The following is a 57,671-nucleotide window of genomic DNA, read 5'->3' on the forward strand; positions in this document are numbered from 1 at the left end:
AACAAAACTCTATCCTCTTTCCTCAATTCCTCCAGATATTTGCTTTTATCATCACGGTAAAATAAATTCATGGTTTCGAAAGGAATCATTTTAAGGTCTTTATTCACGATATGAACGCAGGATTTTTTCACGGCACGGACATCAAAATCGTGCGCATCCATAAAGTTCATGATGATAATTCTGAACAGGTTATCGTAATCCAGATTGGGTGCGGAAACGTCGGGAAGACAGCACAATAACTGATTAACTTTAGGTTTTACTTTATCCACAGAAATTCCGGTACTGAAAATATCCAGAAGCTGCATTTGCAATCCGGTATCCTGTTCATAAACAATGGTATTTCGGGTTTCATTGTTCAGTAAATCAGCAGGATTGATGTATCGTGTCAAAGGAATCGTTTCGCCTTCCAGTTTCAGAATATATCCCATCGCCAAAGCATCGGGATTGCACGGAACCGGAATGATATCATCTGAATTCAGTAAAGGATACTGATTGAGAATTTCCTGTCTTACTTCTGTTAAAGTAATTTTTTCATGAGCTGAATCTTCACGGTTTCTTCCTGCAATTTCTACAGGCTGAAAAGTAATTCCGCGGACACATTTCTGTTTAAGGGCAAAATCAATGATTTTTCCGATCTCGTCAATATTTTTATCCTTTTGCAGAACAATAACGAGGGTAGTCGAAAGATTTAAAGAATTCAATTTCTCTAAAGCTTTCATTCGTACGTCTGTTAAATCTTTTCCTCTGAAATCTTCCAGAACTTCCGGTTTAAAGGAATCAAACTGAAGATAAATTTCAAATTCAGGAGCATACGTTGCTAATTTTTCGGCAAAACCGGGATCGTTGGCAATTCTTACACCGTTGGTATTTAACATTAAATGTTTGATGGGTTTCGACTTCGCAATATCCATGATTTTGAAAAATTCCGGATGAATTGTCGGCTCTCCTCCACTGATCTGAACAACATCCGGTTCGCCTTCATTTTTAACGATCACATCAAACATGGCTTCGATCTCTTCCAGACTTCTGTGGCTTCCGTAATGCGGTGAAGACATCGCATAGCAGGTAGGACAGGTAAGATTGCACCGATCTGTTACTTCCACAATGGAAAGGCAGCTATGTTGCTCATGATCAACACATAAACCACAATCATAAGGACAGCCATATTCTACATCGGTTACAAAATGCACCGGAATTTCTGATGCTTTATTGTAGTTTCTGATATTTTTATAATACTGAACATCAGAAGCAATTTTAGTTTTGAAAAATCCGTGATCCGGACATCTTTTCGTCATGAAAACCGATTCATCTTCAATAATGATCTTTGCTCCCACTCTTTTCAGACATTCCGGGCAAAGACTTATGGTATAATCGTAATACGTATAATTTCTTACTGGCATAATTTCGTTTTTACAGGCTAAAACCACAGATGCATCCTCCCGCAATAAACGTAAGAATTCCGATAAGAATTCCGATCAAGGGAACTTTAAAACTGTACTTTTTTTCAGAACTTGTCGCAGACATAATTCCGATGATGATGGCAATTAAAATGGAAATTGCAAAGATGATAAGTCCCAGACAAAGAAATAATATTCCCAATCCGTTAAGCTGACTATTTCCAAAATTACCGACTTCTAATAATTTCATGATTATTTTTTTTCAATAGATAAATATAGTAAATGATCACTAATAAACATACGATTTGTATTGTGCTCAGATTCAAAATGATATTAAATTTAGGCTTAATAAAATCCAGTATGAATCTGAATGAGAAATAAGAAAGCATAAAAAGCTGGAATAAAGCTCCGGATCTGTATGTATAATTCTTTTGAAAATATTTCAGCGCGATAAAAACAATCAATAAAAAGAACATTTCGTATAAAGCGACGGGATGTCTGCTGATATGATCTCCTAAATCCATTCCGAACATTGAACGTGTTGGTAATCCGTAAGTTTCCTCGTAAATCCCTGTACAAAAACATCCGATCCTTCCTATAAACATAGCGGTAATTAAAGGATAAACCATTTTGTCACCCGTACTTTCTTTTTTGCCTATAATTTTCTTCATAAGCTCCACTCCAATGAGACCACCTGCCAAACCTCCCACAATGGTATTATTCAGCCAGATGTACATCCAAACATTTTCAGCTTTCATCAAATCGTAAGGTCTTTCCAGCGAACCAATGATATGGGAACCGAGCAGCGCACCCAGAGTGGCAGCAATAAGAATCAGCAATGAATTGACACTGCTGAATTTCTCTTTATCTTTTCTTTTGGCAAAAGTATAATAACGCATTCCTATAAAAATCCCTAAAGATTCCGTAACGGGATGCAGTAAAACTTCTTTGCCTAAAATATGAAGTGTCACAGGAAATTCCATGGTTTCAAAAGTATTGTTTTTAATTAAAACTTATTCAATTATTAGCCTGATTTTAAAATTGATCTAAACATTTTCTTTAAAATTTTATGTGTGGTCCTTTTGTCTTGAAACAAAAGAACGAAAAGTTCAAGACTTTGAATCTGAATGCTAAAAATTAAAATTCATTCCTAAAATTCCCAAAACTTGCGCGAATTCAATTGGGGTCTTTTGATTAAAAATTTGCCTCACGCTTCAAACAGTGGGAATTTTTTAACGGAATAAATTGTAATTTTCTTAACGCTTCAGCTTCATATGTCGATTTTTGTGATCGTATTTATGATTTTGTAAGCTTCTGAATCAAGATTTAAATTGTATTAAATAATTTTTGATTATCCGCTATTAATCATACTGTTTTTTCTAACGCAAAGGACTCGCAAAGATTCTTTATATACTAACTGTTTTTAAGTTCGCAAAGGCGTTTCACTCAGCAAAGAACTCAAAGATTTTTTCCAATTATGACAAATAACGGACAATCATAAATAATTTATAAAATCCTTTTAAATAAAGATTAGAATCAATCTTTTTCATAATTTTAATTAAAATAATTATCCGAATTATGAGAATAGAATATGATATTAAACTGGGTTTTAAGGATGTAATGTTCCGTCCGAAACGTTCTACCCTGAAATCCCGTTCTGAAGTTGATCTTGAGAGAGAATTTACCTTTAAACATACCCGAAAAAAATGGCAGGGCGTTCCCGTGATTGCTGCCAATATGGATACAGTGGGAACTTTTGAAATGGCAGTGGAACTGGCAAAAGAAAAAATCATCACAGCGGTTCATAAGCATTATTCTGTGGAAGAATGGTCAGAATTTTTGAATTCTCAGCCTGAAAACATTTATCAGTATATCGCATTAAGCACAGGAACCGGAAAAGCAGATGAAGAAAAGATAAAAACCATCCTCGAAAGACATCCAAAAATCGAGTTTCTCTGCATTGATGTAGCCAATGGTTATTCTGAGCATTTTGTGGAATTTGTGAAGAAGGCAAGGGCAAATTTCCCAGATAAGATCATCATTGCCGGAAATGTTGTAACCGGAGAAATGGTGGAAGAACTTCTGTTAGTTGGCGCAGACATCATTAAAGTCGGGATTGGCCCCGGTTCGGTTTGTACGACGAGAGTGAAAACCGGAGTGGGATATCCTCAACTTTCGGCAATTATAGAATGTTCCGATGCAGCACATGGTTTAGGAGGTCATATTATTGCAGATGGCGGCTGTAAAGTTCCGGGAGATGTGGCGAAAGCTTTTGGCGGCGGTGCAGATTTTGTGATGCTGGGCGGAATGTTTGCAGGACACGATGAAAGCGGTGGCGAAATTGTGGAAGAAAACGGCAAAAAATACAGACTTTTTTACGGAATGAGCTCGAAAACAGCCATGGATAAACATTCAGGCGGTGTTGCAGAATACCGGGCTTCGGAAGGAAAAACTGTAAAAGTGGCTTATAAAGGTCCGGTTCTGGATACGGTGAAAGATATTTTAGGCGGCGTTCGTTCTACCTGTACGTATGTGGGCGCTTCCAAACTGAAAGAACTGTCGAAAAGAACGACTTTCATCAGAGTTCAGGAGCAGGAAAATCAGGTATTTAAAGATTAACAATTGAACAAAATATTTAATATTACAAATGGTGATTGTCTCGCTGAGCAATTGGAGGAAACAACGATTTCCGGCGAGATGATTATCTGTAGAGAAGCTTTAGTTGCAGGTTCTTTACAGGCTGAAAATCTGGATGTTTTCTGGAAGGTAAGATCAGAATTCATTGCTGAAAATTATGGTGATACAAAAGAAGATTATTACCGTAAAGTGGTTTCAGAATGTAATAAGATGATGCAGATTCCGGAAAATTCTGAGGTATATCTTTGGTTTGAAGATGATCTTTTTTGTCAGGTTAATATGTGGTTTTGCTTAACGCTTATTCCGAAGGATAAAAATATCAACATCTACAGGATTTTTCCAAAAGCATCGAAAGAAAACCAATGGAAAGGATTTTCGGATTCTGACCGTTTTGATTTGGAAGAAACATTAACCTCAAGAGTTTCATTTAAACAAAAGGATCTTGAATTGGGACTGAATTTATGGGAATCTTATCAAAGTAATCATCAAAATAAATTAAAACAACTTTCTGAAATTCAATCAGATTGCTTTCGTTTTTTACCTGAATTGATTGCAACTTATCAAAACATTAATCCTGAATTTTTTATTCAAAATTTAATACAGAAAGGCATAACAGATTTTAGTGAAGTTTTTGAAAAGTTCCGTGATGAGCTGGGAATTTTCGGATTCGGAGATTTGCAGGTGAAGCTTATTTATGACAAAGTTTTTCAAGAAAAATAGCACTTATTTTACAACAATGCTTTTCTTGTTGAAATATTTTTCCAACTGATCATTAACGTATTTTTTCTCTTCTTTTGCGGAAGACAATTCATCAAAGTACAGTATTTTGGGTACTTCTCTTATTTTATCAATCTTTAAAGAGTCTTCTTTTGAATTTTGAATTAAAGAAATTCTGCTTTTTATTTCTTCATCATACGCTTTCAGATCTGTTACAGCAATTTCCTGAACGAAATTATTCATGTTATAATCTATATTAAAACCCGAATAATTCTTATTGAAAAAATCTGTTTCCGGCAGAAAGATGACTAAAAAGCTGATCCAACAAAACTTTTTTAAATTCTCCTTTTTGTATAGTAAAATGAAAGAAAACGTGCTTAAAAAGAAGATGACAATGTTATCGTTCTGTCTTCCTACAATATTGATCAGATAGCCCAAAAACATTAAAGGCAGCAATGAAATCATGCAGATTATACAGGCTTTGGTAAAGTTAATTTTGCTTTTTAAGATCGTAAATTCTTCAAAAAATAAGGCAGTAAACAAAGGAATAAGAAATACTGTTTTTATAAAAATATACCCAAAATTAAAAGTAAAAAAAGCCGCTCTTTTGGTCCATATCCAATAAAAAGCATCATCAGATTTTACCATTCTGTTGAAGTTTCCGGGAGCTAAAAAGCTGATAAGAAATCCGATAATTCCGATGGCTAAAAGAATTTTATTTTCCTTTGATGTTTTCTCAAAACATATAAAGCTCAATGCTCCTAACAAAAGCAGCGCGATGATTTCATTTGCCCCCATCAGAATAAAAATGATAACAGCGCTTAAAAAGAAGAACAGTTTTTTGTGTGATTGCTGAAACTTTCCATAAAAAAAGAATAAAAAACCTGATAAAATAACCGGTAAAAAGTAGACATTAGATCCCGTAATCCAAAAATAATGTTCTGGTAAGCTGATTAATCCAACAGTGTAAATAAAAAATAATAACAGGCTCTTTCTGAGCGCTTCAGCAAAGGAATAATTAAAATACAGTCTGAAATTTAAAATAATGACTGTAAGAAATGATATCAGTAAAAATACAGGATAAATTTTCGGGAGTATATTGAACGGATCTTTAGAAACAGGATTCAGCATATTAATAGTATAGCCAAAATATCTTCCTCCCCAATGCATATAAAAATCGCATACATTCCCTAAAAATCCTAACTTCTTTGTTCCGTAGGAATAGATATAATCATCGGTCTGATACACATTAAAAAAAGAAATGTAAACCAGACCGATTAGTAGTAAAACCGACAAGAATAAGGTAATATTCTGTACCGTTTTCATATTTTTATGTCAACAGACCTCCGTCAACGTTTAACGTCTGTCCTGTAACGTAAGAAGACATTTCGCTTCCTAAGAATACACACGCATTTGCGATATCTCTGGTCTGTCCCAGTTTTTTCATCGGGATGGCTTCGTTCCATTTTTCTTTTGCTTTATCATCTAAAGCATCCGTCATTTCAGTCTGGATGAATCCCGGAGCAATTGCGTTGCAACGGATGTTTCTGGAACCCAATTCCAGCGCTACAGATTTTGTAAAACCAATAACTCCCGCTTTAGAAGCTGCATAGTTTGCCTGTCCTGCATTTCCGCTGATTCCTACTACAGAAGTCATGTTGATGATCGATCCTGCTTTTGCCTTCATCATGGGCTTAATTACCGCTTTGGTAAGATTGAATACAGAATCCAAATTTACTTTCATTACTTTATCCCAGTCATCTTTCGACATTCTCAAAAGCAGATTATCCTTCGTAATTCCTGCGTTATTTACCAAAATATCAATTTTCCCAAACTCAGCGATTACTTCATCCACTAAAGTCTGAGCCGCATCAAAATCTGATGCATCAGACTGATACCCTTTAATTTGAGTTACAGAACTTAAAGTTGCTTCCAATTCCTTCGCTTTTTCTACAGATCCGGCGTAAGTAAATGCTACTTTTGCACCCTGTTCGGCGTACATTTCGGCAATTCCTTTTCCGATTCCTCGTGTAGCTCCCGTAATTAGCGCTACTTTTCCTTCTAATAGTTTCATATATGACAATTATTTTTCTTTATAACGTATTCGCCTTTTGAAAGTTGGCTAATATACAGTATTTAATTTTACAGAAATAAAACAGTGCGCAAAGATATTACAAAATGTTATTCAATGCATTTTAAATCACTTTTTTAGCGAAAATTTATGCCTGTTTTTTATCATGAACGCACATCATGTACGTTAATCGATAAAACTTCTGTCTTTTTGCTCTGTAAAATAGATGAATTCTGTTTCTTTTCCTTTGGTAAGTTTAATGCCTTTTTTATCCGGAAAAAACTTATCGTAGACAATTTCCGTTAAAGGTTCATTTTTATCGTTGGTAACGCCGAATTTATTATCTTTTTTCACCACAAATTCGTTAACTCCCAAAAATGTTGTGATGTCATCGTAGACAAAAGGTACAATTTCATTTCCGCTTTCATCCATCATCCCGTAAAAATTATCTATGTTTTTTCCGACTAAAGTAGGATAAAGTTCAAAAGGCTTTACTTCTTTAAATCCTTTCAGCTCTTTATAATTTCCGGTTTTAGGAGAAAATGTGTAAAAGGTTTCGTTTTTATTGACAATCAGTGTATTGGGGAATATTTTTTCGATTTCGTAATCGTCATTCAGAATATTTTTTAAATTTTTATCCAGAATTTTTTCTTCGTCATCTTTTCTCAGATAGAGATATTTTTCTCCGGCAATGTTCAGACCTTCTACCCTGTCGTATTCCTTCGGAAAAATCACTTCTCCGTTTAAACGGACAACGGCAGTTTTTGGATTTTTCTGATCCTGCGAGGTTTTAAACAAACCATTGAAAAGTGGGTTTACATAATGATAATCAAGATCATACACCTTCCCTTCCTTCTTAGAAAAAATACTTACTTTATCTTCTCTGGTAAGGTAAATGAATTCTCTTCCCACGAAAGCCTGTTCATACATTTCATCGGCAATGATGTTTTCTTTTTCATCAATAATTCCGTATTTATTTTTAGAAGTATCTAAAGTTACCAAATAAGGAAACGCATTGATATTGTCTACGTTATGTTCCGAAATGGTGCTTAAGGTTTTACCATTATTATCAATAACTTCTCCGGATTTTTCACCTTTCGAAAGATAAGCCCTGCCTTTGTAGAAACGAAGATCATCTGTAAACGGTCGGTCTGAAATTTTCTTTCCGTCAAAATCATAAATCAGCCACATTCCATTATTTTTAACAAAAAATCTGTTTTCGCTTCCAAAAACTATCTTTTCTGAGAACGGGATAATTTCTTTCCCGTTAAAATCGTACACACAGTCTTTTCCTTTTTTTGAATAAATAAGCCTGTCTTTATTTTCCCAGGTTCTGAATTTGAAAAGATCCATCGGAATAACTTCCTTTCCGGAAGCATCGATAATCGCTGTTTTTCCATTGGAATTTCCCGCTTTTACCCTCAAAACAAACCTGTTTTTCCATAAATGCGAAATTTCACTTTTTGAAGGATACTCAAAAGTGATATTGCCCAGAGAATCTACAATTCCGGACTTTCCGGTTTTGGCATCAGAAATCATTCCGTATCCTTTGGAATAGAAACGGACTTCTTTGCCTATTTTTTTTGTTAAAAGTATCTGTTTGTACTGGTCCGTCTGCCCGAAACAGACCGACGAAAGCAGCACGAAAATTAAATTTTTCAATTAAATGGAATTATTTACGATGAGAACAATCTCACCTTTTAACGTTTTGCTTTTGGAAAACTCAATGAGTTCAAGAATTGTTCCGCGTTTGGTTTCTTCAAACTTTTTGGAAATCTCACGGCTTAAGCTAACCTTGGTTTCTTCGCCGAAAAATTCTTTAATCTGCTCCAGTGTGGTATTGATTTTATGCGGACTTTCGTATAAAACAATTGTTTTTTTCTCTTCTGCAAGCTGTTTCAGCTTCGTTTGTCTGCCTTTTTTCTGAGGAAGAAATCCGGCAAATAGAAATTCGTTATTCGGTAATCCTGAAACCACCAAAGCCGGAACAAAAGCGGTTGCTCCCGGTAAACAGATCATTTCAATATGATGATCGGAACCTGCTTTTGCCAGCAAATAACCCGGATCTGAAATTCCGGGAGTTCCTGCATCAGTAATAATCGCGATATTCTGACCGCTTTTAAGGTCTGTAATCACTTTTTCCGTTGTCTGATGCTCGTTGTGTAAATGATAGGATTTTAAAGGCTTGGAAATCTCGAAATGCTTTAAAAGAATTCCGGAAGTTCTTGTGTCTTCACATAAAATATAATCAACCTCTTTCAGTACATTTACCGCTCTGTAGGTCATATCTTCGAGGTTCCCGATCGGTGTAGGAACAAAATATAGGATTCCGCTCAAAATTTAGTTTATAAAAATTTATTTTCCACCAATATCCAAAGTCTCTGCGCGTACTCATCCACTTTATTCCATTTTTTGGCATAATAAAGATCGCTCAGATATTCCTTAGCATCTTCCAGTGTTCTGAAACTGTTCAGGTTATTCACAACTTCATTCAGTTCCGTCTGGCTTCCTCCAAACAGTGTTTTTGTGAAAGCAATCCTGTCGTTTAAATCAAGTTTAAACTCAGGCTTTTTCTTTTCCGCTTCCATAAAATCGGTTGGAATATTGGTTTTTAAAATGCTTCCTGTCTCTTCTTTTTTCTCAGGAACTGTTTTTTCCTTCGGCATATCTCTTTCAAGATGATCATCATCAAAAAGCGACTGTACCGCTTTCAGTCCTTTGATATTTGCCAGTTTTATCTTTTTATCATGATGATAGGCTTCGAGATTTTCAAAGCTTTCATCAGATTTTAAATGTTCTTTCTCTTCCGAAACAGGTTTGTTGATCTCAACAATTTTTCTTCTGTCATTAATTTCCGCTAAAACTGAAGTCTCCTGTTTTTCTTCTACAGAAGCTTCATTTTTAATTTCGTTTATAATGTTTTCAGCATTTGAAATATCGGTCGCCAATTCGCCCTGTTCCATCATTGTGTGAGAAGAATACTGATTATCATTTTCTTCCACTAAAATTTCTTCATTTTCATCTAAAACTTCCCCGTCGAAAATACTCGGGATTTTTTCAGATTCTTCTTCATTTTTATACTGATAATTGTTTTGAATTTTTTCTTCTTCATCAAAATCATTCAGAATATCTCCACGATTGTTCGAAATTTCGTTTTCAAATTCATCAATTTCATTTAACTGATGATTAAAGATAACTTCTTCTTCCGTTTTGTTTTCATTAAACATTTCTTCTGAGATTTCTTCATCATTTTCAGGTTCAGAATTTGCCAGAATTCTTTCTTCATCCACAAAATTCAGATCCGCTCCGTTGTTTTCAGAAGTTTCATATTCATCAAGCTCATTTAACTGAGCATTGAAAACATCTTCATTCTCTTTCAGATCATTCTGAATTTCATCCTGCGAATTTTCTTCTGCAAAATTAATTAAAGTTTCGTGAAGTTCACCTTCTACAATCTCATTTAACTGATTGTTAAAAATTGCCTCTTCCTCAGTCACTTCACTTGAATAATTTCCGGCTTCGCTTCCCTCAATTTCATTAAGCTCATTATTGAAAATGGCTTCTTCTTCGGTTACTTCACTGCTGAAATCATGGACTTCCTGCAAAGGAGCGGGTGTAGAAAAATTTTCTTTATTTTCTGAAATCAGCGAAGAATTTTCACTTCCGAAATACTCGATATTTTTTTCCAGCAGCCGGAGAAACGAAATTCTGTTAGCAAGCTCTTCCACAAGATCCTGCTTTGACGAAAGTTCGTCTACGTTGCTTATTTTATCCAAAATACCAATGATATTCTTGGATTCAAAAAAAATCTTTTCCTTTAAATCTTGGATGTTCTGCATAGAAGAATCTTGTTAAAATTGCTTACTTTTGATCTTAAAAATATACGGCTAATTTAACAAATGTTTTTAGAAAATACAATTAATCATTCCAAACAAAGTGGTTGGATGGAAGTTATTTGTGGCTCAATGTTTTCCGGAAAAACTGAAGAGTTGATCCGAAGGCTTAGAAGAGCTGAAATGGCAGGGCAGAATGTGGAGATTTTTAAACCAAAACTGGATACGCGCTATTCGGATGAAGATGTGGTTTCGCACAATCAGAATAAAATCCGAAGCACGGCGGTAGAAAATCCCAGCGAAATTCTTTTGCTAGCTTCCAATTGTCATGTAGTAGGAATTGATGAAGCACAGTTTTTTGACGAAAGCATTGTGGATATAGCCAATCAATTGGCAAACGGCGGAATAAGAGTGGTTATTGCAGGTCTGGATATGGATTTTCTCGGGAGACCTTTCGGACCAATGCCGAATCTGATGGCAACTGCAGAATATGTTACAAAAGTACACGCGATCTGTAGAAGAACAGGAAATCTTGCCAACTATTCCATGAGAACTTCCGCAGGAAAAGATCTTGTAGAACTTGGAGAGACAGAATCTTACGATGCGGTAAGCAGAAGAGTTTTTGTGGATGAAGTTTTGAATAAAAAAGAGATTTAATATCAAATTTATTATTAATTTTGTTTAAAATTTAATAGTGAAAACTATCAGAAAATGATATTAGAAATTAAAAATTACATCAAGATCAGCAATTCTATTGACGAGATTCTGAAAAATTCGCCTTTCAAAATGAAATACATCATCGAAAAGAGCGGAATTTCCGAGCCTACGTTTTTCAGAAAAATGAAAGAGAAAAAATTTCTTCCAGAGGAACTGCTGAAGATTGCGGAAATTATAGAACCGGAAAAAATTTCGCATGATGATATTCTCAATGCTATTCAGGAAGGTTTAGACGACGTAAAAAACGGACGGATAACCGAACATATGGCAGTGATGAATGAAGCAAAGGAAAGAATTGCAAAAAAGAAAAATGAATATTTTTTGGACAAATAGAGCCAAATCGGATTTAGAAATTTTAGAAGATTTTCTCATTGAAAACTGGGGGTTCGATGTTTTGGAAGATTTTTATGAAATTTTAGAAAGAAAAATTTCTCTGCTTGAAAATGGAAATCTTATTCATCAGAAATATGAAGACACAGCGTTTCACAAATTATTAATTACGAAACACAACTCTATCATTTATGAAATTTCAGGAAATCAAATAAATCTTTTAAATATGATTAATAACTTCCGAAATCCTGATTCTAATTATAACCTAATTACAGAAAAGTAGTTTATGAACTACACGACAAACCATATCGCAGAAATTACCAATGCGAAGATTATTGGAGACAAAAATATAATAATCAGGAATATCGCTTTCGACAGCAGAATTATTTATTCTACTAAAAATACTGCGTTTATAGCGATCAATACTCCAAAAAATTCCGGAGAAAGGTTCATTGAATCTGCGATCGACCGTGGAATAAATGTCATCATTTCCGAACATCATCATCCGCAGTTTGAAAATATTACGTGGATCATTGTTGAGAATTCGGTTGAGTTTCTTCAGAAATTAGCTAAATTTCATTTTGAAAATGCTCATTTAAAATCAATCGGAATTACAGGAAGTAACGGAAAAACGATTTTAAAGGAATGGCTGTATCAATGTCTGTGGAATGAATTCCCGACGGTAAAAAGCCCGAAGAGTTTCAATTCCCAAATCGGACTTCCGCTTTCTCTGCTTCAGATTAATAATTCACATCAATTAGGAATTTTTGAAGTAGGCATTTCAAAGCCAGACGAAATGGAAAAGCTCGAAAATATTTTCCATCCGCAGATTGGTTTGCTTACCCACATCGGAACTGCTCATCTTGCCAACTTCCAATCGGAAGAGGAGCTGATTGATGAAAAAATCAAATTATTCAAACATTCTGAAACGGTTATTTACAACGGGGATAATTCTTTGGTTGACAAAAAGATAAAGGCATTATATTCAGGTAAAAAATTAATTTCTTACGGCTTTAAGGAAGACAACGAAGTTTACTTCAAAAACAATATTTCGAAAAACGAAGATGTAACGGTACATTATTTCGACGAAGAAATCTCTTTTCCGGTGCATCAGAGAGATGAAGCGACTTTAACGAATGCTTTGGCGCTTGTAACGGTTTTAAAGGAACTTGGTGTTGAAAACGAAAAGATCGTCGAAAAAATCAACGCTTTAAAGGCCGTTGAAATGAGACTTGAAGCGATTGAAGGAATTAAAAACAATATCATAATCAACGATTCTTTTAACCTTGATCTTGATTCTCTGAAAACCGCGCTTCAATTTCTTAATGAATACAATAAACCGAAAAAATCTCTGGTTCTTACTGATATTGTAGGGGTAAATTCCAATTCGAAAGAACTGTATGAAGAAGTCTCAGAACTTGTAAACGAACAGAAATTCGATTCTGTTTTTCTAATCGGTGACGAAATATCAAAATTTAGTGAATTATTTAAAACTAAAACTTTTACTTTCATCAATACTAAGGAATTGATTGAAAGTAAATATCTTACAGAAATTGAAAACCAGATCATTTTATTAAAAGGAGCAAGGAAATTTGAAATAGAAAGACTTAAAGATCTGCTTGAGCTCAGAAAACATGATACGGTTTTAGAAATTAATTTAAATGCTATTCTTCATAACATCAATTACCATAAATCTTTATTAAAACCAACCACAAAAATGATGGCGATGGTAAAAGCAAACTCTTATGGTTTAGGAAGTTATGAGATTTCGGAATTTTTGCAGCATCATCACATAGATTATCTTGGGGTTGCTTTTGTTGATGAAGGTGTAGAACTCAGAAAAAAAGGAATTACGGTTCCTATTGTGGTTATGAATCCTGAACAGCATAGTTATGAAACGGTGATTGCGTATAATCTGGAACCGGAAATTTACAGTTTCAGAGTTCTGGAATTATTCTATGAAGCCGTTCAGAAATCCGGATATGATAAAAAATATCCGATTCACATCAAACTGGAAACAGGAATGCATCGTCTTGGTTTTAAAGGCAATGAACTGGATCAGTTAAGTGAGACTTTAAATTCCATGAATGTAAAAGTTCAGAGTATTTTCAGCCATCTTTCTTCTTCAGATTTGCCGAATGAAAAAGAATTTACTTTCCATCAGCTTGAAACTTTTGAAAAAAACTCAACCTATTTGATAGAAAAATTGGGGTACACTCCTATCCGACATATTTTAAATTCTTCAGGAATAACCAATTACACCAATCATCAATATGATATGGTAAGAATCGGTATCGGGATGTTAGGAGAATCACCAAATAGTGAAATACAGAAACAACTGAGATCCGTAGTAAGCTTTAAAACGGTAATCTCTCAAATTTCTTTGGTAGAAAACGGAGAATCAGTTGGTTACAGCCGTCGATTTAAAACAGATCATCAAACCAAAATAGCCACCATTCCTGTAGGATATGCCGATGGAATCCCAAGATTAATCGGAAATCAGGTCGGTAATGTAGGAATACACAAAACCCTTGCTCCAATTGTAGGAAGCATCTGTATGGACATGATGATGATTAACGTAGATCATATCCCCAATGTAAAGGAAGGCGATACTGTTACCATTTTTAACGCAAAACCAAGTTTAAAAGAATTCGCAGACTACTGCAAAACAATAACCTATGAAGTTTTAACCTCCATTTCGCCCCGCGTGAAACGGATTTATGTAAAAGATTAGCCTATGAGAAAGCTCCTGATGATTTTATTTGCCTTTCAATTGATTATGATTCATTCTCAAGTAAAGAAAGATCTCGTAATCCCGAAAAATCCTAAGATAGGACTTTCTCTCGCAGGTGGCGGAGCTAAAGGATTTTCTCATGTTGGTGTTCTTAAAATACTGGATTCTCTCGGGGTAAAAGTAGATTACATCGCAGGAACAAGTATGGGAGCCATTGTCGGCGGACTGTACGCTTCAGGATATTCCGGAAAAGAGATAGAAAAGATTGTAATGGACACCGATTTCTATTCTTTAATTACAGATCCCAAAGCAAAACGACAGGAAACAACTTTCTTTAATAAATCTGTTGACAAATATCTATTGTCTATTCCTCTCAAGAACGGAAAAATTACACTTCCCTCTTCCATCAGTTCCGGACAGAAAAATGTCTATCTGCTGAAGGAACTTTTCAAAAATGTTTCCAATATTGACGATTTCTCCAAACTCCCGATTCCTTTTATGTGTGTCGCGACCAATCTGGAAAGCGGCAATATGCAGATTTTTGAAAAAGGAGATCTGGTACAGTCGATTATGGCAAGTTCTGCATTTCCGTCACTCATGGATCCCGTAAAAATAAATGACAGTATTTATATTGACGGAGCTATGACGGTGAACTATCCTTCCAAACCTTTAAAAGATAAAGGAATTGATATCGTTATCGGGGTTGATCTCAATCAGGATCTTTCCAAACGTGAAGATCTGAACAGCATTATCGCCATCCTGAACCAGGTCATCGATTTCGGAATTAAAAAAGATACCAAAAGGCAGTATCAGTATACCGATATCAACATTAAACCTAATTTAACGGGCATGACAGCCACAAGCTACGATGATAAGAAAAAAATTCTCGACAGCGGCTACGTAGAAGGCTTAAAATACGTCGATATTCTCGATCAGCTACCCAAGAGACCTTTCGACAGAATAAGACAGCAAATGAGTCCTATTTACTCCAATGTTTATAAAATCGACAGTCTCGAGATCGAAGGAAGCAGAATTTACGGTAAAAATTATGTTTTAGGGAAAATGGGACTGCGGCTTCCTTCTCTTCAAACCTACGGAAGCATCAATAAACAGATTGATAAATTGGTCGCCACCAACAATTACAAATTCATCAATTACGATATTATTTCCGGAAACAATTCAAATTACCTTAAGCTCTACGTTACCGAAGACGATACAAGACATTTTCTAAAATTCGGATTGCATTACGACGAAATTTTCAAAACAGGACTTCTTTTAAACTATTCAGCAAAACGACTTTTATCTCGAAATTCAAATCTTTCGCTGGACATTGTTGTGGGAGATAAACCCCGATATTATTTAAACTATTTTATTGATAACGGATATATTCCGGGCTTCGGAATTTATTCTTCGGGAATGAGCTTTAATTTGAAAGATGTCAATAACAATGAAGTAGACAAATGGATCTGGCTGAGAAATGAAGCTTATATTCAGTCGATCTGGAAAGATAAATTTGCAATCGGCGGCGGAATCAGTCACGATTATTTCGAAGCAGAATTCAACGGAGACAATAAAAGATACAGCAGATTTCTCAATCCGTACGTATTTCTGAAAAGCGATACACAAAACGACAGAGACTTCCCTACCCGCGGAATTTACATTAACGCAGAAGGAAAAGTAATCGACCTTTTAAAATCGGAAGTAGAAAAAAGACTCGTTCAGGTAAAAGCAGACATCAGAATAAATCTTCCTCTTTCAAAACAGTTTTCCTACAGACTCAATCTTTACGGAGGAATCACGATCGGAGAAAACCTTCCCGACTTCTACAAATACAGACTGGGCGGAATTTTTGAACAGAATATCGTAAACTACAGAAGCTTTTCGGGGTTCTATTTTGCTCAACTGAACAGCAATAATGTGGTTTTAATTTCAAACGACCTTCAGTTTAAATTCAATAAAAACTATTTCCTGAGCGGAAACTTTTCATTTGCCAATCTTTCCAATGATATAACCTTTGAGGATGCGGTAAAATTAAACTTCAGTTCAATAGGATTAACGGCTGGATACAAATCTCCTTTCGGGCAGATCAAAATCAACTTCAGCCATTCACTTAAAAACAATCAAAAAGGCATATTCAGTGTTATCTTAGGACACTGGTTTTAATTACAAAATGATACAATTTTTTTACGAAAACTTACCCGAATCGGTAAACACAGAATACAAAAAATGGCTGGAAGACCTTATTCTTTCAGAAGAAAAAAAATTGGGCGAGATCAATTATATTTTCTGTGACGACGAATATTTACTCAAGGTAAATCAGGATTATTTACAGCACGACTACTATACTGATATCATTACATTTGACTATGTAAAAGGGAAGACCATAAGCGGCGAGATTTTTGTATCTTTGCAGCGCATTTCAGACAACGCTTCTACCCTATCCAGAAATTACGAAGAAGAATTACGGAGAGTTTTAGCTCACGGTATTCTGCACCTTTGCGGATATAAAGATAAAACAGAAGAAGAAGAACTGCAGATGCGAGGAAAAGAAGATCATTATTTAGCAAAATACCATTAAGTTTTTTTTAGAGCTTAATCCCGCTCTCCGCACTCGCTATTTTCTTTTTTCAAAAGAAAATGAGCTCAGACAAATGCTGCGATCGGGGCTAAATAAAGCGCAACAGAACAGATTTAAGACAATAAAATTTATAAATGTTTCACGTGAAACATTTATAAAAAAGAGTAAAAATTAAGGCTTAAAACAAGCAAAAAAAAATGATTTCAGAAATATATGATGTAATCGTAGTGGGTGCCGGTCACGCAGGATGTGAAGCCGCCGCTGCAGCAGCCAATTTAGGTTCAAAGACGCTGCTTATTACAATGAATATGCAGACCATCGGACAGATGAGCTGCAACCCTGCAATGGGAGGAATTGCAAAAGGACAGATCGTAAGAGAGATTGATGCGATGGGAGGATATTCCGGAATTGTAGCAGACAAATCTGCGATCCAGTTCAAGATGCTGAATCTTTCAAAAGGTCCTGCCATGTGGTCACCAAGAACACAAAACGACAGAATGCTTTTCGCGGAAGAATGGCGTTTGGCTTTAGAAAATACACCCAATCTTGATTTCTTTCAGGACATGGTAAAGCAGCTTATTATCGAAAATAATAAAGTTGCCGGAGTAGTTACTTCATTAGGAATAGAGATCAAAGGACGTTCTGTAGTTCTTACCAACGGAACTTTCCTCAATGGTTTGATCCACGTTGGAGACAAACAATTAGGAGGCGGAAGAATGGGCGAACCAAGAGCTTTTGGAATTACAGAACAGCTCGTTTCTTTAGGCTTTGAAGCAGGAAGAATGAAGACCGGTACCCCACCCCGCGTTGACGGAAGAAGTCTGGATTATTCTAAAATGGAAGAACAGAAAGGAGATGAAAATCCTCAAAAATTCAGCTATTTAGACACACCTAAATTAACCAAACAATTAAGCTGCTACATTGTTTATACCAACGAAACAGTACATGATATTTTACGTGAAGGTTTCGACAGAAGCCCAATGTTCAATGGTACAATTCAAAGTTTAGGGCCGAGATACTGTCCGAGTATTGAGGATAAGATCAACCGTTTTGCAGAGAGAAACAGACACCAGTTGTTTGTAGAACCCGAAGGTTGGAAAACGGTAGAGATCTATGTAAACGGATTCAGTTCTTCCCTTCCGGAAGATGTGCAGATCAAAGCAATGAAACATATTCCGGGATTCGAAAACGTAAAAGTATTCCGTCCGGGCTATGCTATTGAATATGACTACTTCCCTCCTACCCAATTGAAGCATACCTTGGAGACAAAATTAATTGATAATTTGTACTTCGCGGGACAGATCAACGGGACAACGGGATACGAAGAAGCAGCCGGACAAGGTCTTATTGCCGGAATCAACGCTCATAACAAAGTAAAAGAACAGGATGAATTTATCCTTAACCGAGATGAAGCCTACATCGGAGTTTTAATTGATGATCTTATCACAAAAGGAACAGAAGAACCGTACAGAATGTTTACCTCAAGAGCAGAATACAGACTTCTTTTAAGACAGGATAACGCAGACATCAGATTAACACAAAAAGCCTTTGATTTAGGTTTAGCTAAAGAAGAACGACTAAAAAGAGTGAATGAAAAAGTCGCTCAGAGCGAAGAACTTGAAAGCTTTCTTCGGGAAACCTCTTTAAAGCCCGGAGTAATCAATCCTATTCTGGAAACTATCGAAAGCAGTCCTGTTGATCAAGCTTACAGAGCAGCTCAGATTCTTACAAGACCGAATATGACGTTGGAAAAACTGGATCAGATCGACTTTATCAACGAAGTTTCTTCTAAATTTGATGATGAAGTAAGAGAACAGGCAGAAGTGAATATCAAATACAGAGGCTATATTGAGAAAGAAAAAGAAAATGTAGCAAAACTGAACCGTCTGGAAAACATTAAAATTCCGGAAGATTTCGATTATACTAAGATCTCAAGTCTTTCTGCTGAAGCAAAGCAGAAGATGACGAATGTAAAACCAAAAACAATTGCACAGGCTGGAAGAATCAGCGGAGTTTCGCCTGCAGATATTAACGTTTTATTGGTCTATTTAGGACGCTAAAACGAAAATGTTTCACGTGAAACATTCATAAAAATACAATCAAAAATTAAGGTATTTATGAGCTTATACAAAGGTCTGAATATCTTAATTTTTAATTTTAAAGAAAAATCAAATGAAAATAAAAGATCATTTTCTATCTCAGGAAATTTTTGAAATTATTGAAACAGATACCAAAGGAGTTTTCAAGACCTCCCCTATTCCATCCAATATTTCGAAATATTATGAAAGTGAAGATTATATTTCCCATCATCAGGATTCCGGAAGTCTTAAAGAAAAACTGTATAAATTTTTGCAGTCCTTTAATTTGCAGTACAAAAAAAATATCCTTTTAGACCGAATCAGCAAAGGATCAAAAGTATTGGATTATGGTTGCGGAGCCGGAGAATTTGTAAAGTTTATAGAAAATGATTTCGAAACTTTCGGTTTTGAACCGGATGCAGATGCAAGAAAAGCAGCCCAGAATAAAATTTCAAAAGCTACTATTTTAGATAATATTCATTCCATTGAAGATAAAAGTCTGGACGCAATTACTTTATGGCATGTTTTTGAACATATCGAAAATCAGGACGAGATGCTGGAAATTTTCAACCGTAAACTAAAAGACAAAGGACTGTTGATTATTGCCGTTCCCAATCCTACTTCTTACGATGCGATACATTATAAAGAATATTGGGCGGCGTATGATGTTCCGAGACACGTCTATCATTTTTCAAAAAACGGTATGGAAAATCTGATTGCCAAAAAACCAAATTGGAAAATGAGAAAAATCAAACCTCTAGTTTTGGATTCTTATTACATCTCTATGCTAAGCGAAAAATATAAAAAATCATCCCTATTTTGGCTTAAAGCAACGATCTACGGAACGATTTCTAACGTAAAAGCCCTTTTTTCGAACGAATTTTCAAGTTTGATATACATTATCGAAAAAAAGTAGAAAATCGAAATTTAAGCCATTTCTGAAGGTCAATTTTTCAGAATTTGAGCCTTGAAAATCAAAATCCCGGGAAATTCTCCGGGATTTTATTTTTTATTACCTCCTCTACTCGATTCAATTTTCTGAATATTTTTTTCACAAGATTAAATTTTGGAAAAAATCAGATTAGAATTTTAAAATTTGTTAGTAAAAAGTTAGTAACTCAAAATTTAACTCTATTTTTCTTTACCATTAAACTTTTCATACAAAGCATATTTTAATTTTTTTTGAAAATTAGAAAACTAACAATAGTTTTTAAAAACTTCAATTTTAATCCTTTTAGAATTTTGAAAATTTTAATCATTATATCATCATCATATTTTTTGACTTTTCGACTAATTTTGAAATTAACTCCAATATGAGCAATTAAGTAAAAAATGAATCAGCAAAAATTTTTATCCATTTCAGAAATTTCAATTCTCTGGAAATTTTCAGGATTTGAGAATTTATTCTTTGATAAATCAAAAATGAAAATTTTTAATTTGTTCTTCGTATTTGAAAATTAAAAATACTGATCGTTTTTTAAGAACAATATTTAAACTTTAAAAATAATTTATAAAAATTTTAAAGCTTCATAATAAACTTTTATATAACAAAAGATTTAAACACTTTAGTTTCTTAAGTTTATTACTTAAAAGGAAAAAGAATACATAAGTAAAAAATCAAAGATTTTTCTCTTTGCAGACTTTTGTAATACTTTAAATAAATTCAATAAAGTCTTTTGTATCTTTTGCGGTTAAATTTAAAATGACTTTGAGCAAGCTTAAAATAAAAAGTCCGCCGAAAAAATCAGCGGACTTAAGATATACAAATTAATTTTCTTAATTGTTAATGGCAGCAACACCTGGAAGTTCCAAACCTTCCAGACTTTCCAACATTGCTCCTCCACCGGTAGAAACATAACTTACTTTTTCTCCGTAACCGAATTGCTTCACAAACGCAACACTGTCTCCTCCTCCAACTAAAGAGAAAGCTCCCAATTTTGTAGCTTCGGCAATACTGTCTCCCAATGCAACAGTTCCTGCCGCAAAATTCGACATTTCGAAAACTCCGATCGGTCCGTTCCAAAGAATCGTTCTGGAATTTAACAATACATCATTGAACTGATCTCTCGATTTCGGACCTGCATCCAGTCCCATCCATCCTTCAGGAATTTCGTAAATATCTACTTCTTTTCTGTCGGCATCATTACTGAAACTTTCAGCAATTACTGTATCAGACGGAAGATAAACTTTTACTTTATGTTCCTTCGCTTTTTCTAAAATCTCCAGTGCTAAAGGTAACTTATCTTCTTCCACTAAGGAGGTACCGATCTTTCCGCCTAAAGCCTTAATGAAAGTAAACGCCATTCCGCCTCCGATGATTAAATTATCAACTGCCGATAAAATATTTTCTATAATGGTAATTTTAGTTGAAACTTTAGAACCACCAAGAATAGCTGTAACAGGTCTTTCACCGCTTTTTAGTACTTTATCAATCGCCTGAAGCTCTTTAGCCATCAATAAACCGAAAAATTTAGTTGATGGGAAAAATTTAGCAATAACCGCTGTTGAAGCGTGCGCTCTGTGAGCTGTTCCGAATGCATCATTCACATATGCATCTGCTAATTTAGAAAGCTGTTCTGCAAAAGCTTCATCGCCTTTTTCCTCTTCGTTATGAAAACGCAGATTCTCCAACAAAAGAATTTCTCCCGGCTTAAGCTCAGAAGCAGCCTTTTCAGCCTTTTCTCCAACACATTCGTCCACAAACTTAACTTCCTGTCCTAAAACCTCAGAAACCTCGTCTACGATATGTTTTAGCGAAAACTCGTCTTTAACCTCTCCTTTTGGTCTTCCCAAGTGAGCCATCAGAATTACAGAACCACCATCTTTAAGGATTTTATCCACGGTCGGTTTTACTGCAACAATTCTCGTATTGTCTGTAACTTTCAGCTGGTCGTCCTGCGGAACATTGAAATCCACTCTTACAAGCGCCTTCTTTTCATTGAAATTGAAATCATTGATTGTTTTCATATGTACATTTTATATTTTTTCGGGTGAAGTGAACCGACTTTGAGAATCCATAAGCTTTAATTTTCCGGCAGGTCGGGTTCATTCATTTCGTTCAAATTTTGTTTCACAAATGTAAGATTTTAAAATTTTCAGAACGATTCAAGCTTTGAAAAGTTTTCAAAAAGTTTCCCGCAGACTCATCATTCATCAATCAACATAATTTCTTTTCTCTTAAAAAAAGAAAAATGATACTGTTGTTGAGTATTGTTAGTTTAGGGGATAAATTTTAATGAAATACTTTACCACATTTAATTTTAAGCCAATTCACAACTTATATACATTGTAATCCATTGATTTCATAGTATTTCACATCGTTATTAACAATTGTGGGTAACTTTCAGAATTTAGTATTATTAATAAATATTTTATGGAAAAGACTGAGAATTCTCCCCAATAACTTTGTGTAAAAAAATGTCGGATCTATGAAAGTAAAATTCCATTACAAAATTTTTCAATGTTACGAAACTTTAGTTTTAGAACTTTTTTCAACAGTTACCCACAAGCGTTTTCACAATTAACTCGCAAAAATTTAAGACTTATCCACATTATACTTAACTTTGTGTGGAATAAATCTATTAAAGGCTTAATACAAGTATTATGAAAAGAAAAATAGCAATTGCTGCAGACCACGCAGGCTATGAATACAAGGAGATTGTTAAGAACTATCTTTCAGAACGTTTTGAAATTCAGGATTTTGGCACGTTTTCCACAGACAGTGTGGATTATCCGGACTTTGTACACCCCGCTGCTACATCTGTTGAAAACGGTGAAAATGAACTGGGAATTTTGCTGTGCGGAAGCGGGAACGGCGTTCAGATCACTGCCAACAAACATCAGAAGATTCGCTGCGCACTTTGCTGGATGCCGGAGATTGCTTCCTTGGCAAGACAGCATAATGATGCCAATATGATTTCGATCCCTGCAAGATTCATATCAAAGGAAGTGGCTATCGAAATTGCTGAGAAATTCCTTTCTACAGACTTTGAAGGAGGTAGACATCAGAGCAGAGTAGACAAAATTGCATTCTGCTAAAAGTATAAAGGCTTGTAAATCAATTTGCAAGCCTTATTTATTTTTTATTTTGTATATTTGCAGCGTCCAATAGAAATTACCATCTATTATTTCCTTACAAGCCTGTAGAAAATTTAAAAACACATTATTAAAAGGTTTTTCTCCACTCTTCTCCATATTTGTATTAAATTTATACAAAACTAAAACTTCCGTTGTAGAATAAATGGAAGGAAAATTGATGGGTTTTTACCAATAAACTAAACTTTAAGATTTAAAAAATCTCTTGTTAGAGGATGATTTAAATCCCTCTGATGGGGAGATCAGAATTGAAAATTTAACGAATTACAAATTAAAATGGCAAAAAAAAGAAAATATATAAGTCAGAAAAATGAACATAAACTAAAGGAAATCGGAAGACTGATCCTTAGATTTATGAATGAAAATTCTACGAAAGTCTACAACTATAAGCAGATTGCAGACGGAATAGATTATAAGAATCCAAGACAGAGAGAGCTTGTGATTCAGGCACTGCACAGATTGCAGGCTGCCGAAAGAATTAAAGAAACAGAAAAAGGAAAATATATTGTTAACCTTAATATCAAAGGAACGTTAACAGGAATTATCGATTTCAACCAGTCCGGTAATGCTTATGTAAAGGTAGAAGGTCTTGAAGATGATATTTTTATCCACTCCAAAAACGTAAAAGATGCTTTGCAGGGCGATAAAGTATTAATTGTAACCTATACCTATAAAGGCAAAAAACTGGAAGGTTCTGTTCTGGAAGTCTTAGAAAGAACGAGAACAGAATTTGTGGGAACTTTACAGATAGTTCCTCACAAAGATTTTGGTTTTGTGGTTTGTGATAAAAAGACCATTAATACTGATATTTTTGTTCCGAAACCTAAATTTGGAGGTGCGGAAGACGGCAATAAAGTGATCGTAAAAATGACGGAATGGAGATCGGGAGATAAAAATCCGGAAGGAGAAATTATCCAGGTTTTAGGAGCTCCGGGAGAACATGAAACGGAGATCCACTCTATTCTTGCCGAATATGGACTGCCGTACGAATTCCCTGAAGAAGTGGAAAGAGATGCTGATAAAATAGACAGAAGCATCAATGAAGAAGAAGTTGCAAAAAGATGGGATATGCGTGGAATTACAACCTTCACCATCGACCCGAAAGATGCAAAAGATTTTGATGATGCTTTATCCATCAGAAAATTAGACAACGGAAACTGGGAAATCGGAGTTCATATTGCGGATGTTTCGCATTATGTGGTTCCAGGAACGATTCTGGATGATGAAGCTTACCAGAGAGCCACTTCCGTATATCTGGTAGACCGTGTTGTACCGATGCTTCCGGAAGTTTTAAGTAATGATGTCTGTTCGCTGCGTCCGCACGAAGATAAATTTACTTTTTCAGCCGTTTTTGAGCTGAATGACAAAGCTGAAATCAAAAAACAGTGGTTCGGAAGAACGGTAATTCATTCAGACAGACGATTTACGTACGAAGAAGCGCAGGAAAGAATTGAAGGAAAAGACGGTGATTTTAAAGAAGAAATTCTGGTTTTAGATCAATTGGCGAAAATCATGCGTCAGAAAAGAATCAAAGACGGAGCGATTACTTTCGACAGAAGTGAAGTACGGTTCAATCTGGATGAAAACAACGAACCGGTGGGAGTTTACTTTAAAATAAGCAAAGATTCCAATCATTTGATCGAAGAATTTATGCTGTTGGCGAATAAGAAAGTATCGGAATTTGTTTCTCTGAACAAGAGAGGGGAAATTTCGCAGAATACTTTTATTTACAGGGTTCACGACGATCCGGATCCTGCAAAACTGGAATCTCTGAGAGATTTTGTGTCGACTTTCGGATATAAAATGGACTTGGCGAATACCAAAAAAGTAGCGGAATCTTTAAACAAATTACTGCACGATGTAAAAGGTAAAGGCGAAGAAAATATGATCGAAACTCTGGCGATGCGAAGCATGAGCAAGGCGGTTTATTCTACAGAACCTATCGGTCACTACGGATTGGGATTTGATTATTACAGCCACTTCACCTCTCCTATCCGTCGTTATCCGGATTTAATTGCACACAGATTGTTGCAGCATTATCTTGATGGTGGAAAATCTCCGAACAAGGCAGATCTTGAAGAAAAAGCAAAACACTGCAGTTATATGGAAAGACTTGCGGCAGATGCGGAAAGAGATTCTATAAAATTCATGCAGGTGAAATTTATGGAGAAACATTTGGGAGAAACTTTCAACGGGGTTATTTCAGGCGTGGCGGAATTCGGTTTCTGGGTAGAAATTCCTGAAAACGGTGCGGAAGGATTAATCAAATTAAGAGATTTAACCGACGATTCTTACTCTTATGATGCAAAAACTCACGCCGTGTACGGAAACAGACATGGTAAAAAATACCAGTTGGGAGATCAGGTTCAGATCAAAGTGGTTAAAGCAAATCTTATTCAAAAACAATTGGATTTCAAGATTGTGGATTAGATTTTACAACAAAGAACTATATTTAGGAACTGCAAGAAATTGCAGTTTTTTTTATTTTACTTAAAATTTATTTGATGGGAAAATACTGTTTTAGAATTATAAGAAATATGAATACTGTAGCTCTTTTACTGGGCTTGCTATTATGTATTGAATGCAAAAGAAATGAACAGAAAATAGTTACTGAAAAGAGCGATCAGTCGCATTTTATAAAAGACAGCTTACCGTACAGTCCGTCTCTGAAATCAGCTTTAACCCGAATTAAAAGTTTTGATGACGGTAAAGGATCTGATGTCGATGTAATTAATAATTTTAGAATTGAAGAAAATTCCTGGAAAGAAGAAATTGAAAATATTTATCTAAAACTTCATGAAAAGATCAGAAAAAATGATCCTGAATCTCTTTCTTCACTTGAAAAATACCATGAAAGTTGGAAGAACTATCTGAAATCATATTATTCCTTTAAAAGAAATTTTTTATCGCATTATATCTATTCTAAGCAATGGATTTTTTATGTTTTTCCGAAATTGAGACAGGAATACAAAGATAAACTTATAGAATATTATGAATTGTATGAGTTTGATAAGTATTAATTGATCCGATGCTTTTCTTATTTGCTTTTTACAACATAAAAACTAACTTTGTATAAATAGATGAAATTATTTCATTGAAAACACCACTGAATGTTTGAACTTATATTATCTGCCATCGTTTTAGGATTCATGCTGAGTCTGGTTTTTATAGGACCTATTTTTTTCCTTTTAATTGAAACCAGCTTTTCGAGAGGTCCGAAACATGCTTTAGCACTGGATTTAGGCGTTATTTCTGCAGATCTTCTGTGCATTTTGGCAGCGTATTATGCGAGTGCAGATATTGTAACACTTATCGATAAACATCCCGGATTTTACAGGATTACCGCCATTCTGATCTTTGTGTACGGAATTGTGATGATGGTTACCAAAACCAAGATGCATATTCCCGGAGAAGAAAAATTCATCAATCAGAACTATTTTAAAACATTCGTTAACGGTTTTTTCTTTAATCTTCTGAATGTCGGAGTCATCCTTTTCTGGCTTGTAACCGTTATTTCGGTAAGAAATCAGTATCCGGATACCAGTAATTTCATCTTATACATCGGAATCGTCATCGGAACGTATCTCTTTATCGATCTGGTAAAAATATTCCTTGCGAAGCAGTTTCACGACAGACTTACCCAAAAATTAGCCAACAGAATCAGAAGAATTGTTGGCGGAATTCTCATCATATTCAGTTTCTTTATCTTCTTGCAGAGCTTTAAAAAATTCAATCAGTTTGATAAAAGACTGGAAGAAGCAGAGAAAACCGAAGTAAAATACAAAAAGACAAATGAATAAAACAATCTTTCCCAAATCCCTGAAAAAAGGCGATAAAATAGCCATTATTTCTCCTGCGGGAGCCGTAGAATCTTCCCAGCTTGAAAAGGGAATCGAAATGATTAAAAGTAAAGGTTTCGAACCCGTTTTGGGAGAACATCTTTACACGATATATGCAAACGGATACAATTACGCAGGAACGGATCAGGAAAGATTAAAAGACATGAACTGGGCGCTCAATGACAGCGAAATTTCCGCAGTCTGGGCTTCAAGAGGCGGTTACGGTTGTCAGCATCTCATTCAGCATCTTAATCTTAAAAACTTTGCCAAAAATCCAAAATGGTATATTGGGTATTCAGACAATACGGTAATCCAGAGTTATCTGCTGAAAAAAGGTTTTGCATCGATTCACGGACAGACTGTAAAAACATCGAGCTTTGGCGTTACCGAAGAAAGCTACGATCTTATTTTTAATGTTTTAAAAGGAAAACCCCTTAAATATACCCTCTCCTCTCATCAGTTTAATAAAAAAGGAAACGTCGAAGGACAGTTGGTCGGTGGAAATTTAGCCTTGATTTATGCGCTTTTAGGAACGAAATATTCCTTTGATTTTAAAGATAAAATTCTTTTCATTGAAGATATCGGCGAAAACTTTTATGCTCTCGACAGAATGATCATGAGTCTTGAATTAGCCGGAGTTTTTAATAAAATTTCAGGTTTGATTATCGGCGGAATGACCAATATGGGCGATGAAAAAGAAAATAAACAATACGAAGAAAGCTTTGATGAATTTGCCTACAAGTTAATTGCCGACAGAATTTCAAAGTATGAGTTCCCAACAGTTTTCGGTTTCCCGAATGGACACATCAAAGACAACAGACCGTTGATTATTGGTGGAAATGTGAGATTGGAGATTAAGAGTAAGGCTAAGATTGAGTTTTAAAAACGGACAAAGTGAAGAGAGCATCTAAATGAACATTTTGGATAAAAATATAATTAAAGGCATTCTCTTTATATTATTTCTGATAGCTTTGAGTGTATATTTTATCTTTTTTAAAAGAAATTTGAAGTTAGAGTACACAGAGAAATGTCCTTGTAAAAACCAGCACTATACTTTATATCAATATAGAGACACAGGGAAATTATTTGATGATAGTAAATTTGATTTTACACATTATAAAACCTTTAAATTAGAGAATAATTTAGGTTTTACAATTGATAAATTAATTCACATTGATGCAAATAAATTGGATGATACAATTTCATTATATTCAAATCTCGAACAGTCTAGCCTTTCTACAACGCAATTTTACTGGGATTGCAAAAATAAAGAGGTTTGGATTTCAAGAAAACAGAAATTATCTTTTAAGTAATGGCAGATCACAACGATTTTGGTAAAAAAGCAGAAGAATTGGCTGCTGAATATTTACAGAAAAACGGCTACAAAATTTTGGTAAGAAACTTTCGGTATCAGAAAGCAGAACTGGATTTGGTTGCCGAAAAAGATAGTTTAATTGTGGTCGTTGAAGTAAAGGCACGTTCTACTGATGTGTTTAATCTTCCACAGGAAGCTGTAAACAAACGAAAGATTAAGTTGATTGTTTCTGCTGCCAATTATTTCATGGAAGAATACAATAAAAATCAGGAAGTACGATTTGACATCATTTCCGTTCTTCCCGACGAAAATAAAAATCTGGTGATCGAACATATCATCGATGCTTTTGAAGCATTTGACGCCAACTGATTATGCAGAATATACATTGGGAAACAATATACAACGCTGTAGGATACGTTTTAAAGAATTATCCTTTAAAAATTGTTCTTTTCTGCTTCCTTTTCCTTGTTTTAGGTTTGCTGATAAGTTCCTTTTTGGTCATCATCCTAAAAAAATACAAAGCTTTATCGCGCAGACAGAAATACTACAACTGGTTTGTTAAACTTTATATTCCTGCCATTTTTATTGTCAACATCATTTTTTCTTTAAAAATTGGATTATTTTTCGGAGTGTATTTTGCATTAAAGAAAGACAGTTATTCCATTTCTGAGCAGGTCTATAATTCCAGTACATACTATATTTTTAAAGACAACAGGTCTAAAAAAGTTTTTATTGAAGATCTCAGAAAAGCTGTTAAAGATCTCAGTCAGAAAAATAACAATGCAAAGATTAAAGTCATTGATATCGCGAAAGCATACCACATTAAAAATGATATGATAGATCTTCCAAAAAACTGGATGGCTTCCATGTTTGTGAATCGGTATGGAGATAAAATCTATTCATTCATTATATACGGAATTTTGGATTCTGTTCCCAATGGAGGCATTACGAATGAGCTTTCTTATGGAGAGTTTGATGCGATATCAGAAAAACTTGTGGTACTGAACCCTGGAAATATTGAAAAATCCATCGTTCAGAAAATTCAGAATCTGTTCTTAATGATTTTAAAATCGCAGTTTAAGACCATTTTAAAAGGAATTTTATTAATTTGGGTGCTTTTAATGTGTATTCCGTGGTTTGAATTTTGGATCTATACACTTCTGATGAAAAGATTAAAAGACCATAATACAATTCAAAAATAAAAAGTAAAAATGAAAACAATATTAATCACCGGAGCAACATCCGGAATCGGAAAATCTACCGCCGAACTTCTGGCAAAACAGGGAAACAGAATAATTATCTGCGGAAGAAGGTCTGAAGTTCTTGAAGATTTAAAAAATGAACTTTCACAATATACCGAAATATTTAGTTTAAAATTCGATGTCAGAAATCTTGAAGATGCGGAAACAGCGATCAGTTCTCTTCCTTCAGAATGGAAAAATATTGATGTTTTAATTAACAATGCCGGAAATGCTCATGGATTAGATCCTTTGTCTGCCGGAAAAACGGATGATTGGGATTCTATGATCGACGGAAATGTGAAAGGACTTCTGTACGTTTCTAAAATGATTATTCCCGGAATGAAAGAACGAAATTCAGGACATATCGTCAACATCAGTTCCGTTGCAGCGAGACAGACTTATGCAAATGGTGTGGTTTATTGTGCTACAAAAAAAGCAGTGGATGTTATTTCCGAAGGAATGCGTATCGAACTCACGGAATTCGGAATTAAAGTAACAAATATTCAGCCGGGAGCGGTAGAAACAGATTTTTCGATGGTAAGATTTAAAGGAGACAGCGAAAGAGCTGCAACGGTTTACGCCGGTTACGAACCTCTGAAAGCCGAAGATATTGCAGATTCCATTGCTTACTGCATCAATGCTCCGAAACACGTCTGTATTTCGGATATGACGATCTACCCTTCTGCTCAGGCGGAACCAAGAACCATCCACAGAAAGCTATAATCTGAGTTTTGAACTATGAAACTTTTACTCTTCTTACTGTGTTTCTGTTGTATTTTAGGATATGCCCAGAAGTATTCTAAAGACGAAAAACAACTGCTTTCTCAGACGGTAAAACTGGATTCTCTCATACAGAATAACGATTCCGGAGTTTTAGATTTGTTCGAAGACGATGTTTCTTTCGGACACTCCAATGGATGGATTCAGAACTATTCGGATTTTAAGAGAGATTTCGGCTCGAAAAAAGTAATTTATGATAAGATCGAACAGATTGAAATTTCAGAGCTTAAAAAAGATAAAAATATCTGCTCACTGAGAAGAAAAATAAAAGTTTCAGGAACCTACATAAGCCAGAAATTCGAAATGATTCTTGCATTGCTGGAAATCTGGAAAAAAGAGAAATCGGTCTGGAAACTCTGGAGCAGGCAAAGTGTGGAAATAAAGCCATAAATTTGCACTGAAACAATCAATTTGGATTTTGTTGTTGATTTTAAATTTAAAAAATGAAAATTCTATATCTCGAAACCTCGTCAAAAAACTGTTCCGTAGCCATTTCCGATAATGAAAAACTGTTGTGTGTAACGGAAGAAGTTTCTGAAAACTACAAACAGTCTGAAAGTCTGCATACATTCGTAGAATGGGCTTTGGAAGGAGCCGGAATTTCCATGAAGGAAATTGAAGCAGTTTGTCTGGGGAAAGGTCCCGGTTCGTATACCGGATTGAGAATTGGTGCAGCTTCTGCAAAAGGTTTCTGCTACGGACTAAAAATTCCATTGATTGCGGTAAATTCTATGGAAAGCATCATAGAGCCTTTTTTAGACCAAAACTACGATTTGATAGTACCAATGATCGATGCGAGACGAATGGAGGTTTATACGGCGGTTTATGACGGAAAAACAGGCAAAGAAATTTCTGCAACTGAGGCTAAAATTCTAGACGAAACTTCTTTTGAAGAATTCAAAGACAAAAAAATACTGTTTGCAGGAGATGGAACCAAGAAAGCAAAAGAGATTTTACAGCTTCCTAATGCCGTATTTGATGAAAATTCCTATCCTTCTGCAAAATATTTAGTAAAAAAAGCACTTGAAAAAATAGAGCAGAAAGAATTTGAGGACATTGCTTATTTTGAGCCTTTCTATCTCAAAGATTTTCATGGAGTAAAGAAAAAAAATAAAAGCGAAGAGTAGTTCTTCGCTTTTATTTTTATTGTGGTTTTGCCGGAACTGTATTCACAGGAGGCTGCTGATTGTTATTTTGTTTTTTGGGCGGCTTGTTTCCGCTGTTGTTCATCGGCTGGCTCTGCTGAGGATTATTCATCATATTATTTCCCTGCATTTGTAGAGAACTGCCGATTCCGTTATTCTGCTGTGTCGGTTGTTGCGGAACATTGTTTACCATATCTCCCGGATTTTGAGGCACCGCATTTCCTTTATTATCGGTAGCCTGGAAGCTCAGGTCACTTTTCAGATAATTAAGCATTTCTTTGGCTTTTTCGCCTTCAGGTGTTTTACCGTAATTCAGGGCAATCTGTTCCAGTTGAAGAATCATTACCTCTTTCCCACTTGCTTTTCCTGAGTTAAATGCATTCAGCAAATATAATTTCGGAACCAGGGCATCCTTCGGATTTTGCTGGATCGCTTTTTCAATGAGATCTTTACTTTCCCCGAACTTCTCAGATTCATAAAGCGCAAAAGCCTGTTTGTACTGGTTTTCCACATCTGCGGAAGATTTTACGAAAGAACTGCTTTTAGGATTTCTTGCAAATTCTGCATACGATGTGTAAGGATAGTCTTTTAAGAGGATTTGTTTTGCTCTTTCGGCTGCCTGTGGATTTTTTTCATAATTCATGGCGAAAATCTCATACAAAGCCTGTAACATTACTTTTTCTTCAGGTTTTACATCCACCAGATCATACAGGGTTTTTGTAGCTAAAGGCGTATTGGTAAAATAGTTCTGATACATAACTCCCAAACCTAAAGAAGCGGTATCTCTGTCTTTTTTAAGCTGATCCAGTTTTGCAACATCTGTCGGAATCTGCTCTATGTAGAAAGCCGGTTCAAAACGTCTCGGATTTGGTGCAGCAGTGGTTCCTAAAGCATCATTTTTAAGATCTTCGATTGTTGCCATTTTCTTGGAAAAACGCCAGTTGTCTACCAAAGCTCTGTCTCCCCAGGTTTGCTTAAAGGTCTGGGTTCCTTTGGAAACCGTCCCTGTATTGCTGAAATAGAAACCTTTGGTTGCCACTCCGAAATCTTCAAAAGAATTTGAGCTGTTGGCAAATATGGAAGTTGCATTATAATCTCCCGTATCAAAACCTTTGCTTCTTTCTGCACGTTTTCTTTCCAGTTCTTCCCTTTCTTCTTTTGCCTTGATTTTAGCAATGTATTTATTGAAAAAATCTGTTTTCTGGTCGATAGCCATTTTTGCCAGATTCAGGATACTGTCGTTCTTTTTGATCAGATAATAGTTTCTTGAAATCTTTTTGATGTACGTAGACTGATCTGCCAAAAGGACTTTTGAAGGTTCGTAAGTCATTACCGCCAAAGCAGAATCATAATACGCTCCGGCTCCGATGTAATCATTTTTATCCAGATAGCCCTTCCCGATTTCATAGTAAGCAAGACCCCGAATTTGCCCGTCAGACACTTTTTCCTTCAGAGATTTTCTGAAAAATTCCTGAGCTTCATCCTTTTTTCCGGCTTTGTTTGCCATCAGTCCCAAAGCATAGTAAAATTCGTTTTTTCTGGATCCGTAAGTTCCTTTTTTACTGATGTCTTCAAGGTATTTTCTTGCTCCGCTGTAATCTCCGTTTCCGTTGAAAGTTTTGGCAATTTCGATCTGGGATTTTACCTCAAATTCAAAATCATTGGCGTATTTGTAAGCAGCCATAAAGCTTTCGCGAGCCTTTTCATTCTGGTTAAGACCTTCTAGAACCTGCCCTCTCAGATAAGCAATTCGGCTTTTCAGCTTTCTGTTGCTGTTCAGTTCAAAAGCATTATCCAGTTCTTTTATGGCTTCTTCTTTTTTTCCTGCATCCAAAAGAGATTCTGCATAGTAAATACTCAGTAATTTCTCATATTGCTTGGAAATTTTGTCACCTTTCAGTTTGGCAAAAGTTTCATGAGCTTTATGATAGTTTTTGATCTGATCATACGCTAAACCCTGATAAATTCTTGCCAGAGGAAGTCTTTTATCATCCTTCATGTGCGTGAAAACATAATTTAGCGCATCAAGTGCTTCCAAAGATTTCCCTCTGTAAATTCTCGCCTGTGCAAGAATCATGTACGCATCGAAAATCTGCTTGTTCTGCTCTTCACCATGTCGGATCACAGAATATTTGTTGATAGCTTTTAAAGCCTTTGCTTCTGCAATTTCCAGTGTGGTAGCCCCTTTCTGTTCCGGCTGACCGGATTCTCCAGTAGCCATTCCCGTTGCACCCGACATCGGATTTCCGGGCATTCCTGAAGGCATTTCGGGAGGACGGCCGCCACGAGAATCCGTGTTTTGCTGAGGACGGTTGATCTCTCCCATTTTCATGGAGTTTTCTGCAAATGCAGCAGACTGTCCCAGATCACTTCCCAAAGGCTGATCTTCATACGTAAGAATCGGGATATAAGGCGCATAAAAATTGTCTTTATGCCCTTTGTCGCGGGTCTCAAACTCATTATTTAAAGCATCTTTTGCATTAAATAACGTGTTGTAATATGTGGTAAATCCTTTCATAAACTTAGACCGCTGTTCAGGCTTTTTTACCTTTGTGGCGCATGAAGCAACGATACAGAGTATCAAAAGGAATAAAATATTCTTTTTCATTATTAAATATAACTCGCTAATCTACTTTTTATTATCAGTAGGATTGATGATTTTGTAAAAATAATAAAATTTTATGGGGAAACTCGTTATATTTCTTTCAAAATTTTGTAAACCAAATGAGTAGGAAGTCCCATGATCGTATAATAGCTTCCTGTTATTTTTTTGATTTTTGCCATTCCGAGCCATTCCTGAATACCGTAGCTTCCGGCTTTGTCGAAAGGTCTGTAATTTTTAATATAATATTCTGTTTCATCGTCTGTAATTTCATCCAATTCCACATCGGCAACATCGGTCTGTGTGATGGTTTTATCTGAGGTTTTTATGGTAATTCCGGTGTAAACCTGATGAGTCTTTCCGGAAAGAAGCTGAAGCATCTGTTTAGCTTCCTTTTCATCTGATGGTTTTCCCAGAAACTGATCATCAATGGCTACAACGGTATCTGCGGTTAACAATACTTCATCTTTTTCAAGACTTCGGAATGCATCTGCTTTTAATTCAGATAAATAAGCAGCAGACTCCCCTACTTTGATGTGTTCTGGAACAATTTCTTCACAATCAATCTTTACGACTTCAAATTCAAACCCTAAACTGGTTAAAAGTTCTTTTCTTCTCGGAGATTGTGAGGCTAGTAATAATTTCATTTACAGTAAATTAAGTAGATTGTGTGTCATCGTCGTCGAACCAGTTTCCCTGAACTTTCATCACCTGTTCGATGACGTCTCTTACAGCTCCGCTTCCGCCTTTGATGGGCGAAATATAATCGGAAATGGCTTTTATTTCGGGAACTGCATTTTCCGGACACGCAGAAATGGCAGAACTTTTCATGATCTGAAGATCCGGAAGGTCATCACCCATTGTTAAAATTTCATCGTACTTCAGATGATTTTTTCTTCTGAAATCCTCAAAATCTGCCATCTTATTGTGGGATTTTGCATAATAATCTTCAATACCCAGATAATTGATTCTGTGTTTTACCATTTCATCATTTCCTCCGGTGATCACTCCGATTAAATAATTGTTTTTTAATGCTTTAACTACGGCGTATCCGTCCAGAACATTCATTACCCTGCACATATTTCCTCCGGGCATAAGATACACGCTTCCGTCTGTAAAAACGCCATCTACGTCGAATACAAACGCTTTAATATTTTTTAATTTCTCTTTATAACTCATACATTTTCTGAATTGAGTGATTCATTGTCTTATAAATTTCCAGACTTTCTCCATGCAGTAATTGTTCGTGCAGCTCCAGTATTCTTTTGTCGTTCCTTACTGCGGGACCGGTCTGGGCAGATCGGGGCTCAATTTCGTAAATTTTTTGTACAGTCTCATCAATCAATGGTAAAAAATAATCAAAAGGAATTTCCTGAGAATCTGAAATTTCTTTGGCCCTTGCAAACAGATGATTGACAAAATTGCAGGCAAAAACTGCGGTAAGATGGATATATTTTCTTTTTTCATGGGTACTTTCCATCACGTTTTCTGAAATCTTCGAAGCAATTTCAAAAAGTGTTTTTTTATCCTGCTCATTTTCTGTTTCGATAAAAAAGGGAATTTTAGAATAATCAAGCTCCTTAGATTTTGAAAAGGTCTGCAAAGGATAAAAACTTGCCTTCCGATAATCTCCTTTTAAGCTTTCTTTGGGTAACGATCCGGAAGTATGAACAACAAGACAGTCTTTTTTGGGAATCATTTCTGAGACCTCTTCAACGGAGTTATCACTTACGGCAATGATGTATAAATCTGAATCGACTAAATTTTTAGTTGAATAATTGATTTCTAATTCTTCGGAGATTTTTTTTAATTCCTCCTCATTCCTTCCAAAAATCTGAGCCAAAGGAATCTTATTCTGAACGAATGCTTTTGCCAAATGATAGGCTACATTTCCTGATCCGATAATTACAATTTGCATAAAACAAATATAAACTTTCTGGTTTGATTTAAAAGTGAATATTTAATTTTCAAATCTAAATCTGGATAACGATTATTGTATGGTGAATTTTTTATTCAGAGCCATAAATTTCTTTATTTTAAAGTAATTCTAAGGATATAAGATTATCAATAAATAAGAACACAATGAAAACGTTTAAAATAATTCATATATTTAATAAAGATATTTGGACTAAAAATTGAAGGAGTAATTTAACTTTCAGTTATTTTTGTAATCCAAAACAATGAAAGCATCCTATGAAGATTAAAGACACGGAAATTATTTCGTTGATGCAAGATCCGCGAACTCAGGAAAAAGGAGTTCGTGCACTGATGGATGCTTATCAGAGTAGATTGTATTGGCACATAAGAAGAATTATTGTGGACGGAGATCTTGCGCAGGACACTTTGCAGGAGACTTTTATTAAAGCTTATCAGAATTTTCATCAGTTTAAAAATGACAGCCAGTTGTACACATGGCTGTACAGAATCGCCACCAATGAGGCGCTTCAGCAGATTAATAAACTGAAGAAAATGCAGAAGACCGATGAAGATCCCGAATATCATATGCAGAATCTTATTGCAGACAATACAGACGGAGATGCAGAAGAGATACAGATTTTGCTGCAGAACGCCATACAAAGTCTGCCGGAAAAGCAGAAACTGGTATTTATGATGCGGTATTATGATGATTTGCCTTACGAAGAGATATCTAAAATTGTAGATATGTCCGTAGGAACATTAAAAACAAATTATCATTATGCCAAACAGAAGATAGAAGAATACATCAAAGAGAATTACGAAAGATAATTTTTGAGAAAAAACAGCATGAAAGATTTTGATCTGGAAAAATTAGAACGCAAAAACATATACAAAGTCCCCGAAAATTTGTTTGAAAATATTCAGGGAAAGGTATTGAGCGGAATGAATGATTTTGATCTGGAGCAATTGGAACGCAAGAATATTTACACCGTTCCTGAAAAATTATTTGAAACCGTTCAGGATAATGTCGTAAAGCGTGTTCTGCCTGTAAAAAAAGCACCGATTTTCAAACTTAACTGGGCTTATGCAGCGGCGGCATCACTTGCTTTGATTTTTGGAGCGACTTTTGTTTTCAATAACGGAGACAATGAAAATGAGGTACAGCAACAGGTTGCAGCAAACAAGCAGGAACCAAAACCTGAAAGCCAGATTGCTTATGAAACCTTAAAATCTGATTTAACTTCTGTTGAGAATAACAATCAAACAGGTAGCATTCAGGAAAACAATAAGTCTTTAGCGAAAGAAGAAAAAACGGCTAAGATGGCAGATGAAACAAGACCAAAATCTTCACCATCTGTTTCGAAACAAAATGAGGCTCAGATGAACGAGTATCTGGATTCCTTCTCAAATTCCGAAATTTCGGAACTGGCAAGCAATTCTACACAGGACGTTTATTTGGACTTGTATAATTAAAAGAAAAATGAAAAAGATATTATTTACGCTTTTTATTATCTATAGTTTTGGTCTGAATGCCCAAAGGACAGATTATGACTGGAAGAAGATGGATCCTAAACAGAGAAAGGAGATCATCAATAATCTTTCTCCTGAGGAAAGAAAGAATCTTCTGATGAAGTTCAGGAATAATATGGTGATGGATAATCTGGATATTGATCCCAGTGATAAGGAAGAGTTTACCGATATTTATAATGAATATCTGGAAAGCCAGAAGCAGATAAAAAGTCAGTTTAATTCTGATTTTAATCCTGAAAACTTATCGGATGAGGAGGCAAAAGCCAAGCTTCAGCAGAGTTTTGAAGTAGGGCAGAAGCTGCTCGATAACAGGAAGAAATATGCAGACAAAATGCAGAAAGTAATACCATGCCAAAAAGTTTTGAAGCTTTTCCAGTCTGAGGGAATGATGAGAGATAAAATGAACGAAAGAAAACCTCACGGAAATAATGGCAGTAATAACGCTTCAAGACAAAACCCATAATAGTTTATTTTTTTAATGTTGGACGACCCTTGCAATTTATTTGTGAGGGTCGTTTAATTTTAAATTAAAACTATATTTTTGCGGAAATTTTTAACGATGAAGAAGATAATTCTGTTTTTGATGTTTTCGTGTATTTTAACAGCGCAGAAAACTGAATATATAAAGCTCAACCAAAGTATTAAAGATAAATTCTCACGGGTAAAGTCTTTAACCCTGATTGATAACAGAACTGAAAAAGATTTAGGAACTGTAACCTATAAAAAAGAAAATGTTCAGTTGAAGTTTGAAAATGAGGATCTTAAAAAATATGTAGAAGGCTGGTTTGCAAACGATAATAAGACCAAAGGAAATAATAACGATATTGTTTTGTTGTTGGAAGAAATCAGGATTGATGATTTTAAAAACACAGGCTTGGCAAATGCAAAGGTTAAAATCAGCAGTTTTATCAACAGGAACGGCAAATATTATTTCATTAACCGGTACAACAGTACGGTAGATTTCAATTCAAAATTAACGCCCAACATCCCAAGAGTAATATCTGTAGCCATAGAAACTATTTTTTCCACTTTAATTAAAGATTCTTACTCGCATATCGCTTTGAGTACTCCAATTGCTGAGTCTGATCTTCATAATTATGAGGAAATCGTAGGCAAAAATATCAAATATCTTACAGTCCCTGAACTTACAAACGGAGTGTATAAAGATTTCAGATCTTTTTCTCTTCAAAAGCCGGAAGAAGGATATTATGTAGATAAAAATAAAAAAGGAAAAGTTATCGGGATTAAAAACAGGGAAGATCTTCTTTTATCCGCCGAGTATGTTTTTGGATATGTGGAAGACGGAAAAGCATACCGACTTACGCCTGTTGGCTTCTTAGAAATGCAGAAAGACGATAAAGGATATTATGTAGTTTCTTCAAGACTTGAGCTGTTTCCGCCTCAGAATGTTAATAACGGCGTTATGATTGGTGTAATGATGGGCGGAATTGTCGGCGGAATGATCGGGGCGGCACTCGATTCCGGAAAAGCCGCAAGAGATAAACCTGAAAATTTGTCTAATATTTACATCGATCCGCTTACGGGAGAATATATTTTTACGAAGTAATTTTAATTTAAAATTTTAATGATGAAGAAGTTTTTGCAGGTTATCATGACTTGTCTGGTGATTGTTTCTTTTGCCCAGAATAAAGAAATCATAAAACTGAAAGGCAGTATTCCCAATAACGGAGAAGGAGATTACAGCTCATTAATTGTTATTGATAACAGAAAAGATAAAACCATCGGAGTTCTGCCTTTCGGAGACAGCAAAGAAATGAGAGAAGTTTCGTTTCAGACCAGTCCTGAAGACGATCTTTCCGAATGGTTCCGTAAAAGCAATCTGAAAGGAGGGAAGCAGGATCTTGTATTAGTTCTCAATGATCTTAAATTATCTGTAAAAGAAACGTACGAAAGGAAAAACATCGGAACCATGAAATTTTCCCTTCAAAGCTTTGTGAAAGAAGAGGGGAAGTATCATTTTCTGTATAAAAAAGACACCACATTTATGTTCAGTCACAGAGATGTTGCCGATGCGATGGTGAGAAATATGCATCATCTTTTTTCTTTGTATCTTGAAAAAACATACAAATCCAAACCTTCAAAATATGATCTTACCTTAGATGATATTTCCAATTATCAAAACTATGTAAATAATTATCCTGCCTTTAAAAATGAAACCTTGAAAGAAGGAATTTATCTGGATTACAATTCGTTTTTCAGGCAGACTCCAGAAGAAGGCTACACTTTGGAGCGATGGGAAAATGGAACATTAGACAGGGCTGTAAAAACCGAAAACGGAAAGAAAATGAAAATTCCTTCCCGTAAAATGTTTATCTATGTAGAAAACGGAAAAGCGTTTAAAAATACCTATTCAGGATTTCAGGAACTGTTAAAAAACGAAAAAGGATTTTACATCGTCGCAAAACCTTCAAGTTTATTTCCGCCTCAATATGATATTAAATTAGGAATCATGTTTGGATTGGCCGGCGGAATTGCAGATGCATTACTTTTTAATCCGAATAAGCTGAGTCATAATCCTCAGGAAATTTACATCGATCCGATGACAGGCGAGTACGATTTTAATGATATTTTTGATGAATTACCATAAAAAGAGAAACAGCGCGTCTCTCTTTTAAACTTTCTGTGAATTAAAAAGATTCTTTACTCAGCAAAAAAAATATTCAGCACTTTATGGCTTGTAAATTGATACTACAAAATTTACCGAATTTCAGATGGTAAATGAACAAGTCGATCGTAATTTTAGCTCTTATTTTTAATTGTTTCTTCTTTTTTCACGCACAGGAAAAAAAGGATTCAATCTATTATAAAATTGAAAAATTTTCAGATAAGAGAAAATTTACCAAATTCCTTCACCGTTTTATATTTCGTAGAGAAGCAGATTCCGTTTCTGTAAAAACAACCACCGAAAAAGTGGCACAGGAAACACACGACGGAAAATACATCAGAAATATTAAAATAGAAACCATAGATCCTTTCGGATACGGTTCTCAGGATAAAAAAGAAAAATCCAGATGGTACGATTGGTTTACCAATCATCTTCACTCCAATACGAGAATTTCAACCATTAATAATTATTTACTTTTCCAAAAAGGAGAGGAATATAATGCCCAGAAAATCTATGAGTCTGAACGTCTGCTGAGAACAATGCCTTTTATCAACAGAGTGAACATCAGTATTTCCGACAGTACTTCCACCAAAGATTCTATCGATGTTATCGTAAAAGTGCTGGATTCATGGAGTCTGAAACCCAGAGCAAGCTATTCCGGAAGTAAAATAGGGTTAGGCGTTACCGAAGAAAATTTTCTCGGTCTGGGACATGATTTAAGTTTTCTGTACCGTAACGATTCCAAAGAAAAACAGAATTATTTACTCGGAAGTTACACCGCATACAATTTATGGGGTTCCTACATCAATGCACAGATTTTGGGAGAAAGAGATTTTGCCAGAAATGAAAGAATCAGCCTCAGTGCAACGCGCGATTTTTTCTCTCCTTTAACGAAATGGGCGGGAGGATTTAATTTTGAATATTTTATGCGCCGGGTTTTGCTGCCGATCGAATCCAAAACCGTTTTTCCTGAAGCTCAGATTAAAGTGTACAGTCAGGATTTATGGGGAGGTTACCAGATTCCCATTGCCTCAAAAACTTCAGAAAAAGTTTCCAGCAATATTGCTTTAATCGGAAGATTTCAGAATTATCAGTACAAAGACAATCCTGCAATAGACAAGTACGATTACTTTACCTCTTACAGCAGTTTTCTGGCGTCTGTAGGATTTATACAGCGAAAATTCTCCGTGCAGAAGAACATTTTTCAATACGATCTTCCGGAAGATATTGCGTATGGAACTTCAGTGAGTCTTACAGCGGGAGGTTTATCAAGAAGCAACAGAATCATTCCGTATGCAGGAATTTCCGTGGCATACGGAGATTTTACCGACATCGGATATTTCAGTGTGAAAGCACAATTCGGAAGATTCTTCAACGAAGACAGACAAAACCGCGAATCTTTCCGGTTAGACGGAACCTATTTCACCAATCTTATGGATTGGAAATTTGCCAGTGCAAGACACTTTTTTTCGCCCACATTAGCCTTGGGAAATCCGCAGCAGAACTATTCTTACAGAGACCGCATCAATCTCTCCGCAGGCGATGAGTTTCCGGTGTACAGTGCAGATTATATCGGGACAAAAAAACTCGTTCTGCGATATCAGCTTCAGCTTTTCGTTAATAAAACCTGGAAAAACTTTCATTTCAGTCCTTATTTAACAGCAGCAGCAGGCTGGTTGGCAATGCCCGATGAAAAATTATTAAAAACAAACGTCAATACAAAAATAGGAATCGGTGTTCTCATTAATAATCCTTTTCTGGTCTTCAACCGGATTCAGATTTCCTTCACCTATTACCCAAAAGTTCCTTTTGACAATAATTCATTGTTCGATTTCAACAGCACCCGGAACAACCTTTTGCCAATGAACGGCTTTACCACAGACATTCCGCATTTCGTGAATTTTGGAAATTAAAAAGGCTTAAAATTAAATTTTTGTTCTTCAAAATTTACACTAAGGAATTATCCTGCATTTTGTTATCTTTGCAAATTACAAGATTCTTAAATGAAAAACATACGAAATTTTTGCATAATCGCCCACATCGACCACGGTAAAAGTACTTTGGCGGATCGTCTTTTGGAATATACCAATACGGTGACTCAGAGAGAATTGCAGTCTCAGACACTGGATGATATGGATTTGGAGAAAGAACGTGGAATTACCATAAAATCCCACGCCATCCAGATGGATTATGAATACAAAGGAGAAAAATATATTTTAAACCTTATTGATACACCGGGACACGTAGATTTTTCTTACGAAGTTTCCCGTTCCATTGCTGCCTGCGAAGGAGCGCTTCTTATTGTAGATGCGGCACAGAGTATTCAGGCACAGACAATCAGTAATTTATATTTAGCATTGGAAAACGATTTAACCATCATTCCTATTCTGAATAAAATCGACCTTCCTTCCGCAAATCCTGAAGAAGTAACCGACGAAATTATGAACCTGATCGGTTGCGACTATGAAGATGTTTTAAGGGTTTCCGGAAAAACAGGAGAAGGAGTTCACCATTTGCTTGAGCAGATTGTAGAAAGAATTCCGGCTCCGGTAGGAGATCCGGATGCGCCGCTTCAGGCTTTGATCTTTGATTCAGTTTACAATCCGTTCAGAGGAATTGAGGCTTATTTTAAAGTGGTAAACGGAAGTATTTCTAAAAATGAAAAAATTAAATTCTTCGCAACCGGGAAAGAATACGGAGCTGATGAGGTAGGAACACTGAAATTGAAGCAGGTTCCGAAGAAATCGGTAGAATGTGGAGATGTAGGATATCTGGTTTCCGGAATTAAAGATGCTAGAGAAGTAAAAGTAGGAGATACAATCACTTCTTTTGAAAAACCTGCAGCAGGACCGATTGAAGGTTTTGAGGAAGTAAAACCAATGGTTTTCGCCGGAATTTATCCGATTGATTCTGAGGATTTTGAAGAATTAAGATTCTCTCTTGAAAAATTAAGACTGAATGATGCTTCTTTGGTTTTCGAACCTGAAAGTTCTGCGGCGCTTGGTTTCGGTTTCCGTTGCGGATTCTTAGGAATGCTTCACATGGAAATCGTTCAGGAAAGACTCGACAGAGAATTCAACATGAACGTGATTACTACGGTTCCCAACGTATCTTATTTCGGATATACTAAAAAAGAGCCTGAAGTTCCGATTATGATTAATAACCCATCGGAAATGATGGATCCTACCACGATGGACAGAGTAGAAGAACCTTATATTAAAGCTTCTATCATTACAAAATCAGATTTTGTGGGTTCTGTAATGACGCTTTGTATCGAAAAAAGAGGAGAAATCGTTAACCAGAGTTACCTGACTTCAGACAGAGTAGAATTAATCTTCAATATGCCTTTGGCAGAGGTGGTTTTCGACTTCTACGACAGGCTGAAATCCATTTCTAAAGGGTATGCTTCATTCGATTATCATCCGATTGGTTTCAGAGCTTCCAAGCTTGTAAAAATGGATATCCTGATCAACGGAGATATGGTGGATGCCTTATCATCATTAATTCACGATTCCAACGCTTATTACATCGGTAAGAAAATGTGCGAAAAATTGCGTGAACTGATCCCGAGACAACAGTTTGATATTGCCGTTCAGGCAGCCTTAGGAACGAAAGTTATTGCAAGGGAAACCATAAAAGCGTTAAGAAAAGACGTTACCGCAAAATGTTACGGAGGAGATATTTCCAGAAAGCGTAAACTTTTGGAAAAGCAGAAAGAAGGTAAAAAGAAAATGAAGCAGATTGGTAGGGTAGAAGTACCGCAATCGGCGTTTATGGCTGTTTTGAAGCTGAATGATTAGTGAAAGAGCCAAGTAAAAAGGCAAAAGATAAAAGTAAATCCGCAGAAATTTTTCTGCGGATTTTTTATAAGATTTTTATTTTTTCGTGAACTTGATTTCCATTGTTTTAAATTCTTTTCCTGTTTTAGAATCCGGTCCGTACATTTCCATTTTTTGGGTGTTATCATCAACGAAAGTGAAAACTTCTCTTACGTCACAGTCTTTTCCAGGTCTTGATGGATCTGTCATTTTTCCTTTAAATTCAATAGATTTTGTTGACGGATTCCAATCGCCTTCCATATTCATAATTCCTGTTCCCATATTGTCGATCCACGTACTTACAAATTTCTTTTTAGAATTGTCATAAGCCAAAATGCTCATTCCTTCAAATGGCATTCCCATGAAGTTTCCTTTGTGATTGCTTACCTGATAACGACCATCGAAAACCATTTTGTTGGTAACTTCAGATTGGCTTATCATTGGTTTTCCGCCGTTTTCCATCCACATGGTATTTTCTCCAGACCAATTTCCGTCAGATTTTGCTAACATTTTGTGCATTTCTCCCGGAGTTGCATATTCTATCCAGTCTTTTGTTGCAGTTGCAGAATCTACTGGTTTCCATTCTTCATTGGTTAATGAATCTGTTTTATCTGAGTCTGTTTTTGCCACAGTTTTGCCTTTATCACAAGAGAAAAGTAGAAAAAAGGTACAAGCTGTAAAAAATAAATTTCTCATAATTGTTTAGTTTTAAGTTGATTATAAATTTAAATAAAAATTGTCTACATAGAATAATTATTTTTATGTTGATATTGATGATTCAAAATTGTAATTTTGTGTATTCATAACGCAAATTAAAACAATGGAGTCTCCAAAAAAATTACAGGATATAAAAGTGGCTGTAGATGCAGTAATTTTCGGATATTTTGATAAAAAAGATCTGCAGATCCTTCTCATTAAAAGAAATATCGAGCCTTTCAAAGGAGGTTGGGCGCTTCCCGGAGGTCTGGTTTTAGACGATGAAAATCTTGATGATGCCGTAAAACGCGAACTCCACGAAGAAGCAGGAATAAAGCCTGATTTTTTGGAGCAGCTGTACACTTTTGGAAACGTTGGTCGAGATCCCCGAAACCGCGTAGTTTCCATCGCTTATTTAGGACTTGTCAATCCATCCTATCATGAATTGTTTGCCGATTCTGATGCCGAAGATGCACAATGGTTCAGTGTCAATCAGCTTCCGAAACTGGCTTTTGATCATCAATCCATTATTGATATTGCCTTAAAAAGACTTCGCACGAAAATCCAGTATCAGCCGATCGGTTTTAATCTCTTAAATGACGAATTTGCCTTTTCTGATCTTGAAAACCTATACAAAACCATCATCGGTAAAGAAATAGACCGCCGTAATTTCCGCAAAAAGATCATGAGCTACGGATTGCTTAATGAAACCAATAATCTCAAAAAAGAAGGCAGCGGAAGACCCGGAAAACTCTTCACTTTCAATCAGGAAAAATACAAGGAACTCGAAGAGCAGGGATTTTATTTCGAAATCAAATAGTTTTTCTTTAACACAAATAGCACAAATATTTACACGAATTTTCACGAATGATTCTTTTGCGTTCGCTGTCATTCAGAATGAAGCGAAGCGGAATGAAGAATCTTTAAAAATTAATTTGAGATTCTTTGAACTTCATTCGCATCACTTAAGGCTGTGTCAGAATGATACAATGTGTGTAAATTTTACCCTCTATATTAATTGATTAAAAATTTGCGCCATTTGTGAAAAACATTTGCGTCATTCGTGTTTAAATAAAATCAGCTTACCAAGTCAATTACGATCACGATTTCAATATCATTTGAAACGGACTTTAATCCGTTCTTTCAATTAAAAGATTTCAATTGGCTTTAGCCTAAACATAAAACCAATAAATACTTGCGTCCTTTGTGAAAAACATTTGTGCTATTAGTGTTTAAATAAAATAATTTCAAACCAGCTTTAGCCAAAATCTAAAGTATAAATAAAATTTGCGCCATTTGTGAAAAACATTTGTGCCACTTGTGTTTAAATAAAAATAAATTTTTAACACTGAAAATCAATCAATTAAAATGTTTAGCGTAAAAATAACACAAATAAATTTGGAAGATAAAATCATATTCCTTTAAATTTGTGTAAAAATAACGCAATAATGAAATATACATTAAGTAATACCATCGAAAAATTTCATCAAAAAGAAAACCCGGAATTTCTTTTCTTTTGGGGACATACCGTGAAAGATGAAATTACAAAAGCCTGCTTCAGTCAGTGGTTTCCTTTTGAGTTTGAAGAAAACGGAAACATTTACAAAACAGCAGAACATTATATGATGGCTGGAAAAGCGAGATTATTTAATGATCATGAAATTTTAGAGCAGATTTTAAAAGCAGAAACTCCGAATCAGGCAAAAAGTTTAGGCAGAAAAGTCAGAAATTTTGATCCGGAAATCTGGAACGAACATAAATATGAAATTGTAAAACAAGGAAATCGATTAAAGTTTTCACAAAACGAAAAATTTAAAGAATTTCTGCTTTCAACAGACGATACAATTTTAGTAGAGGCAAGTCCGTACGACAAAATCTGGGGAATCGGAATGCTGGAAACCAATGCAAAAGCCAAAGATCCGTCACAATGGAATGGTGAAAATTTGTTAGGATTTGCTTTAATGGAAGTAAGAGACGAATTAAGAGGGTAAAAACACAATAACCGTAAACCAATTAGGAATCATGAAAAAAACAGAACTCCATCCTCAGATATTTTTAATAGAAAATTTCCTTTCGGATCAAGAATGCGATCATTATATTGAAATGACGAAGGATAAAGTCTTTGAGGAAGCGAAAATTAATATGAGAGGTCGACAGGTTATGAGCAAAGGAATCCGAAACAACGATAGATTGATGATTTTTGATAATAATTTAGCCGAAAATCTTTTTCAAAGAGCAGTTGAATTTCTTCCTCAGATTCATGAAAATGATGAAGTTTCGGGATTTAATGAAATGTTCAGGATTTATAAATATTCTCCGGGACAGCAGTTTAAAATGCACCACGACGGAAGCTACATCAGAAATGAAAATGAGAAAAGCTTCTATACCTTTTTAATCTATCTGAATGATGATTTCGAAGGCGGAGAAACAGAATTTGAACACTTGTTTACTGTAGCTCCGAAAAAAGGCTCTGCGTTGGTTTTCTATCATCCTTTGAGACATGAAGGGAAAACACTCATCAGCGGACAGAAATATGTTTTAAGAACAGATGTAATGTATTTAAAGACTTAAAAATGAAAAAGATTTACGTTTCAGGAAACGGAAATGTATCCTGGGAAAAGTTTCAGCAGTTTTATATCGAACCGTTAAAGAAATTCAATCTTGATGAGTGTGAGTTTATTATCGGAGATTTTTCAGGGACCGACACATTAATGATGGAATTTTTAAAAGATAAAACACAGAAGGTAACCATTCTTCATGTCGGAAAAAGACCGAGATATTTTGCCAATTCTTTTAAAACAAAGGCTGAAAAATGGAAAGTTATCGGAGGATTTACTTCAAATTATGAAAGAGATACCTTTGGAATTGATCTATGCACTCATTTTCTGGCGGTTGATTTCAATACCGATGAAAAAAGAAAAAGCGGAACATTAAAAAATATCGAAAAGTGTTTTGCTCTGAATAAAATAAAAGTGTAAAAAATTTTACCCATAATTTGCGTAAAAAATACACGAAAATTAACAAATTGTTTCACTAAAAATCATAAAGCTATGTTTGGATTTACACACATCAAATTTGATTCTATGACGTACGTTCTTCATTTTAAAAATGGAAAGATCGCCAGAGAAGGAAGAGGCTTATCGTTCTTTTATTTCGCTCCCAATTCGTCTATTGTGGCGATTCCGTTGGGAAGTAACGATCTGCCGTTTATCTTTAATGAAAACACGAACGATTATCAGACCGTGAAAATTCAGGGACAGATCAGCTATAAAGTGACCGATCCGAAAGCTCTTTCCAACACGCTGGATTTTACCGTGGATGGAGAAGGAGTTTACAAAAAGAATGACATTGAAAAGCTGAACCAGAGAATCATCAATCTCGCACAGACAGCGACTTCATCATTCATTCATCAGCTCAATTTAAAAGATGCTATCCGTTCTGCCAAACAGATTGAAGATCATATTCTGAAAGGATTAATCGATTCCGAATCCATTAAAAGCATGGGAATTGAAATTCTGGGAGCCAATATTTTAGCAGTTCAGACCACTCCGGAAATGGCAAGAGCACTGGAAACGGAAACCAGAGAAAAACTGCAGCAGCAAGCCGATGAAGCGATTTATGAAAGAAGAAATTTTGCGGTGGAACAGGAAAGAAAGATCAAAGAATCTGAGCTGAATACGGAAATTGCGGTTGAAGAAAAGCAAAAGCAGATTGAAGAAAAAAGGATGGAAACCGAAGTTCAGCAGGAAGAAAACAACAGGATTCTTCGTGAAATGAAAATTGCCGCCGATATTTCTGCAGAAAACCAGAGAAAAAAACTGATTGAGCAAAAAACGGAAAACGACAGAAAAGAAGCAGAAACACAAGGTTATATTCTTGAAACTTCCTTAAAACCATACAAAGAAATCGACTGGAAAGTCCTCACTGCTTTAAGCGGAAGACAGGATGCGAGAAATAACATCGCTTTAGCGTTCAGAGAATTGGCAGAAAACGCAGGGAAAATCGGAAACTTAAACATCAGTCCCGATTTGTTGGATAGTATTTTGAAAAAGTAAGAGGCTGGAAGAGGGAAGTTGGAAGCATTTAACTGTCTCAAAAAAAGGATAAAATAGGTTATCGTCTTTGCTGAGCAGAGCGCCTTTGCGAACTTAAAAACAGTTAGTAGTAAAATAAAAACTTTGCGGACTTTGTGTTAAAATAAAAACTTCTGAATAATTAAAAAAATGAAAGTAGAATACGCCATCATCATCAAAAATAAAACCCGTCTTGAATCTCTGGTCGAAAGATTCAACACGCAGGCTCAGGCGAAGTTTTATATTGAAAGTTCCGGAGGAAATTTTCAGGAATATGTGGATGAACACGAAAAATTCGGTCAGTCATTTCTGGAAGTTCAGACCCAGCTTTCCAAAATCATCAAAAATAAAGTGATTGAAAGAGAGTTTGTTCCCTCCTATATTTTCTCTGAAAACAACCTGATTGTGGTAGTCGGACAGGACGGTTTGGTAGCCAATGTTGCCAAATATTCCAAACACATTCCGATTATTGCGGTGAATCCCGATCCCGAAAGATATGACGGCGTTTTACTTCCCTACACCGCAAAAAACTTTTTAAAAGGCGTACAAGCTGTGATGAACGGAAATTTTAGCTCAAAAAAAATGAAGTTTGCCGAAGCAGTGCTGAATGACGGACAAAAATTACGGGCAGTGAATGATTTATTTGTAGGAATTTCTTCCCATTCTTCCGCACGATATAAAATCATGCTGAACGGAAAACAAGAAACACACTCTTCCAGCGGAATCATAGTTTCCACAAAAACAGGAAGTACAGGTTGGCTGAGTTCCATTTTCAATATGGCGTTCGGAATTTTAGGCGAAACAGCTTTAAAATATCCGCAGCTGAATGAAGAAGATTTGTATTTTGCAGTAAGAGAACCTTTTAAAAGCATCCGAACGCAAACCGATATCTGCAGTGGAAAATTAAAAAAAGGAAACAAATTAATCATCGAATCACTAATGCCGAATAATGGTTTTATATTTAGCGACGGAATTGAACAGGATTTTCTACAGTTCAACAGCGGAGCAACAGCCGAAATCAGGCTTTCTGATGATGAAGCAGTTTTAGTTTTAAATTAAAAACAACCATGAAAACTATAAAATATTTGAAAGATAACACAACAAATTAGGTATTATCAGAAATTTAAAATCTTATGTAGGAAAAATCTTTGAGAGCTTAGCTAAGTAGAACGCCTTTGCGAACTTAAAAACATTTAGTAGTAAAAAAAACTTAGCGGGCTTTGTGTTAAAAAAATAAAAACAAACCATGAAAACAATAATATATTTAAAAGTCGACGCAACAAACCCTCAAGTTGAAGTGAATAAATCATTATTCAAAATTATAAATATAGCAGAACTCTGAGATCTTAGCTGAGTAGAACGCCTTTGCGAACTTAAAAACATTTAGTAGTAAAAAAAACTTAGCGGGCTTTGCGTTAAAAAACAGATTAAAAACAATAATTTATTTAAAAGTTAAATGCAAAACAACAAACATTGAAATTTGAAATACTTTGCGATTTTAAAAACATTTAGTAGTAACAAAAAACTCTGCGGGCTTTGCGTTAAAAAAAGAATAAGTTAAGAATATAAAAAAGCACAACATGAAAACAACAACTTTATACAGACCCGTCGGAGAAAAAGAAATGCTCTTAATCATCGAAAGCAATTATAAAAAATTCCCTCCAAGATTAAACTGGCAACCCATTTTCTACCCCGTTCTGAATGAAGAATACGCTTCCGAAATCGCAGAAAAATGGAACACGCGGGACGAAGCCGGAAATTATCTCGGTTTTGTTACGAAGTTTAAAGTTTCTGAGGAAATAGTCAGTAAATATCCCTCACAAAACGTAGGAGCCAGAAATCACAACGAACTCTGGATTCCTTCCGAAGAACTCGAAGAATTTAATCAGGCAATTGTCGGCAATATTGAAATGACTAAAGTTTTCATGGGAAAAGACTTCAAAAAAGCAGCAAATGAAGAACTGGAAAATCTATTGGCAAACATTAAAAAACTAACAATGACAAATAAAGGAATGGCGAAAGATACACTGGAAATCTTAGCTAAAAAATATTATATCAACGAAAACAACGAAAAAATCAGCATAGAAAATGAAATGCAGAATTGTATTAAAGAAACCGTTTTGTATTCCTCGGAAGAACTGTCGGAAATGACAAAAAAAGAACTTCCGGAAATCCACTTCGAGACTCAGTTTGAAGTCTGGAGATGCAGTTCCCTGAAAGCCATTTTACAGTTAGCTGCAGAAGAAGATCAGGAGAAGCTCATGTGCCTGAATTTTGCATCAGCGAAAAATCCGGGTGGCGGTTTCATTAACGGAGCCGAAGCGCAGGAAGAAAGTCTGGCAAGAACTTCCGGACTTCACGACAGTCTGCTTCAGGGTTGGGAATATTACGAAACCCACCGTGCAATGGAATCATGCTTTTATACAGATATGATGATTTACAGCCCGAAAGTTCCCGTTTTCAGGAAAGATAAAGGAGAATTGCTGGATCAGCCTGTTTTGTGCAATTTCATCACCTCTCCCGCAGTGAACGCAGGCGTTGTAAAACGTCAGGAACCGGAAAGAGCGGATGAAATCTTCGGAGCAATGGATGTAAGAACAGATAAAATGCTTGCTTTAGCTTTAAACAAAGGAAATGAAACCTTAATTTTAGGAGCTTGGGGATGCGGAGTTTTTAAAAATGATCCGAAAGAAATTGCCGAATTATTCAAAAAGCATCTTCTTGGGAAGTATAAAAATAAATTTAAAAGAGTGGTTTTTGCCATTCTCTCGAAAAAGGAGGAAATGATAAAGCCGTTTGAAGAAATTAATCAGTAAAAGCAAAAAAATTTAAGTATGTTATTATATAAGTATAGAGGAAATGTAGGTTTGGATAATAATGACTTCATTAGAGACATTGACATGATTTCCAATAATGAAATTTGGTGTTCAAAAATTCTGAGTTTAAATGATCCGACAGAAGCTTCGTTTTCGTTGAAACAGTTTGAGAAAAATTTAACTTTAGGATTGAAAGCTGTTTCATTGCTGAAAATAAAAAAGGATGAACAAGAAAATGTTGATGCGTACAAAAATGCTTTAGAAAACTTAATGAAAGTACACTATGAACATAGTGGAATTTATTCTCTTTCTAAAGTTTATGATAATGCGTTGATGTGGGCACACTATGGTAATTCGCACAGAGGATTTTGCATAGAATATAGTTTTAATGACTTAAAAGAGTTGGATTTGAAACATATTGAAGAAAATAGTCCTTTATCACGTCAATATAAATTTGACAAGGTAAATTATTCAGATAAAATATTTAGTCTTTCGAAAATAAATCCTAAGAATGATGATCTTATCAAATTTTTATTCAATAAATCAAAGATATGGTCTTATGAAGACGAATATAGGATTGTCACATATCTTAATGGAAAATTTACATATAACGAAAACTGTTTAAAATCAATAATATTTGGATTAAACATGAAACATGAAGAAAAAGAATATATTATTAATAAATTATGTGGCAAAGAAATTAGGTTTTATCAGATGATGAGAAAAAAAGATGAGTTCAAGTTTTATAAAGAACAAATCTTATAAATTGAAGAGAGATAAATTAAGGTTAAAATAATGAAAGATAAACTCTTACTTGCTTCAAAATCACTTACGGGGATTTCCATTGGTGATGCTTTTGGTGAAAGCTTCTTTGGTGAAGAAAGTATGATCAGAACGCACATCCATCAAAGAATAATTCCTGAAAGCGCTCTGGATTTTACGGATGATACCATTATGGCAATTGCTGTTTTCAGATCATTGGAAAAATTCGGACAAATCAATCAGGATTTTCTGGCGGAAGAGTTTACCCAAAATTATTATCTTGATATTAATCGAGGTTACGGACCTTCAATGCATCAATATTTCAGAGCAGTAAAGGATGGTGAAAAATGGAAAGAAGTTTCCTATTCAAAATTTGGAGGACAGGGTTCTATGGGAAACGGAGGAGCAATGAGAGCCTCAGTAATCGGAGCTTATTTTTATGATGATCTGGATCAGCTTAAAACAAATGCAGAACTGTCCTGTGAAGTTACCCACGCCAACAAAGAAGCGATAGAAGGCACAAAAGCCATTGCATTAGCCGCAGCTTTTGTCATTCAGGAAAAATTAGGATTGATACAGTTGAATCAGCAGGAATTTATTCAAAAAATTCAGACTGAATTGAAGGATTCTGATGTGAAAAGTAAACTGAACAAAGTCTTATATTTAGACGGAAATCCAAGCATTAAGTTATTGGTCAAAACACTAGGAAACGGAATAAAAATGACCGCTCAGGACACCGTTCCGATTGTACTCTGGATGCTTTCGAGATACCGGAACAATATTGAAGAATGTCTTTGGAATACAGTTTCTGCGTTAGGCGACAGAGATACAACCTGCGCAATGGCAGGAGGAATAAGTATTTTAAGCTGCAATGAAGAGTCAACTCCTGATTGGACAAAGAATGTTGAGGATTGGAAAAAAAGCAGATTTTATGAACATTGAATTAACAAAAGGCGATATCACCAAAATAGAAGCAGACGCTATCGTCAACGCAGCCAACTCTTCCTTATTGGGCGGTGGCGGAGTAGACGGAGCCATTCATCGGGCAGGAGGAAAAAAGATTCTTGATGAATGTATAGAAATCCGAAACCGACAGGGCAAATGCAAAACAGGAGAAGCCGTCGTTACAACCGGCGGAAATCTCCCTGCGAAATACGTCATTCATACCGTTGGTCCGGTCTGGAACGGAGATGAAGAAAAAGAGTCGAAATTACTGGCAAATTGCTATATAAATTCATTGAAATTGGCAGAAAGTCTGGATGTGAAAACCATCGCTTTTCCCAACATCAGCACAGGAATTTATCGCTTCCCAAAAAAATTGGCTGCAAAAATTGCCATAGATGAGGTGAAAAACTTTAAATCGGAGATCATAGAAAAAGTTATTTTCGTCTGTTTTGATGATGAAAATGAAGCGATTTATAACAAATTTTTAAAAGAAATAAGATGAAAGGCTTTGTATTCGGGAAATTTTATCCATTCCACATCGGTCATCAGAAAATGATTGAATTTGCTTTGGAAAAAGGAAGCATAACAGTTTTGATATGTGCGGAAGAAAAAGAAAAAATAGAAGGAAATATCAGAAAGCAATGGATAAAAGACACTTTTCCTGATAACAGAGACCTGAAAGTGAAAGTTTTTAAATATAAAGAGAATGATTTTCCTAACACTTCGGTTTCAGATTGGGACGTTTCTAAAAAATGGAGCGAGGTTTTTAAAGAATATTTCAAAGATGAAGACTTTCTGGTAACTTCCGAAGAATATGGAGAAATGCTTTCCGTAATCATGGATATTGATCATTTTATGTTTGATGAAGACAGGGAAAATATTCAGATTTCGGCTTCAGAAATTCGCGGAAACCTATTTGAAAACTGGAATTTCCTTCCGCGCTCTGTTCAGGAATATTTTGCTTTAAAAGTGGTTTTTCTCGGAACGGAATCTACCGGGAAAACAACAATGACGAATAATGTAGCGGAATATTTTAAAGCCAATAAAGTCTCAGAAGCAGGAAGGGATCTTATTTCGGATTCAAAGAAATTTGAGTTTGAGGATTTGGAAAAAGTGTACACAGAACACGCCCGAAGAATTGAAAATACGGATCACAGCAAAAGCTTTTTAACGCTGATTGACACGGATATTCACATAACTCAATCCTATGCTGAGTTTATTTTTGGAAAAAAATTATCCGTTCCGGAAGAAATTATTGAGAAGAATAAAGCTGATCTCTATCTTTATTCCACCAAAGATGCAGAATACATTCAGGACGGAACAAGGCTTGAAATTGATGAAAGAAATAAACTGGACGAAAGCCACCGAAACCTATTAAAACAAAACAACATTGATTTTCTGGAAATTTCCGGAAGCTGGGAAGAACGAGAACAAAAAGCAATTGAAAATATTGAAAAACTTATTGCAGAAAAGAAAAAACTTTAGAATAAATACTCTCTGAGGTCTTCGCTGAGTGAATAGTTTATACTGAGCTTGTCGAAGTACCTTTGCGAACTTAAAAACAGATAGTAGTAAAAAAATCTTCGCGCTCTTCGCGCTTAAAAAACTAAAATAACAAACAAATGAAAAAACTAACCATATTAACCGGTGCAGGAATCAGTGCCGAAAGCGGAATAAAAACCTTCAGAGACGGAGACGGTCTTTGGGAAAATCATAGCATCACAGATGTGGCAAGTCCGGAAGGATGGCGAAAAGACAGAACTTTGGTCCTTGAATTTTACAACCAGAGACGAAGACAGCTTCACGAAGTAGAACCGAATGAGGCACACCGATTATTGGCAGAACTGGAAAAACATTTTGAAGTTCAGATCATTACCCAGAATATCGATGATCTGCATGAAAGAGCAGGCTCAACCAATATTTTACATTTACACGGCGAATTATTCAAATCCTGTTCATGCAGCAATAAAAACCTGATATATGAGCAGAAAGATGACATCAACATCGGCGATAAAGCAGAAGACGGAGCGCAGTTAAGACCATTTATTGTTTGGTTCGGAGAAGACGTTCCGCTGATGAGAGAAGCTACGAAAATGGCAAAAGAAGCCGATATATTTTTAGTAATCGGAACTTCTTTACAGGTCTATCCTGCAGCGGGATTAATTCACGATATCAAGGATGACTGTCTTTTAATCGTAATCAACCCTAACGAAACAGGTTTCGGATATGGACAAAGAGCCGTTGTGATGAAAGAAACCGCAACGCAGGGAATGAAACTGCTTTTTGACAAACTGGTAAATCTTGCATAATGGAAAACACAATAAAAGCCGGAATTTTCGGAGTTTGTGTGGGTGACGCATTGGGCGTTCCGGTGGAATTTAAAACCAGAGAAAATTTAAAGGCGTTTCCTGTTGAAAATATGCGGGAATTCGGATCGTGGAACCAGCCGAAAGGAACGTGGAGCGACGACAGTTCGTTAACGCTTTGTATTGCCGAAAACCTAACAAAAGGATATAATCTGGAAAAAATCGGACAAAGCTTTGTGAAGTGGGTAAAATACGGACATTGGACGGCTCACGGAAGATTGTTCGATATTGGCGGAACAACAAGGCATTCTGTTGCAAGATTAATAAAAGGAGAAAGCGCAAAATTTTCGGGAAATATTTTCGAAGAAGATAACGGAAACGGTTCGTTAATGAGAACACTTCCGTTGGCTTTCTACCTTAAAGACGAAGAAAATATTGAAAAACTCTATCAGACGGTAAAAGAAGTCTCTGCAATCACACACGGACATTTTCGCTCGGTGTTTGCCTGCTTTATTTATGTAATTTTTGCCATTGAATTAATCAAAGGAAAAGATAAAAAAGAAGCGTATCAGTATACGCAGAAAGTAGTTTTGCAATTTGCAGAAATTCAGGGTTTTAACCCGAAAGAAGTACAGCTTTTTGACAGGGTTTTAAAGAATGATATTTCAGAATATCATGAAGATTCCATCAGTTCAGGAGGTTACGTTCTTCACAGTTTAGAAGCTTCATTATGGTGCTTTCTGAATTCAGAAAATTATGCTGAAGCCGTTTTAAAAGCCGTCAATCTGGGAGAAGACACCGACACAACCGGAGCCATTACAGGCGGAATTGCCGGAATATATTATGGTTTTGAAAGTATTCCGAAAGAGTGGATTGATGTTTTGGCGAGAAAGGAGGATATTGAGAAATTGTGTGAAAAATTTATGAATGTCCATAATTTGTTATGAATCAGTTTTTAGCAGTTTATATGTCATTTCGTAAAAATCTCAACACATTGAAATGAGGGAGGTTAGATTCCTTCGGAATGACAAAATTACTTTTATAATTTAATGAAAAAATGAACGAGCAACATAAAAAAAGAATAAGCAAATACCTAAGCTTGGTACTTAGACATAAACCCGAAGTTATCGGGCTGAATTTAGACGAAAACGGATGGGCAGATGTGGAAGAATTACAGGAAAAATGTGCAAAACAGAATCGCGCTTTCACACTGGAAGAATTGGATGAGGTCGTAGAAACCAACGATAAAAAACGCTTTATTTTAAACGAGGATAAAACCAGAATCCGCGCAAATCAGGGACATTCGATTGATATTGATCTGGCGCTGAAACCACAACGGCCACCGGAATTTCTCTATCATGGAACCGCAGAAACCAATCTTGCATCCATTTTTCAAAAAGGAATTGAAAAGAGAAACAGACAGCACGTTCATCTAAGTCAGGATAAAGAAACCGCAACCAAAGTCGGGATGCGTCACGGAAAACCTGTCATTTTAACCATTGCAACTGGAAAAATGCACGAAGACGGAATCGTATTCTATCTTTCCGAAAACAAAGTCTGGCTGACAGATTTTGTGGATGCAGAATATATTTCGAAATGACAACACAGGAATTTGATGAAGCCGTAAAAGGCTTTTCTCCGGATAAAGAGAATCTAAAAGAAAAGGTTAATGAATTATTTGGAAAAGGAGCGGGAACCGTAATAACAATACATTTTATTATTGAACATCTAAAGTGTACTTTATCGGAAGCGATGGAAATTGTGGAATCCTGCCCAAATTATCAGAATAGATTTAAATGAAAAAAACATTAGCAATAGGCGACATTCACGGAGGATTCAAAGCATTGACGCAGGTTTTGGAAAGAGCCGCTGTTACAGAAAACGACACCCTCATTTTTCTCGGAGATTATGTTGATGGCTGGAGCGAATCTTCGCAGATCATTCAGTTTTTAATTGAACTTGCCGAAAAGCAGGAATGTATTTTTATTAAAGGAAATCATGATGCATGGACGGAAGACTGGCTTGCTTTCGGGAAAAGTGAAGATGTATGGCTTTTCAATGGTGGAAAAAGTA

The 57,671-nt window shown here is 35.6% G+C and carries 58 protein-coding genes (2 of these 58 only partly in view); 44 read left to right on the plus strand and 14 right to left on the minus strand.

What is annotated here, in order from left to right; all coding sequences use genetic code 11:
- The 3 genes in view from PFY09_RS12805 to PFY09_RS12815 are tightly spaced (at most 10 nt apart) and all read right to left on the minus strand, a layout consistent with a single transcriptional unit that may run on beyond the window.
- Nucleotides 1-1,400, minus strand: the 5' portion of a protein-coding gene (locus PFY09_RS12805; RefSeq protein ID WP_271159958.1) for a radical SAM protein. The gene continues 4 nt to the left of window position 1, outside the view; the window shows 1,400 of its 1,404 coding nt (coding positions 1-1,400); its start codon is at nucleotides 1,398-1,400; the stop codon falls past the left edge of the window.
- 10 nt (nucleotides 1,401-1,410) lie between these two features.
- Entirely contained in the window at nucleotides 1,411-1,647 is a 237-nt protein-coding gene (locus PFY09_RS12810) for a hypothetical protein (protein ID WP_271159959.1), read from the minus strand.
- Nucleotides 1,625-2,380 carry a prolipoprotein diacylglyceryl transferase gene (locus PFY09_RS12815; protein ID WP_271159960.1) on the minus strand — a complete coding sequence of 252 codons (756 nt, stop codon included), beginning with the start codon at nucleotides 2,378-2,380 and terminating at the stop codon, nucleotides 1,625-1,627. Before PFY09_RS12815 ends, PFY09_RS12810 begins: the two co-directional genes overlap by 23 nt.
- Before the next feature lie 595 nt (nucleotides 2,381-2,975).
- Here PFY09_RS12815 and PFY09_RS12820 point away from each other — a divergent pair.
- Both PFY09_RS12820 and PFY09_RS12825 read left to right on the plus strand, forming a co-directional pair.
- Nucleotides 2,976-4,016 (plus strand): GMP reductase, encoded by a 1,041-nt coding sequence (locus PFY09_RS12820; RefSeq protein ID WP_268052271.1) that lies wholly within the window; start codon nucleotides 2,976-2,978, stop codon nucleotides 4,014-4,016.
- A 3-nt stretch (nucleotides 4,017-4,019) separates the two neighbouring features.
- Nucleotides 4,020-4,754 carry a DUF1835 domain-containing protein gene (locus tag PFY09_RS12825; protein ID WP_271159961.1) on the plus strand — a complete coding sequence of 245 codons (735 nt, stop codon included), beginning with the start codon at nucleotides 4,020-4,022 and terminating at the stop codon, nucleotides 4,752-4,754.
- 3 nt (nucleotides 4,755-4,757) lie between these two features.
- On the opposite strand, the gene PFY09_RS12830 is transcribed toward PFY09_RS12825, so the two are convergent.
- The 5 genes from PFY09_RS12830 to PFY09_RS12850 form a co-directional block, all read right to left on the minus strand.
- A complete protein-coding gene (locus PFY09_RS12830) occupies nucleotides 4,758-6,077 on the minus strand; it encodes a DUF6056 family protein (RefSeq protein ID WP_271159962.1) in 1,320 nt (439 codons plus the stop codon).
- A 4-nt stretch (nucleotides 6,078-6,081) separates the two neighbouring features.
- The gene (gene fabG / locus PFY09_RS12835; RefSeq protein ID WP_087706694.1) at nucleotides 6,082-6,825 is read right to left on the minus strand and encodes a 3-oxoacyl-[acyl-carrier-protein] reductase; all 744 of its coding nucleotides are present in this window, start codon (nucleotides 6,823-6,825) and stop codon (nucleotides 6,082-6,084) included.
- A 183-nt stretch (nucleotides 6,826-7,008) separates the two neighbouring features.
- Nucleotides 7,009-8,484 (minus strand): WG repeat-containing protein, encoded by a 1,476-nt coding sequence (locus PFY09_RS12840; protein WP_271159963.1) that lies wholly within the window; start codon nucleotides 8,482-8,484, stop codon nucleotides 7,009-7,011.
- Nucleotides 8,485-9,159, minus strand: a complete 675-nt coding sequence (rsmI, locus tag PFY09_RS12845) for a 16S rRNA (cytidine(1402)-2'-O)-methyltransferase (RefSeq protein ID WP_076391044.1) — start codon at nucleotides 9,157-9,159, stop codon at nucleotides 8,485-8,487.
- Between the two features lie 8 nt (nucleotides 9,160-9,167).
- Nucleotides 9,168-10,661 (minus strand): hypothetical protein, encoded by a 1,494-nt coding sequence (locus tag PFY09_RS12850; RefSeq protein ID WP_271159964.1) that lies wholly within the window; start codon nucleotides 10,659-10,661, stop codon nucleotides 9,168-9,170.
- Between the two features lie 60 nt (nucleotides 10,662-10,721).
- Between PFY09_RS12850 and PFY09_RS12855 the strand changes: the two genes are divergently transcribed.
- From PFY09_RS12855 to PFY09_RS12890, 8 genes are all read left to right on the plus strand, one after another.
- The gene (locus PFY09_RS12855; RefSeq protein WP_076391046.1) at nucleotides 10,722-11,312 is read left to right on the plus strand and encodes a thymidine kinase; all 591 of its coding nucleotides are present in this window, start codon (nucleotides 10,722-10,724) and stop codon (nucleotides 11,310-11,312) included.
- A 54-nt stretch (nucleotides 11,313-11,366) separates the two neighbouring features.
- Entirely contained in the window at nucleotides 11,367-11,705 is a 339-nt protein-coding gene (locus PFY09_RS12860) for a hypothetical protein (protein WP_076391047.1), read from the plus strand.
- Nucleotides 11,683-11,985, plus strand: coding sequence for a type II toxin-antitoxin system RelE/ParE family toxin (locus PFY09_RS12865; protein ID WP_108408670.1), 303 nt, complete (start codon nucleotides 11,683-11,685; stop codon nucleotides 11,983-11,985). The genes PFY09_RS12860 and PFY09_RS12865 overlap by 23 nt, the downstream gene beginning before the upstream one ends.
- Before the next feature lie 3 nt (nucleotides 11,986-11,988).
- A complete protein-coding gene (locus tag PFY09_RS12870; RefSeq protein WP_271159965.1) occupies nucleotides 11,989-14,436 on the plus strand; it encodes a bifunctional UDP-N-acetylmuramoyl-tripeptide:D-alanyl-D-alanine ligase/alanine racemase in 2,448 nt (815 codons plus the stop codon).
- 3 nt (nucleotides 14,437-14,439) lie between these two features.
- The gene (locus PFY09_RS12875; protein ID WP_271159966.1) at nucleotides 14,440-16,599 is read left to right on the plus strand and encodes a patatin-like phospholipase family protein; all 2,160 of its coding nucleotides are present in this window, start codon (nucleotides 14,440-14,442) and stop codon (nucleotides 16,597-16,599) included.
- Nucleotides 16,600-16,606: 7 nt separating this feature from the next.
- A complete protein-coding gene (ybeY, locus tag PFY09_RS12880; protein WP_076391051.1) occupies nucleotides 16,607-17,014 on the plus strand; it encodes an rRNA maturation RNase YbeY in 408 nt (135 codons plus the stop codon).
- Nucleotides 17,015-17,211: 197 nt separating this feature from the next.
- A complete protein-coding gene (gene mnmG / locus PFY09_RS12885; protein ID WP_271159967.1) occupies nucleotides 17,212-19,074 on the plus strand; it encodes a tRNA uridine-5-carboxymethylaminomethyl(34) synthesis enzyme MnmG in 1,863 nt (620 codons plus the stop codon).
- Nucleotides 19,075-19,186: 112 nt separating this feature from the next.
- Nucleotides 19,187-20,008, plus strand: a complete 822-nt coding sequence (locus tag PFY09_RS12890; RefSeq protein WP_271159968.1) for a class I SAM-dependent methyltransferase — start codon at nucleotides 19,187-19,189, stop codon at nucleotides 20,006-20,008.
- A gap of 860 nt (nucleotides 20,009-20,868) precedes the next feature.
- On the opposite strand, the gene PFY09_RS12895 is transcribed toward PFY09_RS12890, so the two are convergent.
- Nucleotides 20,869-22,059, minus strand: coding sequence for a phosphoglycerate kinase (locus PFY09_RS12895; RefSeq protein ID WP_271159969.1), 1,191 nt, complete (start codon nucleotides 22,057-22,059; stop codon nucleotides 20,869-20,871).
- A 636-nt stretch (nucleotides 22,060-22,695) separates the two neighbouring features.
- Between PFY09_RS12895 and rpiB the strand changes: the two genes are divergently transcribed.
- The 11 genes from rpiB to tsaB all read left to right on the plus strand — a co-directional run bounded on the left by rpiB (nucleotide 22,696) and on the right by tsaB (nucleotide 31,489).
- Nucleotides 22,696-23,130 carry a ribose 5-phosphate isomerase B gene (gene rpiB, locus PFY09_RS12900; RefSeq protein ID WP_271159970.1) on the plus strand — a complete coding sequence of 145 codons (435 nt, stop codon included), beginning with the start codon at nucleotides 22,696-22,698 and terminating at the stop codon, nucleotides 23,128-23,130.
- 333 nt (nucleotides 23,131-23,463) lie between these two features.
- A complete protein-coding gene (gene rnr / locus PFY09_RS12905; protein ID WP_271159971.1) occupies nucleotides 23,464-25,617 on the plus strand; it encodes a ribonuclease R in 2,154 nt (717 codons plus the stop codon).
- A 107-nt stretch (nucleotides 25,618-25,724) separates the two neighbouring features.
- Nucleotides 25,725-26,207: a hypothetical protein gene (locus tag PFY09_RS12910; RefSeq protein WP_271159972.1), complete on the plus strand. Its 483-nt coding sequence runs from the start codon at nucleotides 25,725-25,727 to the stop codon at nucleotides 26,205-26,207.
- 90 nt (nucleotides 26,208-26,297) lie between these two features.
- Nucleotides 26,298-26,987 carry a LysE family translocator gene (locus tag PFY09_RS12915; protein WP_076391058.1) on the plus strand — a complete coding sequence of 230 codons (690 nt, stop codon included), beginning with the start codon at nucleotides 26,298-26,300 and terminating at the stop codon, nucleotides 26,985-26,987.
- Nucleotides 26,980-27,909: a S66 peptidase family protein gene (locus PFY09_RS12920; protein WP_271159973.1), complete on the plus strand. Its 930-nt coding sequence runs from the start codon at nucleotides 26,980-26,982 to the stop codon at nucleotides 27,907-27,909. The genes PFY09_RS12915 and PFY09_RS12920 overlap by 8 nt, the downstream gene beginning before the upstream one ends.
- A gap of 37 nt (nucleotides 27,910-27,946) precedes the next feature.
- The gene (locus PFY09_RS12925; protein ID WP_271159974.1) at nucleotides 27,947-28,339 is read left to right on the plus strand and encodes a hypothetical protein; all 393 of its coding nucleotides are present in this window, start codon (nucleotides 27,947-27,949) and stop codon (nucleotides 28,337-28,339) included.
- Nucleotides 28,339-28,710: a YraN family protein gene (locus PFY09_RS12930; protein ID WP_271159975.1), complete on the plus strand. Its 372-nt coding sequence runs from the start codon at nucleotides 28,339-28,341 to the stop codon at nucleotides 28,708-28,710. Before PFY09_RS12925 ends, PFY09_RS12930 begins: the two co-directional genes overlap by 1 nt.
- Nucleotides 28,711-28,712: 2 nt before the next feature.
- Nucleotides 28,713-29,543: a hypothetical protein gene (locus PFY09_RS12935; RefSeq protein WP_271159976.1), complete on the plus strand. Its 831-nt coding sequence runs from the start codon at nucleotides 28,713-28,715 to the stop codon at nucleotides 29,541-29,543.
- 9 nt (nucleotides 29,544-29,552) lie between these two features.
- Nucleotides 29,553-30,305: an SDR family NAD(P)-dependent oxidoreductase gene (locus PFY09_RS12940; RefSeq protein ID WP_271159977.1), complete on the plus strand. Its 753-nt coding sequence runs from the start codon at nucleotides 29,553-29,555 to the stop codon at nucleotides 30,303-30,305.
- Nucleotides 30,306-30,320: 15 nt separating this feature from the next.
- Entirely contained in the window at nucleotides 30,321-30,752 is a 432-nt protein-coding gene (locus tag PFY09_RS12945; RefSeq protein ID WP_116098714.1) for a nuclear transport factor 2 family protein, read from the plus strand.
- A 53-nt stretch (nucleotides 30,753-30,805) separates the two neighbouring features.
- Nucleotides 30,806-31,489, plus strand: coding sequence for a tRNA (adenosine(37)-N6)-threonylcarbamoyltransferase complex dimerization subunit type 1 TsaB (tsaB, locus tag PFY09_RS12950; protein WP_116098715.1), 684 nt, complete (start codon nucleotides 30,806-30,808; stop codon nucleotides 31,487-31,489).
- A 16-nt stretch (nucleotides 31,490-31,505) separates the two neighbouring features.
- Here the strand turns inward: tsaB and porW are convergent, their stop codons facing one another.
- The 4 genes from porW to PFY09_RS12970 form a co-directional block, all read right to left on the minus strand.
- Nucleotides 31,506-34,115 carry a type IX secretion system periplasmic lipoprotein PorW/SprE gene (porW, locus tag PFY09_RS12955; protein ID WP_271159978.1) on the minus strand — a complete coding sequence of 870 codons (2,610 nt, stop codon included), beginning with the start codon at nucleotides 34,113-34,115 and terminating at the stop codon, nucleotides 31,506-31,508.
- Between the two features lie 86 nt (nucleotides 34,116-34,201).
- Complete coding sequence (locus PFY09_RS12960; protein WP_076391066.1) at nucleotides 34,202-34,756, minus strand: Maf family protein; 555 nt, start codon at nucleotides 34,754-34,756, stop codon at nucleotides 34,202-34,204.
- Between the two features lie 10 nt (nucleotides 34,757-34,766).
- The gene (locus PFY09_RS12965) at nucleotides 34,767-35,288 is read right to left on the minus strand and encodes a KdsC family phosphatase (protein ID WP_076391067.1); all 522 of its coding nucleotides are present in this window, start codon (nucleotides 35,286-35,288) and stop codon (nucleotides 34,767-34,769) included.
- Nucleotides 35,278-36,027, minus strand: a complete 750-nt coding sequence (locus PFY09_RS12970; protein ID WP_271159979.1) for a Rossmann-like and DUF2520 domain-containing protein — start codon at nucleotides 36,025-36,027, stop codon at nucleotides 35,278-35,280. The genes PFY09_RS12965 and PFY09_RS12970 overlap by 11 nt, the downstream gene beginning before the upstream one ends.
- Nucleotides 36,028-36,302: 275 nt before the next feature.
- On the opposite strand from PFY09_RS12970, the gene PFY09_RS12975 reads away from it, so the two are divergent.
- The 7 genes from PFY09_RS12975 (at nucleotide 36,303) to lepA (ending at nucleotide 43,982) form a co-directional block, all read left to right on the plus strand.
- Nucleotides 36,303-36,854, plus strand: a complete 552-nt coding sequence (locus PFY09_RS12975; RefSeq protein ID WP_076391069.1) for an RNA polymerase sigma factor — start codon at nucleotides 36,303-36,305, stop codon at nucleotides 36,852-36,854.
- Nucleotides 36,855-36,872: 18 nt separating this feature from the next.
- The gene (locus tag PFY09_RS12980; protein WP_271159980.1) at nucleotides 36,873-37,499 is read left to right on the plus strand and encodes a hypothetical protein; all 627 of its coding nucleotides are present in this window, start codon (nucleotides 36,873-36,875) and stop codon (nucleotides 37,497-37,499) included.
- A 7-nt stretch (nucleotides 37,500-37,506) separates the two neighbouring features.
- Nucleotides 37,507-38,019, plus strand: coding sequence for a hypothetical protein (locus tag PFY09_RS12985; RefSeq protein WP_076391070.1), 513 nt, complete (start codon nucleotides 37,507-37,509; stop codon nucleotides 38,017-38,019).
- A 96-nt stretch (nucleotides 38,020-38,115) separates the two neighbouring features.
- The gene (locus PFY09_RS12990) at nucleotides 38,116-39,123 is read left to right on the plus strand and encodes a hypothetical protein (RefSeq protein ID WP_271159981.1); all 1,008 of its coding nucleotides are present in this window, start codon (nucleotides 38,116-38,118) and stop codon (nucleotides 39,121-39,123) included.
- Between the two features lie 21 nt (nucleotides 39,124-39,144).
- Nucleotides 39,145-40,164, plus strand: a complete 1,020-nt coding sequence (locus PFY09_RS12995) for a hypothetical protein (protein WP_271159982.1) — start codon at nucleotides 39,145-39,147, stop codon at nucleotides 40,162-40,164.
- A 131-nt stretch (nucleotides 40,165-40,295) separates the two neighbouring features.
- Entirely contained in the window at nucleotides 40,296-42,095 is a 1,800-nt protein-coding gene (locus tag PFY09_RS13000; protein WP_271159983.1) for a BamA/TamA family outer membrane protein, read from the plus strand.
- A gap of 90 nt (nucleotides 42,096-42,185) precedes the next feature.
- Entirely contained in the window at nucleotides 42,186-43,982 is a 1,797-nt protein-coding gene (gene lepA / locus PFY09_RS13005) for a translation elongation factor 4 (RefSeq protein WP_108409949.1), read from the plus strand.
- A gap of 75 nt (nucleotides 43,983-44,057) precedes the next feature.
- Here the strand turns inward: lepA and PFY09_RS13010 are convergent, their stop codons facing one another.
- Nucleotides 44,058-44,696, minus strand: a complete 639-nt coding sequence (locus PFY09_RS13010; RefSeq protein WP_271159984.1) for a DUF1579 domain-containing protein — start codon at nucleotides 44,694-44,696, stop codon at nucleotides 44,058-44,060.
- A 124-nt stretch (nucleotides 44,697-44,820) separates the two neighbouring features.
- On the opposite strand from PFY09_RS13010, the gene PFY09_RS13015 reads away from it, so the two are divergent.
- The 16 genes from PFY09_RS13015 to PFY09_RS13090 all read left to right on the plus strand — a co-directional run.
- The gene (locus PFY09_RS13015; protein ID WP_059135587.1) at nucleotides 44,821-45,516 is read left to right on the plus strand and encodes an NUDIX hydrolase; all 696 of its coding nucleotides are present in this window, start codon (nucleotides 44,821-44,823) and stop codon (nucleotides 45,514-45,516) included.
- A gap of 628 nt (nucleotides 45,517-46,144) precedes the next feature.
- Nucleotides 46,145-46,687, plus strand: coding sequence for an NADAR family protein (locus PFY09_RS13020; RefSeq protein ID WP_271159985.1), 543 nt, complete (start codon nucleotides 46,145-46,147; stop codon nucleotides 46,685-46,687).
- Between the two features lie 31 nt (nucleotides 46,688-46,718).
- A complete protein-coding gene (locus tag PFY09_RS13025) occupies nucleotides 46,719-47,267 on the plus strand; it encodes a prolyl hydroxylase family protein (protein WP_271159986.1) in 549 nt (182 codons plus the stop codon).
- Nucleotides 47,268-47,269: 2 nt separating this feature from the next.
- A complete protein-coding gene (locus PFY09_RS13030; protein WP_271159987.1) occupies nucleotides 47,270-47,674 on the plus strand; it encodes a hypothetical protein in 405 nt (134 codons plus the stop codon).
- A 72-nt stretch (nucleotides 47,675-47,746) separates the two neighbouring features.
- Nucleotides 47,747-48,751, plus strand: coding sequence for an SPFH domain-containing protein (locus PFY09_RS13035; protein ID WP_271159988.1), 1,005 nt, complete (start codon nucleotides 47,747-47,749; stop codon nucleotides 48,749-48,751).
- Between the two features lie 168 nt (nucleotides 48,752-48,919).
- On the plus strand, nucleotides 48,920-49,828 hold the full coding sequence (locus PFY09_RS13040; protein WP_271159989.1) for a diacylglycerol kinase catalytic domain-containing protein: 909 nt from the start codon (nucleotides 48,920-48,922) through the stop codon (nucleotides 49,826-49,828).
- Between the two features lie 521 nt (nucleotides 49,829-50,349).
- Nucleotides 50,350-51,585 carry a TIGR02452 family protein gene (locus PFY09_RS13045; protein ID WP_271159990.1) on the plus strand — a complete coding sequence of 412 codons (1,236 nt, stop codon included), beginning with the start codon at nucleotides 50,350-50,352 and terminating at the stop codon, nucleotides 51,583-51,585.
- 18 nt (nucleotides 51,586-51,603) lie between these two features.
- Nucleotides 51,604-52,350, plus strand: coding sequence for a DUF2971 domain-containing protein (locus tag PFY09_RS13050; RefSeq protein WP_271159991.1), 747 nt, complete (start codon nucleotides 51,604-51,606; stop codon nucleotides 52,348-52,350).
- A 30-nt stretch (nucleotides 52,351-52,380) separates the two neighbouring features.
- Entirely contained in the window at nucleotides 52,381-53,289 is a 909-nt protein-coding gene (locus PFY09_RS13055; protein WP_271159992.1) for an ADP-ribosylglycohydrolase family protein, read from the plus strand.
- Nucleotides 53,279-53,794, plus strand: a complete 516-nt coding sequence (locus PFY09_RS13060) for an O-acetyl-ADP-ribose deacetylase (RefSeq protein ID WP_271159993.1) — start codon at nucleotides 53,279-53,281, stop codon at nucleotides 53,792-53,794. Before PFY09_RS13055 ends, PFY09_RS13060 begins: the two co-directional genes overlap by 11 nt.
- Entirely contained in the window at nucleotides 53,791-54,777 is a 987-nt protein-coding gene (locus PFY09_RS13065) for an AAA family ATPase (protein ID WP_271159994.1), read from the plus strand. The genes PFY09_RS13060 and PFY09_RS13065 overlap by 4 nt, the downstream gene beginning before the upstream one ends.
- Nucleotides 54,778-54,914: 137 nt before the next feature.
- Nucleotides 54,915-55,601 carry an SIR2 family NAD-dependent protein deacylase gene (locus PFY09_RS13070; protein ID WP_271159995.1) on the plus strand — a complete coding sequence of 229 codons (687 nt, stop codon included), beginning with the start codon at nucleotides 54,915-54,917 and terminating at the stop codon, nucleotides 55,599-55,601.
- Entirely contained in the window at nucleotides 55,601-56,545 is a 945-nt protein-coding gene (locus PFY09_RS13075; RefSeq protein WP_271159996.1) for an ADP-ribosylglycohydrolase family protein, read from the plus strand. Before PFY09_RS13070 ends, PFY09_RS13075 begins: the two co-directional genes overlap by 1 nt.
- Before the next feature lie 110 nt (nucleotides 56,546-56,655).
- Nucleotides 56,656-57,198 carry an RNA 2'-phosphotransferase gene (locus PFY09_RS13080; protein ID WP_271159997.1) on the plus strand — a complete coding sequence of 181 codons (543 nt, stop codon included), beginning with the start codon at nucleotides 56,656-56,658 and terminating at the stop codon, nucleotides 57,196-57,198.
- Complete coding sequence (locus PFY09_RS13085) at nucleotides 57,195-57,398, plus strand: hypothetical protein (RefSeq protein WP_271159998.1); 204 nt, start codon at nucleotides 57,195-57,197, stop codon at nucleotides 57,396-57,398. The genes PFY09_RS13080 and PFY09_RS13085 overlap by 4 nt, the downstream gene beginning before the upstream one ends.
- Nucleotides 57,395-57,671, plus strand: partial view of a metallophosphoesterase gene (locus tag PFY09_RS13090; protein ID WP_271159999.1) — the beginning only. 479 nt of this gene lie beyond the right edge of the window; the window shows 277 of its 756 coding nt (coding positions 1-277); its start codon is at nucleotides 57,395-57,397; its stop codon lies beyond the right edge, outside the window. The genes PFY09_RS13085 and PFY09_RS13090 overlap by 4 nt, the downstream gene beginning before the upstream one ends.

The sequence above is a fragment of the Chryseobacterium gambrini genome (assembly GCF_027920505.1).
GTDB lineage: Bacteria > Bacteroidota > Bacteroidia > Flavobacteriales > Weeksellaceae > Chryseobacterium > Chryseobacterium gambrini.

What these genes read in the sequence shown, in the direction of transcription:
- PFY09_RS13065 (WP_271159994.1), top strand. Translation starts at nt 53,791, where the DNA reads ATGAAAGGCTTTGTATTCGGGAAATTTTATCCATTCCACATCGGTCAT.
- PFY09_RS12980 (WP_271159980.1), top strand. Translation starts at nt 36,873, where the DNA reads ATGAAAGATTTTGATCTGGAAAAATTAGAACGCAAAAACATATACAAA.
- porW (WP_271159978.1), bottom strand. Translation starts at nt 34,115, where the DNA reads ATGAAAAAGAATATTTTATTCCTTTTGATACTCTGTATCGTTGCTTCA.
- PFY09_RS13020 (WP_271159985.1), top strand. Translation starts at nt 46,145, where the DNA reads ATGAAATATACATTAAGTAATACCATCGAAAAATTTCATCAAAAAGAA.
- PFY09_RS12895 (WP_271159969.1), bottom strand. Translation starts at nt 22,059, where the DNA reads ATGAAAACAATCAATGATTTCAATTTCAATGAAAAGAAGGCGCTTGTA.
- PFY09_RS13055 (WP_271159992.1), top strand. Translation starts at nt 52,381, where the DNA reads ATGAAAGATAAACTCTTACTTGCTTCAAAATCACTTACGGGGATTTCC.
- PFY09_RS13015 (WP_059135587.1), top strand. Translation starts at nt 44,821, where the DNA reads ATGGAGTCTCCAAAAAAATTACAGGATATAAAAGTGGCTGTAGATGCA.
- rnr (WP_271159971.1), top strand. Translation starts at nt 23,464, where the DNA reads ATGGCAAAAAAAAGAAAATATATAAGTCAGAAAAATGAACATAAACTA.
- PFY09_RS12830 (WP_271159962.1), bottom strand. Translation starts at nt 6,077, where the DNA reads ATGAAAACGGTACAGAATATTACCTTATTCTTGTCGGTTTTACTACTA.
- PFY09_RS13030 (WP_271159987.1), top strand. Translation starts at nt 47,270, where the DNA reads ATGAAAAAGATTTACGTTTCAGGAAACGGAAATGTATCCTGGGAAAAG.
- PFY09_RS12870 (WP_271159965.1), top strand. Translation starts at nt 11,989, where the DNA reads ATGAACTACACGACAAACCATATCGCAGAAATTACCAATGCGAAGATT.
- PFY09_RS13080 (WP_271159997.1), top strand. Translation starts at nt 56,656, where the DNA reads ATGAACGAGCAACATAAAAAAAGAATAAGCAAATACCTAAGCTTGGTA.
- PFY09_RS13000 (WP_271159983.1), top strand. Translation starts at nt 40,296, where the DNA reads ATGAACAAGTCGATCGTAATTTTAGCTCTTATTTTTAATTGTTTCTTC.
- PFY09_RS12865 (WP_108408670.1), top strand. Translation starts at nt 11,683, where the DNA reads ATGAATATTTTTTGGACAAATAGAGCCAAATCGGATTTAGAAATTTTA.
- PFY09_RS12930 (WP_271159975.1), top strand. Translation starts at nt 28,339, where the DNA reads ATGGCAGATCACAACGATTTTGGTAAAAAAGCAGAAGAATTGGCTGCT.
- PFY09_RS13040 (WP_271159989.1), top strand. Translation starts at nt 48,920, where the DNA reads ATGAAAGTAGAATACGCCATCATCATCAAAAATAAAACCCGTCTTGAA.
- PFY09_RS12935 (WP_271159976.1), top strand. Translation starts at nt 28,713, where the DNA reads ATGCAGAATATACATTGGGAAACAATATACAACGCTGTAGGATACGTT.
- PFY09_RS12990 (WP_271159981.1), top strand. Translation starts at nt 38,116, where the DNA reads ATGAAGAAGATAATTCTGTTTTTGATGTTTTCGTGTATTTTAACAGCG.
- PFY09_RS12920 (WP_271159973.1), top strand. Translation starts at nt 26,980, where the DNA reads ATGAATAAAACAATCTTTCCCAAATCCCTGAAAAAAGGCGATAAAATA.
- PFY09_RS12855 (WP_076391046.1), top strand. Translation starts at nt 10,722, where the DNA reads ATGTTTTTAGAAAATACAATTAATCATTCCAAACAAAGTGGTTGGATG.
- PFY09_RS12815 (WP_271159960.1), bottom strand. Translation starts at nt 2,380, where the DNA reads ATGGAATTTCCTGTGACACTTCATATTTTAGGCAAAGAAGTTTTACTG.
- PFY09_RS12960 (WP_076391066.1), bottom strand. Translation starts at nt 34,756, where the DNA reads ATGAAATTATTACTAGCCTCACAATCTCCGAGAAGAAAAGAACTTTTA.
- PFY09_RS12910 (WP_271159972.1), top strand. Translation starts at nt 25,725, where the DNA reads ATGAATACTGTAGCTCTTTTACTGGGCTTGCTATTATGTATTGAATGC.
- mnmG (WP_271159967.1), top strand. Translation starts at nt 17,212, where the DNA reads ATGATTTCAGAAATATATGATGTAATCGTAGTGGGTGCCGGTCACGCA.
- PFY09_RS13085 (WP_271159998.1), top strand. Translation starts at nt 57,195, where the DNA reads ATGACAACACAGGAATTTGATGAAGCCGTAAAAGGCTTTTCTCCGGAT.
- lepA (WP_108409949.1), top strand. Translation starts at nt 42,186, where the DNA reads ATGAAAAACATACGAAATTTTTGCATAATCGCCCACATCGACCACGGT.
- ybeY (WP_076391051.1), top strand. Translation starts at nt 16,607, where the DNA reads ATGATACAATTTTTTTACGAAAACTTACCCGAATCGGTAAACACAGAA.
- PFY09_RS12875 (WP_271159966.1), top strand. Translation starts at nt 14,440, where the DNA reads ATGAGAAAGCTCCTGATGATTTTATTTGCCTTTCAATTGATTATGATT.
- PFY09_RS12810 (WP_271159959.1), bottom strand. Translation starts at nt 1,647, where the DNA reads ATGAAATTATTAGAAGTCGGTAATTTTGGAAATAGTCAGCTTAACGGA.
- PFY09_RS13045 (WP_271159990.1), top strand. Translation starts at nt 50,350, where the DNA reads ATGAAAACAACAACTTTATACAGACCCGTCGGAGAAAAAGAAATGCTC.
- PFY09_RS12820 (WP_268052271.1), top strand. Translation starts at nt 2,976, where the DNA reads ATGAGAATAGAATATGATATTAAACTGGGTTTTAAGGATGTAATGTTC.
- PFY09_RS12965 (WP_076391067.1), bottom strand. Translation starts at nt 35,288, where the DNA reads ATGAGTTATAAAGAGAAATTAAAAAATATTAAAGCGTTTGTATTCGAC.
- tsaB (WP_116098715.1), top strand. Translation starts at nt 30,806, where the DNA reads ATGAAAATTCTATATCTCGAAACCTCGTCAAAAAACTGTTCCGTAGCC.
- fabG (WP_087706694.1), bottom strand. Translation starts at nt 6,825, where the DNA reads ATGAAACTATTAGAAGGAAAAGTAGCGCTAATTACGGGAGCTACACGA.
- PFY09_RS12940 (WP_271159977.1), top strand. Translation starts at nt 29,553, where the DNA reads ATGAAAACAATATTAATCACCGGAGCAACATCCGGAATCGGAAAATCT.
- PFY09_RS13060 (WP_271159993.1), top strand. Translation starts at nt 53,279, where the DNA reads ATGAACATTGAATTAACAAAAGGCGATATCACCAAAATAGAAGCAGAC.
- PFY09_RS12850 (WP_271159964.1), bottom strand. Translation starts at nt 10,661, where the DNA reads ATGCAGAACATCCAAGATTTAAAGGAAAAGATTTTTTTTGAATCCAAG.
- PFY09_RS13070 (WP_271159995.1), top strand. Translation starts at nt 54,915, where the DNA reads ATGAAAAAACTAACCATATTAACCGGTGCAGGAATCAGTGCCGAAAGC.
- PFY09_RS13050 (WP_271159991.1), top strand. Translation starts at nt 51,604, where the DNA reads ATGTTATTATATAAGTATAGAGGAAATGTAGGTTTGGATAATAATGAC.
- PFY09_RS12975 (WP_076391069.1), top strand. Translation starts at nt 36,303, where the DNA reads ATGAAGATTAAAGACACGGAAATTATTTCGTTGATGCAAGATCCGCGA.
- rpiB (WP_271159970.1), top strand. Translation starts at nt 22,696, where the DNA reads ATGAAAAGAAAAATAGCAATTGCTGCAGACCACGCAGGCTATGAATAC.
- PFY09_RS12985 (WP_076391070.1), top strand. Translation starts at nt 37,507, where the DNA reads ATGAAAAAGATATTATTTACGCTTTTTATTATCTATAGTTTTGGTCTG.
- PFY09_RS13010 (WP_271159984.1), bottom strand. Translation starts at nt 44,696, where the DNA reads ATGAGAAATTTATTTTTTACAGCTTGTACCTTTTTTCTACTTTTCTCT.
- PFY09_RS12915 (WP_076391058.1), top strand. Translation starts at nt 26,298, where the DNA reads ATGTTTGAACTTATATTATCTGCCATCGTTTTAGGATTCATGCTGAGT.
- PFY09_RS12945 (WP_116098714.1), top strand. Translation starts at nt 30,321, where the DNA reads ATGAAACTTTTACTCTTCTTACTGTGTTTCTGTTGTATTTTAGGATAT.
- PFY09_RS13025 (WP_271159986.1), top strand. Translation starts at nt 46,719, where the DNA reads ATGAAAAAAACAGAACTCCATCCTCAGATATTTTTAATAGAAAATTTC.
- PFY09_RS12970 (WP_271159979.1), bottom strand. Translation starts at nt 36,027, where the DNA reads ATGCAAATTGTAATTATCGGATCAGGAAATGTAGCCTATCATTTGGCA.
- PFY09_RS12890 (WP_271159968.1), top strand. Translation starts at nt 19,187, where the DNA reads ATGAAAATAAAAGATCATTTTCTATCTCAGGAAATTTTTGAAATTATT.
- PFY09_RS13075 (WP_271159996.1), top strand. Translation starts at nt 55,601, where the DNA reads ATGGAAAACACAATAAAAGCCGGAATTTTCGGAGTTTGTGTGGGTGAC.
- PFY09_RS13035 (WP_271159988.1), top strand. Translation starts at nt 47,747, where the DNA reads ATGTTTGGATTTACACACATCAAATTTGATTCTATGACGTACGTTCTT.
- PFY09_RS12995 (WP_271159982.1), top strand. Translation starts at nt 39,145, where the DNA reads ATGAAGAAGTTTTTGCAGGTTATCATGACTTGTCTGGTGATTGTTTCT.
- PFY09_RS12860 (WP_076391047.1), top strand. Translation starts at nt 11,367, where the DNA reads ATGATATTAGAAATTAAAAATTACATCAAGATCAGCAATTCTATTGAC.